Source organism: Bordetella genomosp. 7 (assembly GCF_002261415.1).
Lineage (GTDB): Bacteria > Pseudomonadota > Gammaproteobacteria > Burkholderiales > Burkholderiaceae_B > Bordetella_A.
This window is the reverse complement of sequence record NZ_NEVI01000005.1, coordinates 1-57,264: the sequence shown is the minus strand read 5'-3', so window position 1 is coordinate 57,264 and position 57,264 is coordinate 1. Positions and strand designations below refer to the sequence as shown.

The 57,264-nt window shown below is 67.0% G+C and carries 49 protein-coding genes; 16 read left to right on the top strand and 33 right to left on the bottom strand.

The genetic code is table 11. From position 1 onward, the window contains the following. Positions 1–84: 84 nt before the first annotated feature. From CAL18_RS02975 to CAL18_RS02960, 4 genes are all read right to left on the bottom strand, one after another. Positions 85–306, bottom strand: a complete 222-nt coding sequence (locus CAL18_RS02975; protein WP_026640889.1) for a glycine zipper 2TM domain-containing protein — start codon at positions 304–306, stop codon at positions 85–87. Positions 307–513: 207 nt separating this feature from the next. Continuing rightward, positions 514–1,047 (bottom strand): isochorismatase family protein, encoded by a 534-nt coding sequence (locus CAL18_RS02970; RefSeq protein ID WP_094817314.1) that lies wholly within the window; start codon positions 1,045–1,047, stop codon positions 514–516. Positions 1,048–1,143: 96 nt separating this feature from the next. Continuing rightward, the gene (gene ettA / locus CAL18_RS02965; protein WP_094817313.1) at positions 1,144–2,817 is read right to left on the bottom strand and encodes an energy-dependent translational throttle protein EttA; all 1,674 of its coding nucleotides are present in this window, start codon (positions 2,815–2,817) and stop codon (positions 1,144–1,146) included. Between the two features lie 55 nt (positions 2,818–2,872). Next, on the bottom strand, positions 2,873–3,781 hold the full coding sequence (locus CAL18_RS02960; protein ID WP_026640892.1) for a DMT family transporter: 909 nt from the start codon (positions 3,779–3,781) through the stop codon (positions 2,873–2,875). 278 nt (positions 3,782–4,059) lie between these two features. Here CAL18_RS02960 and CAL18_RS02955 point away from each other — a divergent pair, with 278 nt between their 5' ends. Beyond that, positions 4,060–4,563 carry a hypothetical protein gene (locus tag CAL18_RS02955; protein ID WP_094817359.1) on the top strand — a complete coding sequence of 168 codons (504 nt, stop codon included), beginning with the start codon at positions 4,060–4,062 and terminating at the stop codon, positions 4,561–4,563. A 421-nt stretch (positions 4,564–4,984) separates the two neighbouring features. Here CAL18_RS02955 and CAL18_RS02950 read toward each other — a convergent pair whose 3' ends face one another. The 5 genes from CAL18_RS02950 to CAL18_RS02935 all read right to left on the bottom strand — a co-directional run bounded on the left by CAL18_RS02950 (position 4,985) and on the right by CAL18_RS02935 (position 8,846). Continuing rightward, positions 4,985–5,920: a glycosyltransferase family 2 protein gene (locus CAL18_RS02950; RefSeq protein WP_094796024.1), complete on the bottom strand. Its 936-nt coding sequence runs from the start codon at positions 5,918–5,920 to the stop codon at positions 4,985–4,987. A 284-nt stretch (positions 5,921–6,204) separates the two neighbouring features. Continuing rightward, positions 6,205–6,333, bottom strand: a complete 129-nt coding sequence (locus tag CAL18_RS19920) for a hypothetical protein (protein ID WP_268903484.1) — start codon at positions 6,331–6,333, stop codon at positions 6,205–6,207. Between the two features lie 99 nt (positions 6,334–6,432). After that, the gene (locus CAL18_RS02945) at positions 6,433–7,392 is read right to left on the bottom strand and encodes a sugar kinase (protein WP_094817312.1); all 960 of its coding nucleotides are present in this window, start codon (positions 7,390–7,392) and stop codon (positions 6,433–6,435) included. Next, the gene (locus CAL18_RS02940) at positions 7,385–8,029 is read right to left on the bottom strand and encodes a bifunctional 4-hydroxy-2-oxoglutarate aldolase/2-dehydro-3-deoxy-phosphogluconate aldolase (protein WP_094817311.1); all 645 of its coding nucleotides are present in this window, start codon (positions 8,027–8,029) and stop codon (positions 7,385–7,387) included. Before CAL18_RS02940 ends, CAL18_RS02945 begins: the two co-directional genes overlap by 8 nt. 16 nt (positions 8,030–8,045) lie before the next feature. Next, on the bottom strand, positions 8,046–8,846 hold the full coding sequence (locus CAL18_RS02935) for an IclR family transcriptional regulator (protein ID WP_038852579.1): 801 nt from the start codon (positions 8,844–8,846) through the stop codon (positions 8,046–8,048). A gap of 205 nt (positions 8,847–9,051) precedes the next feature. On the opposite strand from CAL18_RS02935, the gene uvrA reads away from it, so the two are divergent. The 3 genes from uvrA (at position 9,052) to CAL18_RS02920 (ending at position 16,718) form a co-directional block, all read left to right on the top strand. After that, a complete protein-coding gene (uvrA, locus tag CAL18_RS02930; RefSeq protein ID WP_094817310.1) occupies positions 9,052–14,838 on the top strand; it encodes an excinuclease ABC subunit UvrA in 5,787 nt (1,928 codons plus the stop codon). 67 nt (positions 14,839–14,905) lie between these two features. Beyond that, positions 14,906–16,057, top strand: a complete 1,152-nt coding sequence (locus CAL18_RS02925; protein WP_094817309.1) for an aminodeoxychorismate synthase component I — start codon at positions 14,906–14,908, stop codon at positions 16,055–16,057. Between the two features lie 28 nt (positions 16,058–16,085). Next, entirely contained in the window at positions 16,086–16,718 is a 633-nt protein-coding gene (locus tag CAL18_RS02920; RefSeq protein ID WP_026640900.1) for an aminotransferase class IV family protein, read from the top strand. 291 nt (positions 16,719–17,009) lie between these two features. Here the strand turns inward: CAL18_RS02920 and CAL18_RS02915 are convergent, their stop codons facing one another. Continuing rightward, positions 17,010–17,729: an SDR family oxidoreductase gene (locus tag CAL18_RS02915; RefSeq protein ID WP_094796018.1), complete on the bottom strand. Its 720-nt coding sequence runs from the start codon at positions 17,727–17,729 to the stop codon at positions 17,010–17,012. Positions 17,730–17,884: 155 nt separating this feature from the next. Between CAL18_RS02915 and CAL18_RS02910 the strand changes: the two genes are divergently transcribed. Next, positions 17,885–19,510: an AMP-binding protein gene (locus CAL18_RS02910; protein WP_094817308.1), complete on the top strand. Its 1,626-nt coding sequence runs from the start codon at positions 17,885–17,887 to the stop codon at positions 19,508–19,510. A gap of 53 nt (positions 19,511–19,563) precedes the next feature. On the opposite strand, the gene CAL18_RS02905 is transcribed toward CAL18_RS02910, so the two are convergent. Beyond that, the gene (locus tag CAL18_RS02905; RefSeq protein ID WP_038852603.1) at positions 19,564–20,442 is read right to left on the bottom strand and encodes a tRNA threonylcarbamoyladenosine dehydratase; all 879 of its coding nucleotides are present in this window, start codon (positions 20,440–20,442) and stop codon (positions 19,564–19,566) included. Positions 20,443–20,699: 257 nt separating this feature from the next. On the opposite strand from CAL18_RS02905, the gene CAL18_RS02900 reads away from it, so the two are divergent. The 6 genes from CAL18_RS02900 to purU all read left to right on the top strand — a co-directional run bounded on the left by CAL18_RS02900 (position 20,700) and on the right by purU (position 25,817). Then, positions 20,700–21,914, top strand: a complete 1,215-nt coding sequence (locus CAL18_RS02900; RefSeq protein WP_026640903.1) for an MFS transporter — start codon at positions 20,700–20,702, stop codon at positions 21,912–21,914. Beyond that, positions 21,911–22,552 carry a gamma-glutamylcyclotransferase gene (locus CAL18_RS02895; protein ID WP_094817306.1) on the top strand — a complete coding sequence of 214 codons (642 nt, stop codon included), beginning with the start codon at positions 21,911–21,913 and terminating at the stop codon, positions 22,550–22,552. The genes CAL18_RS02900 and CAL18_RS02895 overlap by 4 nt, the downstream gene beginning before the upstream one ends. A gap of 86 nt (positions 22,553–22,638) precedes the next feature. Continuing rightward, on the top strand, positions 22,639–23,271 hold the full coding sequence (gene pdxH, locus CAL18_RS02890; RefSeq protein WP_026640905.1) for a pyridoxamine 5'-phosphate oxidase: 633 nt from the start codon (positions 22,639–22,641) through the stop codon (positions 23,269–23,271). Between the two features lie 21 nt (positions 23,272–23,292). Continuing rightward, positions 23,293–23,805 (top strand): flavin reductase family protein, encoded by a 513-nt coding sequence (locus tag CAL18_RS02885; protein ID WP_094817305.1) that lies wholly within the window; start codon positions 23,293–23,295, stop codon positions 23,803–23,805. Positions 23,806–23,818: 13 nt separating this feature from the next. Further along, positions 23,819–24,928, top strand: coding sequence for an NAD(P)/FAD-dependent oxidoreductase (locus tag CAL18_RS02880; RefSeq protein WP_094817304.1), 1,110 nt, complete (start codon positions 23,819–23,821; stop codon positions 24,926–24,928). 34 nt (positions 24,929–24,962) lie between these two features. Beyond that, on the top strand, positions 24,963–25,817 hold the full coding sequence (gene purU, locus CAL18_RS02875) for a formyltetrahydrofolate deformylase (RefSeq protein ID WP_026640908.1): 855 nt from the start codon (positions 24,963–24,965) through the stop codon (positions 25,815–25,817). Between the two features lie 37 nt (positions 25,818–25,854). Here purU and CAL18_RS02870 read toward each other — a convergent pair whose 3' ends face one another. From CAL18_RS02870 to CAL18_RS02775, 20 genes are all read right to left on the bottom strand, one after another. Beyond that, on the bottom strand, positions 25,855–26,067 hold the full coding sequence (locus CAL18_RS02870; RefSeq protein WP_094817303.1) for a hypothetical protein: 213 nt from the start codon (positions 26,065–26,067) through the stop codon (positions 25,855–25,857). Positions 26,068–26,077: 10 nt separating this feature from the next. Next, positions 26,078–26,407: a hypothetical protein gene (locus CAL18_RS02865; RefSeq protein ID WP_051423873.1), complete on the bottom strand. Its 330-nt coding sequence runs from the start codon at positions 26,405–26,407 to the stop codon at positions 26,078–26,080. After that, entirely contained in the window at positions 26,404–27,303 is a 900-nt protein-coding gene (locus CAL18_RS02860) for a peptidylprolyl isomerase (protein ID WP_094817302.1), read from the bottom strand. The genes CAL18_RS02865 and CAL18_RS02860 overlap by 4 nt, the downstream gene beginning before the upstream one ends. Next, positions 27,303–28,094: a respiratory nitrate reductase subunit gamma gene (gene narI, locus CAL18_RS02855; RefSeq protein WP_026640911.1), complete on the bottom strand. Its 792-nt coding sequence runs from the start codon at positions 28,092–28,094 to the stop codon at positions 27,303–27,305. The genes CAL18_RS02860 and narI overlap by 1 nt, the downstream gene beginning before the upstream one ends. After that, the gene (gene narJ, locus CAL18_RS02850; RefSeq protein WP_197022106.1) at positions 28,091–28,804 is read right to left on the bottom strand and encodes a nitrate reductase molybdenum cofactor assembly chaperone; all 714 of its coding nucleotides are present in this window, start codon (positions 28,802–28,804) and stop codon (positions 28,091–28,093) included. Before narJ ends, narI begins: the two co-directional genes overlap by 4 nt. Continuing rightward, positions 28,801–30,327, bottom strand: coding sequence for a nitrate reductase subunit beta (narH, locus tag CAL18_RS02845; RefSeq protein WP_026640912.1), 1,527 nt, complete (start codon positions 30,325–30,327; stop codon positions 28,801–28,803). The genes narJ and narH overlap by 4 nt, the downstream gene beginning before the upstream one ends. Next, positions 30,324–34,103: a nitrate reductase subunit alpha gene (locus tag CAL18_RS02840; RefSeq protein WP_094817301.1), complete on the bottom strand. Its 3,780-nt coding sequence runs from the start codon at positions 34,101–34,103 to the stop codon at positions 30,324–30,326. The genes narH and CAL18_RS02840 overlap by 4 nt, the downstream gene beginning before the upstream one ends. Before the next feature lie 445 nt (positions 34,104–34,548). Continuing rightward, positions 34,549–35,349, bottom strand: coding sequence for an HpcH/HpaI aldolase/citrate lyase family protein (locus tag CAL18_RS02835; protein WP_094817300.1), 801 nt, complete (start codon positions 35,347–35,349; stop codon positions 34,549–34,551). Beyond that, the gene (locus CAL18_RS02830; protein WP_094817299.1) at positions 35,333–36,553 is read right to left on the bottom strand and encodes an MFS transporter; all 1,221 of its coding nucleotides are present in this window, start codon (positions 36,551–36,553) and stop codon (positions 35,333–35,335) included. Before CAL18_RS02830 ends, CAL18_RS02835 begins: the two co-directional genes overlap by 17 nt. Next, entirely contained in the window at positions 36,550–37,308 is a 759-nt protein-coding gene (locus CAL18_RS02825; RefSeq protein ID WP_026640915.1) for a GntR family transcriptional regulator, read from the bottom strand. Before CAL18_RS02825 ends, CAL18_RS02830 begins: the two co-directional genes overlap by 4 nt. After that, entirely contained in the window at positions 37,305–38,495 is a 1,191-nt protein-coding gene (locus CAL18_RS02820; protein WP_026640916.1) for a CaiB/BaiF CoA transferase family protein, read from the bottom strand. The genes CAL18_RS02825 and CAL18_RS02820 overlap by 4 nt, the downstream gene beginning before the upstream one ends. After that, positions 38,492–39,646: an acyl-CoA dehydrogenase family protein gene (locus CAL18_RS02815; RefSeq protein WP_026640917.1), complete on the bottom strand. Its 1,155-nt coding sequence runs from the start codon at positions 39,644–39,646 to the stop codon at positions 38,492–38,494. Before CAL18_RS02815 ends, CAL18_RS02820 begins: the two co-directional genes overlap by 4 nt. A 25-nt stretch (positions 39,647–39,671) precedes the next feature. Beyond that, complete coding sequence (locus tag CAL18_RS02810; RefSeq protein WP_094817298.1) at positions 39,672–41,069, bottom strand: MmgE/PrpD family protein; 1,398 nt, start codon at positions 41,067–41,069, stop codon at positions 39,672–39,674. A gap of 15 nt (positions 41,070–41,084) precedes the next feature. Further along, a complete protein-coding gene (locus tag CAL18_RS02805; protein ID WP_094817297.1) occupies positions 41,085–42,356 on the bottom strand; it encodes a TRAP transporter large permease in 1,272 nt (423 codons plus the stop codon). Beyond that, positions 42,353–42,973 carry a TRAP transporter small permease gene (locus CAL18_RS02800; protein ID WP_170940278.1) on the bottom strand — a complete coding sequence of 207 codons (621 nt, stop codon included), beginning with the start codon at positions 42,971–42,973 and terminating at the stop codon, positions 42,353–42,355. The genes CAL18_RS02805 and CAL18_RS02800 overlap by 4 nt, the downstream gene beginning before the upstream one ends. After that, positions 42,960–43,964, bottom strand: coding sequence for a TRAP transporter substrate-binding protein DctP (gene dctP, locus CAL18_RS02795; RefSeq protein ID WP_026640920.1), 1,005 nt, complete (start codon positions 43,962–43,964; stop codon positions 42,960–42,962). Before dctP (CAL18_RS02795) ends, CAL18_RS02800 begins: the two co-directional genes overlap by 14 nt. Continuing rightward, a complete protein-coding gene (locus tag CAL18_RS02790; RefSeq protein ID WP_094817296.1) occupies positions 43,961–45,580 on the bottom strand; it encodes an amidase in 1,620 nt (539 codons plus the stop codon). Before CAL18_RS02790 ends, dctP (CAL18_RS02795) begins: the two co-directional genes overlap by 4 nt. Before the next feature lies 1 nt (position 45,581). Beyond that, entirely contained in the window at positions 45,582–46,571 is a 990-nt protein-coding gene (dctP, locus tag CAL18_RS02785; protein ID WP_094817295.1) for a TRAP transporter substrate-binding protein DctP, read from the bottom strand. A 71-nt stretch (positions 46,572–46,642) separates the two neighbouring features. Next, on the bottom strand, positions 46,643–47,146 hold the full coding sequence (locus CAL18_RS02780) for a MaoC family dehydratase (protein WP_094817294.1): 504 nt from the start codon (positions 47,144–47,146) through the stop codon (positions 46,643–46,645). A gap of 124 nt (positions 47,147–47,270) precedes the next feature. After that, a complete protein-coding gene (locus CAL18_RS02775; RefSeq protein WP_094817293.1) occupies positions 47,271–48,173 on the bottom strand; it encodes a LysR family transcriptional regulator in 903 nt (300 codons plus the stop codon). Between the two features lie 119 nt (positions 48,174–48,292). Between CAL18_RS02775 and CAL18_RS02770 the strand changes: the two genes are divergently transcribed. From CAL18_RS02770 to CAL18_RS02760, 3 genes are all read left to right on the top strand, one after another. Then, positions 48,293–49,981 (top strand): acyl-CoA dehydrogenase family protein, encoded by a 1,689-nt coding sequence (locus tag CAL18_RS02770; RefSeq protein ID WP_094817292.1) that lies wholly within the window; start codon positions 48,293–48,295, stop codon positions 49,979–49,981. Positions 49,982–50,086: 105 nt separating this feature from the next. Beyond that, positions 50,087–51,064 carry a Bug family tripartite tricarboxylate transporter substrate binding protein gene (locus CAL18_RS02765; RefSeq protein ID WP_094796004.1) on the top strand — a complete coding sequence of 326 codons (978 nt, stop codon included), beginning with the start codon at positions 50,087–50,089 and terminating at the stop codon, positions 51,062–51,064. A gap of 13 nt (positions 51,065–51,077) precedes the next feature. Then, positions 51,078–52,217, top strand: a complete 1,140-nt coding sequence (locus CAL18_RS02760) for a CaiB/BaiF CoA transferase family protein (RefSeq protein ID WP_094817291.1) — start codon at positions 51,078–51,080, stop codon at positions 52,215–52,217. On the opposite strand, the gene ggt is transcribed toward CAL18_RS02760, so the two are convergent. Beyond that, positions 52,214–53,962, bottom strand: coding sequence for a gamma-glutamyltransferase (gene ggt / locus CAL18_RS02755; protein WP_094817290.1), 1,749 nt, complete (start codon positions 53,960–53,962; stop codon positions 52,214–52,216). The two genes, CAL18_RS02760 and ggt, sit on opposite strands and share 4 nt — an antisense overlap. Before the next feature lie 97 nt (positions 53,963–54,059). On the opposite strand from ggt, the gene CAL18_RS02750 reads away from it, so the two are divergent. Beyond that, positions 54,060–54,956, top strand: coding sequence for a LysR family transcriptional regulator (locus CAL18_RS02750; protein WP_026640929.1), 897 nt, complete (start codon positions 54,060–54,062; stop codon positions 54,954–54,956). A gap of 78 nt (positions 54,957–55,034) precedes the next feature. Here the strand turns inward: CAL18_RS02750 and CAL18_RS02745 are convergent, their stop codons facing one another. Then, positions 55,035–56,018, bottom strand: a complete 984-nt coding sequence (locus CAL18_RS02745) for a tripartite tricarboxylate transporter substrate binding protein BugE (RefSeq protein ID WP_026640930.1) — start codon at positions 56,016–56,018, stop codon at positions 55,035–55,037. Between the two features lie 222 nt (positions 56,019–56,240). Between CAL18_RS02745 and CAL18_RS02740 the strand changes: the two genes are divergently transcribed. Beyond that, on the top strand, positions 56,241–57,134 hold the full coding sequence (locus CAL18_RS02740) for an AEC family transporter (protein WP_026640931.1): 894 nt from the start codon (positions 56,241–56,243) through the stop codon (positions 57,132–57,134). The last annotated feature ends 130 nt before the right edge of the window (positions 57,135–57,264 follow it).

Sequence of the window (57,264 nt, the reverse complement as noted above, 5' to 3'; positions counted from 1 at the left end):
ACCTGGCCCCGGCTGCGTCACCCCGCAAAAAAGGCCCTGGCAAGCGTGCTGCTTGCCAGGGCCTTTGTGTGTAATGGCAGAGGTTTACTTGCCGACCTGGTCGCCGATGATGCCGCCCAGCGCGGCGCCACCCACGGTGCCCAGGATGCCGCCATTACTGATGACTGCGCCGGCCACACCGCCCACGGCGGCGCCCCCGACGGTGCTTTTCTGGCGGCGGCTCATGCTGTCCCACGACGAACACCCTGCCATGGTGAACGAAAGCAGAACAGCCATGCTGATTTTCGAGAAGGTTCCGATGTTGATCATGATGAGGCTCCTATAGTTGTGCCTGGGACAGCGCACCGGAGTCAGGCGAGGCCGGAATATCAGGCACTGCGGCGTCCCCCACAAAATTACGCAGCTTCAGGATGGCAAAAAGCGCGCAAACGAGCTGTTAGGGATGCCCATAAATTGTATCCATGGGTAGGCCCGGCGCCCCGCCGCGCCGGCACATGTTGCCCTGGCGCAGGCTTATTTCACCAAACGTAACACGTCGCGAAAGCGAGGATGGTCGCAAGACTGCATCCATTCGAACAGCGCCATCTCGGAAGTGACTACCGTGGCGCCCGCCGCGCGCATGCGCCGCATGCCGGCATGCTGGTCCGAAACGCGGCGCGACCCTACCGCGTCGGACACCAGCACCGCGTGATAACCGAGCTCGCACAACCCGATAACGGTCTGCAGGACGCACACATGCGCCTCCCATCCGACCACGAGTATGGTGCGGCGGGCCGGCGGCAGCCATGCCTCGAACCCCGGCTCGCGCACGGCTGAAAAATGGCGTTTGTGGAACACGGCCTGCACGAGCTCGCGCAGCGATGCCAGGGTGGCGCCCAGGCCTTCGGCATTCTGTTCAGTGGCCACGACCGGCACGTCGAGCAGGCGGGCGCCCCTGGCGAGCTTGCCAACGGCATGGGCCGTTTCATCGCCGTGCGCGATGGCCGGCAACAGCCGTTCTTGCATGTCAACCACGAGCAATGTCGAATCAGCGGCGTGCAGCAACATGAAAGACCTCGCACTTGAGACGGCTTTGACAACAAGCGGCGACGCCGGCGCCTCGCCGCGATGCAGCCCCGGCGCTCATGCGCCCAGGGCGTGCCCTTACCTCAACGCCTTGTAGCGCAGGCGGCGCGGCTTGGCACCCTCTTCGCCCAGGCGGCGCTTCTTGTCCGCTTCGTATTCCTGGTAGTTGCCGTCGAAGAAAACCACTTGCGAATCCCCCTCGAAGGCAAGGATGTGCGTGGCGATGCGGTCGAGAAACCAGCGGTCGTGGCTGATGACCATGACGCTGCCCGGAAATTCGAGCAGGCCGTCTTCCAGGGCGCGCAAGGTTTCCACGTCCAGGTCGTTGGACGGCTCGTCCAGCAGCAGCACGTTGCCGCCGGCGATCAGCGTCTTGGCAAGGTGCAGGCGGCCGCGTTCACCACCGGAAAGCTGGCCGACGATCTTGTTCTGGTCGGCGCCCTTGAAGTTGAAGCGGCCCAGATAGGCGCGCGACGACATCTCGAACTTGCCCACCGTGAGCACATCGGCGCCGTCGGACACGGCATCGAAGACGGTTTTGTTGTCTTGCAGCGCGTCGCGCGACTGGTCGACAAAGGCCAGCTTCACGGTCTGCCCGATGGAAATCGTGCCCGAATCGGGCTGTTCGCGGCCGGCGATCATGCGAAACAGCGTGGACTTACCGGCGCCGTTGGCGCCGATGATGCCGACGATGGCGCCGGGCGGCACCTTGAAGCTCAGGTTGTCGATGAGCAGGCGGTCGCCATAGGCCTTGCTGACGTTGGTGAACTCGATGACTTCGTTGCCCAGGCGCTCGCCCACAGGAATGAAGATTTCCTGGGTTTCGTTGCGCTTTTGATACTCGTGCGACGACAGTTCTTCGAACCGCGCCAGGCGCGCCTTGGCCTTGGCCTGGCGGCCCTTGGGGTTCTGGCGCACCCATTCCAGTTCTTTCTTGATGGTTTTCTGGCGGGCGGATTCCGAGGCTTCTTCCTGCTTCAGGCGCGCTTCCTTTTGCTCGAGCCACGAGCTGTAGTTGCCCTTCCAGGGGATGCCGTGGCCCCGGTCGAGTTCCAGTATCCATTCGGCCGCGTTATCAAGGAAGTAGCGGTCGTGCGTGACGCCCACCACGGTGCCGGGAAACTTCTGCAGGAACTGCTCAAGCCATTCCACGCTTTCGGCGTCGAGGTGGTTGGTGGGTTCGTCGAGCAGCAGCATATCGGGCTTGGACAACAGCAGGCGGCACAGCGCCACGCGGCGCTTTTCACCGCCGGACAAGTGCTCTACCCGGGCGTCCCAGGGCGGCAGGCGCAGCGCGTCGGCGGCGATTTCCATCTGGTGTTCGATATCGTCGGCGCCGCTGGAAGCCGCCGCGGCGATGATGGCCTCGAGCTCAGCCTGCTCGGCGGCCAGGGCATCGAAATCGGCGTCCGGTTCGGCGTACGCGGCGTATACCTCGTCCAGGCGTTTCTTGGCCTGCACGACAGCGCCCAGGCCTTCTTCAACGGCCTCGCGCACGGTGTGTTCGGGATTGAGCTGGGGCTCTTGCGGCAGATAGCCGATGTTCAGCCCCGGCATCGGAACGGCATCGCCTTCGATGTCTTTGTCGACCCCGGCCATGATCTTGAGCAGCGTGGACTTGCCCGAGCCGTTCAGGCCCAGCACGCCGATCTTGGCGCCGGGAAAAAACGAAAGGGAAATGTCGCGCAGAATCTGCCGCTTGGGCGGCACGATCTTGCCGACTCGGTTCATGGTGTAGACGTATTGGGCCATGTGCTCGTATGCAAAGACAAATCAAGGGGAAGCAATGATTGTAGGCCGGAACGCGTCAGCCGGCCCGCGCCGCGCCGCGCGGGCGCCACTGCGCGAGACTGACGCCGGCCAGCGCCATCAGGCCGCCCGTGACATGGTAGACATGCGGCACTTCGCCCAGCGTGGCCGCGGCGATCGCCACGGTGCCCACGGGCATGACGTTCAGGAAGACGCTGGCGCGATTCGGGCCCAGGTAGCGCACCCCCTGCATCCACAGGTATGGCGCGAACAACGACGGGAATACGGCGGCGTACAGCACCAGGGGCAGGTTGGCCGCGTTCAGCGGCGAACTGGGCGCCAGCAGGTACGACGGCAGCTGCAGCGCGATGCCGAACAGAATCTGGATGTACAGCGACTGCCATACGCCCACCGCCATGGGCCAGCGGCGCAGCAGCACGCCGTACAGCGCGTACGACAGCGCGGCCAGCCCCATCAGGGCGTCGCCGACATTGCCGCCCAGGGCCAGCAGCCGCGCGGGGTCGCCTTCGCCCAGCAGCACGCTGAGCCCCAGCAGCGACAATGCGCCGCCCAGCACGGCCGTCGGCGCCGGCCGCTCGCGCAGCACCATCGAGCCCAGGATAATGGTGATGAGCGGCACCATGGCCGTGATGATGCCCATATTGGTTGCGGTGGTCGTGGTGGCCGCGACATACATCAGCCCCTGGTACATGGCTGTGCCCAGCGCCCCCAGCACGGCCAGTTTGCCCAGGTTGGGGGCAATGGTGCGCCGGGCCTGCCACACACCTGGCAGGATAAACGGCGTAAGCACCAGCGCCGCCAGCACCCAGCGATAGAAGCCGATGACGGCCGGCTCGATCACGCTGGCGGCCAGCTTGGTGACCACCATGTTCACGGCCCATATCAGCACCGCCGACAGGGGAAACAGCATGTGGCGGGCGGAAGGCGTGGGCGCGGGGGAAGGCATGGAATACGGTGCTGACAAAGAAGAAGGGATATTAGCGCCTTGGAAGGGGCGCAGCCGGCCGCGCCCGGCTCGGCGCGCGTCGCGGGTCGAACCCTGACCGGGGCGCATGGCTTGCCGGATCGTGTCCAGAGCGCATGGCCCGTCGAACCTTGTCCAGGGCGCTCAGTGCGCTACACCGTGCCCGCCGACACATGGCGCGCTTATTTCGAAAACGCGCGACAATGCGCATTGGCCCCGTCTTTCGCGCCGCCGCCGCGCTTTACCAGGAACGCTTTGCCATGTCCGCCTCTGCCCAACCGCCGGCCTCGCCCGCCCGTTTCAGCACCCAAGAACTCGACATGCTGGCCAGGACGGCCGACGCCCTGAGCGCCTACCTGGGCAAGCCGGTGCTGGCCGAGGTCATGCAGGGCGACGAAGGCACGGAGTGGGTCACGTTCGGCGTGCCCGTGGCCCAGGGCGCCCCCGACGACCACCAGCCGCATGTACAGTTGGGCGGCCCCCAGACGCGCCTGCTGGGCGGACGCGGCGGCCTGGATCCCGCCGACGACGACACCTATGATTGCCTGTACCTGTGGTCGGTACAGATCACGTCGAACGAGGGCGAGCGATTCGTCAAAGTCGACCAGGCCGGCGACGAAGCCGCCTGGTCCGACGACCTTGCCGACGTCCTGCCCTTCGCCCTGACGGACGAACCCTTGACCGGGATAGACGACGAGGACGATGACGAGGACGATGAAGATGATGAAGACGACGCCGAGCCGGGCGAACCTACGCCCCGCTGATAGGCATGGCGAGCGCTGACCGGCGCGGCCAGCCTGACACCGGTGCTCATCGTGTCGGTGTCTGACACCCTACGGGAGTCAGACACCTACCACGCAGACATCCATAGACGTCAAGGTGTCTGACTCCCGCAGGGTGTCAGACACCAATCGCGCGGACACCCATAGCCGTCAAGGTGTCTGACTCCCGCAGGGTGTCAGACGCCTATCGCGCAGACGCCCATAGGCGTCAAGGTGTCTGACTCCCGCAGGGTGTCAGACACCTACCACGCAGACATCCATAGACGTCAAGGTGTCTGACTCCCGCAGGGTGTCAGACACCTACCGCGCAGACACCAATAGGCGTCGAGGTGTCTGACTCCCGCAGGGTGTCAGACACCTACCGAGACACCGATGGCCGGCCAGGTGGCTGCTACCTATAAGATCAAGCCAGGCCGCGGCGGCGGTCGCGGCGGTGCATCAGGTATCCCAGCGGCCACATCAGCAGCACCAGCGCCCGCGCAAATGGATCGGTCAGCCGGTAGGCCTGTACGGCGGTGGGCAGGCCCGAATACTCCAGGTCGAGGCGGAACCGCGTGTAGCGCGCGGCGGCCATACAGAATTCCTTGGGCCGGAAACGGAACCAGTCCATGTGGTGCTGCAGGATATTCCATGCCAGCAGATAAAGCCCCTGCGCGTTGTTGCGCACCGACACGGCGCCGCGCGTCAGGCCGTCGGCACTGGTATGGTAGATGCGCACCACCTGGTTGATGCAGCGGCTCTGGTAGCCGGCGCGCGCCATGGCCCACCAGATCAGGCTTTCGGGCACGAAACCCGCGACGTCTTCGGGAAATGGAAAGCGGCGCAACACATCGGTGCGCATGCTGCCGAACTTCTCGCCCTTGATGCGGTGCCGGAAATAAAGCTCTACTGCGCTGGCATCGAAGACATCGCGCGGGAAACGGTCGCCCACGATGGCGCCGTCGGGGCGGGCGCACAAGCCGGTCACGCCCACGTACGCTTCGCGCTGCGCCGGCGCTATGGCTTCCCATGCGTCTTTCAGTATTTGCAGCGCTTGCGGCGGAATTTCATCGTCACTGTCGAGCGTGATGATGAATTCGCCGCGCGCCTCGCGCACGCCGCGATTGAAAGCCGTTTTCTTGTGCTGGTTCTTCTGCCAGACGTACCGGATCGGGAACGCGCCCTGGGCCTGCCAGGCCAGCACGGCTTCATGCGTGCGGTCGGTCGAGCCGTCATCGACGACCAGCCATTCGAAGTCCCGGCAGGTCTGCTTCCGTAGGGATTCATAAACACGGTAAAGCGTCGCCGCGCGATTGTACGTGGGCGTCAGAACCGTGAACTTGTAATGCGGTTCGCTCATGCGACGGGCCAATTCGCAATGGACGTTTGCGACGGGTCTAATTGTTTACGGGTAAAAAGCTGGGCTTCAGTTTATGAGATATACGTAAAGTGGTTCGCTTTGTGCGTGCCCATTTTGCAAACAAATTTGTCAGCTCTTGCCAGATCTATACTATTTGGACTTGCAGCAAGTTTGCCTCAGATGCGGACAAGGCCGGTCTTGACATATGCAAGGCACGGAAACGGGCACAAAAATGCCCAAAAAAAAACCGCCGGTAGACCGGCGGTTCTTGCATCCAGCGCTAATTACACGCGCTTGATTTTTTCAAGCATCTTGAACACGCCCTTGGGCGAGTTGACGAACAAGCGCTTGAAAGCCTTGCCCAGGCAACGGCGTTCCAGGGTATTGCGACGCACGCGTTTGCGCTCTGCCATGATGGTTCTCCGGTAAGGTTCTATGGTGCCAGCCCGCCCCGTTGGCCCGGCAACAATCGGGGCGCAAGGCTGGCGGCAAAACTGGGATAACTCGGCATTTTAGCCCGAAACCGCGCCCCCGGCCAAACCGCCGGCCTGGGCGGCTATAAACGCCCCTACCGCGTCGGCGTCGGGCAACGGACCCACGGCGCCATACCCGGTCGTGGACAAGGCCGCCGCCGCATTCGCGTAACGCACGGAATCCAGCCAGCCTTCGCCGGCGCAGCGCCGTGCCAGCAGATTGCCGGCGAAGCAATCGCCAGCGCCCGTGGCATCCACGGCGCGCACCGTCAGGCCCGGCACCATCGTGCGTGCCTGGCCGTCGTCGACCAGCGCCCCCTCTTTGCCGAGCTTGAGCACCACCACGCCCGGCGCGCCCGCGGCGCGGATCCAGTCGAGTGTGCGCTGCGGATCTTCGTGGCCCGTCAGATGGCGCATGTCATCCAGGCTGGGCAGGAACAAGTCCGCCTGGGCCAGCGCCTCGCGCAGGACGGCGCGCGCACGGGCCACCGGCCACAGGCGCAGCCGCAGATTGGAATCCAGGCTGACCTGCCCGCCGGCTGCGCGCGTGCGTTCCATGGCGGCGAACACCGTATCGCATGCGCTTGCGCTGATCGCCATGCTGATGCCGGACACATGCAGATAGCGCGCCCGCTCCAGCGGGCCGCCGTCCAGATCGGACGGCTGCATGCGGCTGGCGGCCGAATCGCGGCGCAAATAGCTGAACACGTGGCCATCGGGCCCGTGCTGAACGAAATAAACGCCCGTGTGCGCCTCGGCATCGACGCGCACCCCCGATGTGTCGACGTGCTCGCTGCGCAGCAATTGCAGCAATTGCGCGCCGAATGCGTCGTCGCCCACGCGTGTCAGATAGGCGCAGCGCGCGCCCTGCCGCGCGGCGGCGATGACGGCATTGGAAGTATCGCCGCCGAACCCCTGCAGGTATTGCGGGTCGCCCGCCCGGGTCTGGTTGAACTCGATCAGGGGCTCGCCCAGCCCCACCACGTCGAAGTCAGCCATGGGCGGCCTCCCGCGTTTGCCGGACCAGCTGCACCAGCGCGGCGGTGTCGCGGGCGGCGAATGCGGCCTTGTCGTAAAGATTGCTGCCGATGCCGACCAGCGCGGCGCCCGCGGCAAAATATTCATGCATGTTCTGCTGAGTGACGCCGCCGGTGGGGCAGAACACCGTGTCCGGAAACACCGATTTCAATGCAGCCAGGTGGCGCGGCCCGCCGGTTTCCGCAGGAAAGATTTTTACGATGTCGGCGCCGGCCTGGCGCGCCGCGAGCACTTCGCTGGGCGTGAAGGCGCCCAGCAGGCACAACGCGCCCGCGGCGTGCGCCATATCGGCGATGCCGGCGACGAGCGCCGGCGCCACCAGGAAGTCGGCCCCCGCCACCAGGGCTTCGCGAGCCTGCCTTTCATTGAGCACGGTGCCCACGCCCAGCGTTATCGTGTCGCCATGTTCGTCGCGCAACGCGCGCACCAGATCGGCGACGGCGGGTATGGTCCAGGTCAGTTCAATGGTGCGGCAGCCGGCCTGCACCGCGATCTCGGCCGCATAACCTGCGGTGGCCGCATCGGCATAGCGCAAAACGGGCACCACGCGATCGGTCGTCAGGCGCTCCAGCGAGTTGGTGGCAGGGGTAGGTTTCATGGGTATCGCACCAGGATCAGGAAAAAGAATGGGCAAAAGGCGGTGGCAGGCCCGCCAGCCGCTCGGCCGCCGCGGCGCGCAGCCGCAGCAGGGGTTCGATATAGGCCGCCGGCTCGGCGGGTGCAAGAAACGGCATGGTGCTGACGCTGACGCCAGCCACCGCGCGGCCGGCCGCATCGCATAGCGCCACCCCGTAGCAGACAATGCCGGGTTCGTTTTCTTCATTATCGATCGCATAGCCCTGCCGGCGCACCTGGGCCAGTTCCGTCTGCAACGCCTGCGCGGTCACCAGGGTGGCCGGCGTCAGCCGGGGCAGCGGCAGGCGCGCCAGCCGCTCGTGCAGCGCGGGCGGTTCGAGCGTGGCCAGGCAAGCCTTGCCGACTGCGCTGCTGTGCAGCGGCAACTGCCCGCCTATGCGAGACGCCATGCGCACCGCGCCGGGGCCATCCAGCTTTTCGACATAAACCATCGCGTCGCCCAACGGCACCGCCAAGTGCACAGTCTGGCCGGTGATGTCGCGCAGGGCCTGGAGATCGGGCGCGAGCGCCTCGCGCAGATCGAAGCGCGACCAGCTGCGGCTGGCCAGGCTGAACAGCCGCGCACCCAGCACATAGGTGCCGTCGGGCCGCGCCGCGACCAGGCCATGTTCCGCCAGACCGGCCACGATGCGATACACGGTGGGGCGCGGATACCCGCAATGCGCCGACAGCTCGGCCACGCCGGGCGGCTGCGCAGCGTCGGCCACCTGCTGCAGCACGCGCATGAACTTGCCGAACGCCGCAGTGCCGGCAACGGCGGGCGCGCCGGGCACGGGCATTGCGAAAGAAGATAAAAGTGGTTTGTCCATAATGCGGACATTCAATTCATAATGCAGACATTATCCCTGCCCAGCCATACACTGTCGAGCCAGGGCGGTGACTTTCTAAGATCTTCGGATACTGGTTAAATATACAGATATGGTTGGCGATATTCTGTCGCCTTCGGGAACCTCCATCCGCCCGCCCCACGCAACGCCCTCTGTCATGAATCCGCACATCCGCATCGTTGGCGCACGCCAGAACAATCTCAAGAACCTGGACCTCACTCTCGCCACCGGCGAACTGGTGGTCATCACGGGCGTGTCAGGGTCGGGCAAGAGCTCGTTGGCCTTCGACACGCTGTACGCCGAAGGCCAGCGTCGCTATGTCGAGACCTTTTCGCCGTATGCGCGCCAGTTCCTGGACCGCATGGACAAGCCGCAGGTCGATCGCATCGAAGGCATTCTGCCGGCCATCGCCATCGACCAGACCAATCCGGTGCGCAGTTCGCGCAGCACGGTCGGCACCATGACCGAACTGAACGATCACCTGAAGCTCTTGTTCGCGCGCGGGGCCAGGCTGTATTGCCGCGGCTGCGGCAAGCTGGTGCGGCGCGACACCCCGGAATCGATTGCGGCGTCGCTCGCGCAACGCGCGCCGGCGGCGGGCGATCCCCGCCTTGTCATTACGTTTCCCATTGCCGTGCCCGCCAACTTCACCGAAGACGAAGTGCGAAGCTTTCTGGAGCAGCAAGGCTATACGCGCGTGCACCGCGAAGAAACCGCCACGGTCCGCCAGCCCGCGGCAGCGGCCGAAAAAGGCAAGGGCAAGGCCCGCGCCAAGGCGGCCAGGCCGTCGCCCGCGGACAGCGAACGCCGCATCCTGCATGTCGTGCAAGACCGTTTCCGCCATTCGGGCAGCGAAACCGAACGCGTGATGGAAGCCCTGGACACCGCATTGCGCATGGGCGGCGGGCACCTGGCGGTGCACGCGCTGGATGACGACGGCGGCGATGCCCATGTGTGGAAATACAGCGACCGGCTGCACTGCGCCGATTGCGATATCGAATATACCGACCCCCTGCCCAGCAGCTTTTCCTTTAATTCGCCGCTGGGCGCATGCGAAACCTGCCGCGGCTTCGGGCGCGTGATCGGCATCGACTACGGCCTGGTCATTCCGGACGAAAACAAGACACTGCGCGAAGGCGCGATCAAGCCCTGGCAGACCCCGTCGTACAAAGAATGCCAGGACGACATGGCCAAGTACGCGCCGCGCGCCGGCGTGCCCATGGGGGTGCCCTGGAAATCGCTGACCGACGAGCAACGGCATTGGGTGCTGCATGGCGATCCCGACTGGAAGGGGGGCAACCAGGCCTGGAAAACTCAATGGTATGGCGTGAACCGCTTCTTCGCCTGGCTGGAAAGCCGCGCGTACAAGATGCATGTGCGCGTGCTGCTGTCCAAGTACCGCAGCTACACGCCCTGCCCCACTTGCCGCGGCGCGCGGCTCAAGCCCGATGCGCTGTTGTGGCGGTTGGGCGACGCGCCCGACACAACGCCTGCCGAGGACAACCGCTACCCCCGCTTCATGCCCGTGGGGGCCAGCTGGAGCCGCGCGCAACTGGATGCGCTTGCGGGCGTGTCGATCCACGACATCATGCTGCTGCCCATCGAACGCGTGCGCGCATTCTTCGACACATTGTCGTTCAGCGGAGCGCTGGACGCGGCCACCGACCTGCTGCTGACTGAAGTGCGCGCGCGCCTGAAATTCCTGTGCGACGTGGGGCTGGGATACCTGACGCTGGACCGCCAGAGCCGCACCCTGTCGGGCGGCGAAGTGCAGCGTATCAACCTGACCACCGCGCTGGGCACGTCGCTCGTGAACACGCTGTTCGTACTGGACGAACCGTCCATCGGCCTGCACCCTCGCGACATGCACCGGGTGGTGGAAGTGATGCACCGCCTGCGCAACGCGGGCAACACGCTGGTGGTGGTCGAACATGACCCGCAGGTCATGGTGGCCGCCGACCGCATCATCGACATCGGCCCAGGGCCGGGCGAGCGCGGCGGCCAGATCGTGTTCGACGGCACGCCGACGCAATTGCGCGCCAGCAATACGCTCACCGGCAACTATCTGGGCGGCCGCCAGCGCGTCGAGGCGCCGCGCCCCATGCCCGTGGAACCCGGCACGCCCCGGCTGCTGCTCGAAGGCGTCAGCGCGCACAACCTGCGCAACGTGTCGGTGGAAATCCCCCTGGGTCGCCTGGTGTGCGTCACGGGGGTGTCGGGGTCCGGCAAATCGACGCTGGTGCAGGACGTGCTGTACCCGGCGCTGCTCAAGCACCAGGGCAAGCCATCCGAAGCGCCGGGGTCCTTCGATCGGCTGCTGGGCGCCGAACAGATCGCCGACGTGGTCATGGTGGACCAGACGCCCATCGGCAAGACGGCGCGGTCCAACCCTGCCAGCTATGTGGGCGCCTTCGACGCGATCCGCAAGCTGTTCGCACAGGCGCCGCTGGCCAAGGAGCGCGGCTACACGGCGGGCACGTTCAGCTTCAACAGCGGCGACGGCCGTTGCCCCACCTGCGGCGGCACCGGATTCGAACATGTCGAGATGCAGTTTCTGTCCGACGTGTACCTGCGCTGCCCGGACTGCGACGGCCGCCGCTTCCGGCCCGAAGTGCTGGAGGTGCGCGTCGAACACCTGGGCAAGAACGCATCGATAGACCAGGTGCTCGACATGACGGTCAGCGAGGCCCTGGATTTTTTCAGGGGCCTGCGCGATGTGCAGACCGGCCTGGCGCCGCTGGCCGACGTGGGCCTGGAATATGTGCGGCTGGGCCAGCCCGTGCCCACGCTGTCGGGCGGCGAAGCCCAGCGCCTGAAATTGGCCGGACACCTGGCCGAAGCCGCCCGCAGCGGCATTTCTGCCGCGCGCGTGGCCAAGAAGGGCAGCCTGTTCCTGTTCGACGAGCCCACCACCGGGCTGCATTTCGATGATGTCGCGCGGCTGATGCGCGCCTTCCGCAAGCTGCTGGCGGCCGGCCATACCTTGCTGGTCATCGAGCACAACCTCGATGTGATCCGGGCGGCCGACTGGCTGATCGACCTGGGCCCCGAAGGCGGCGATGCGGGAGGCCTGCTGATCGGCGTGGGCACGCCGCAAGACCTGATGGACAACCCGCGCTCGCACACCGGCGCCGCCCTGCGCGACTACGAAGTCAGCGTGCTGCCGGGGGACGTGATCGTGGACAGCGATGTCGATGCGCAGATCACGCAGCAGGCCGGCCTGGTGCCGGTGCTGGCCGAGCCAGCGACCGCCTATGCCGACGCCGCCGGCACGCCGCTGCAATCGGTAATGCGCCGCCGCAGGCAGGCACAGGCCATCGAGATCCGCAACGCGCGCGAGCACAACCTGAAAAACGTCAGCGTCGAGATCCCGCACGACAAGTTCACCGTGATCACCGGCGTGTCGGGCTCGGGCAAGTCGACCCTGGCCTTCGACATCCTGTTCAACGAAGGGCAGCGGCGCTACCTGGAATCGCTCAACGCCTACGCGCGCGCCATCGTCCAGCCGGCTGGCAAGCCGGACGTGGACGCGATTTTCGGCATTCCTCCCACGGTTGCCATCGAGCAGCGCACCAGCCGCGGCGGGCGCAAGTCGACGGTGGCCACGATGACCGAGATCCACCATTTCCTGCGGCTGCTGTATATGAAGCTGGGCACGCAGCACTGCCCCGATTGCAATGTGCCGGTGGAACCGCAGAACGCCGACCAGATCGTGGCGCGCCTGCTGCGCGAGCACAAGGGCCAGCATATCGGCCTGCTGGCGCCCCTGGTCACCGCGCGCAAGGGTTATTACACCGACCTTGCCAAATGGGCGGGCGCCAAGGGCTACACCCATCTGCGGGTAGACGGGGCGTTTATACCGGTAAGCCCCTGGCCGCGCCTGGACCGCTACAAGGAACACACCATCGAACTGCCGGTGGCCGATCTGGTAGTGGACCCCGACAACGAAGCCGGGCTGCGCCAGGCCGTCAGGACGGCGCTGGAGCACGGACAGGGCGTCATGAGCACCGTATGGCCGGTCAACCGCCTGCACGAAGCGCTGGACAGCGAATTGCAGCAGCAGCACTTCTCGGTAAAGCGTGCCTGCCCTTCTTGCGGAACCAGCTTTCCCGAACCCGACCCGCGCCTGTTTTCGTACAACTCCAAGCATGGCTGGTGCCCGGGATGCTACGGCACCGGCGTGCAGCTGGAAGAATTCGACGCCGAACAGACCGGCGAAGAAAGCGCGTGGAACACCAACTACGAAGGCGAGGCAGTCGCGTGCTCGGTGTGCCACGGGCAACGCCTGAACCGCGTGGCGCTTGCCGTGCGCTGGCGCGACCGGTCTATTGCCGAGCTGGCCGCCCTGCCGGTGTCGGACGCGCACACTTTCTTTACGGGCCTGGTGGCGCGCGGCCGCGAGGCCGAGATCGCTCGCGACATTCTTGCCGAGATCCGGGGGCGCCTGAACTTCATGAAAGAAGTGGGCCTGGACTACCTGGCGCTGGACCGCGCCGCGCCCACCCTGTCGGGCGGCGAAGCCCAGCGCATCCGCCTGGCCGCGCAGCTGGGCTCGAACCTGCAGGGCGTGTGCTATGTGCTGGACGAGCCCACCATCGGCCTGCACCCGCGCGACAACCGCATCCTGCTGGACGCGCTGGCCCGCCTGGAAGGCAACGGCAATACGCTGGTGGTGGTGGAACACGATGACGACACCATCCGCCGTGCTTCCCACATTATCGATATCGGCCCGGGCGCCGGCGTGCGCGGCGGCCGCGTGGTCGCGCAAGGCACCGTGCAAGACCTGGTGGCGTCGCCGGACTCGGTCACCGGCCGCTACCTGGCCAAGCCGCTGGCGCACCCGCTGCATGGCCGCCGCGCTGTCACGGACGACACGCCGATGATCCGGATCCGCGGCGCGCAGTTGCACAACCTGCGCCAGGTCGACGCGCGCATTCCGGTGGGTCGACTGAGCGTGGTCACGGGCGTCTCGGGTTCGGGCAAGTCCACCCTGGCGCGCGAAGTATTGCTCGACAACCTGCTGCAGGCCGTATCGCAAGGCAAGGCGCCGCGCTGGCATGGCTGCGAACAGATCACCGGCTGGGAAGCCATCGACCGGGTGCTGGAAGTGGACCAGACGCCCATCGGCAAGACGCCGCGTTCGTGCCCGGCCACGTACATCGGATTCTGGGACGACGTGCGCCGCCAATTCGCCGACACCCGCGAAGCCCGCATGCGCGGCTGGAGCGCGGCGCGCTTTTCGTTCAATACCGGCGATGGCCGCTGCCCGGTCTGCGAAGGCCAGGGCATGCGCACCATCGAGATGAACTTCCTGCCCGACGTCAAAGTGCCGTGCGACGCCTGCAATGGGGCCCGCTTCAATGGCGACACGTTGTCGGTGCAGTTGCGCGGCAAGAATGCCGGCGAATTGCTGAGCATGGAAGTCGACGACGCGCTGGCCTATTTCACGGCGCATCCCAAGATCCATCGCCCGCTGCAGCTCATGCACGACGTGGGGTTGGGCTATCTGACGCTGGGTCAGCCATCGCCCACGCTGTCGGGCGGCGAGGCGCAGCGCATCAAGCTGGTGACCGAGCTGTCCAAGGCGCGCCTGACCGAGGGGGTCATCACCACCGGGCGCGCATCGCGGATTCCGCATACGCTGTATGTGCTGGACGAACCGACGGTGGGCCTGTCGATGGCGGACGTAGAAAAACTGATCCACGTCCTGCATCGGCTGGTGGCGGCCGGCAATACGGTTGTGGTGATCGAACACAATCTCGACGTGATCGCCGAAGCCGACTGGCTGCTGGACCTGGGCCCCGAAGGCGGCACCGGAGGCGGCCGGCTGGTCGCCGAAGGCACGCCGGAACAGGTCATGGCATTGCACGACAGTTCGCACACGGGCCGGGTGCTGGCGGAGTTCCTGGCGCAGCAAGACCGGCCGCTGGCGCAGGCAGGCTGAGGTAAGCTCGCGTTGCGCCGGGCAAGCCGGCGCGGCGAGAGCTTCTTCATCACCACGACTGATATCCATGCAATGCCGTTTTGAAGACCGGCTGGCCGGACGCGCGCTGGGCCTGTACGACCCGGTGCAGCGCATCGAGGCCGCCCAAGCCAGCCAGCTGCCGCAGGCCTGGGAAGCCATCGAGGCCGCGCGCCGCGCCGGGCACTGGGTGGCCCTGCTGCTGGATTACGAATTGGGCGAGTGGCTGGCCCCGGAAACCACCCTGGCTCCGCCCGACGGCCCCATTCCCGCCGACCGGCGGGCCGACGCGCCGCGACTGGCCGCGCTGGTGTTCCGCCGCATGTGCATCGAGCGGCCATGGAGCGGCTCGGACGCCATGCACGCGGCCGGGATCGAATCGGTGAGCCATCGCCTGGCGCAAGCTGACTATCTGCGGCACATCGAACATATCCGCACGCTGATCGAGGCCGGCGAGCTGTACCAGATGAACTACACGCAGCCGCTGGACGTGCGTGTGCAGGGAAGCCCGCGCCTGCTGTACGAGCGCATTGCGACCGTGCAGCCCGTGGCGCATGCGGCCTACATCGAAGACGCGCACCGCACGGTGCTGTCATTTTCTCCCGAACTCTTCGTGCGGCGCGACGGCGCGCGCCTGACGACGCGGCCCATGAAGGGCACCGCGCCGCGTCATCCCGACCCGGCAGAAGACCTGCGTCTGGGCAACGAGCTGCTGGCCAGCGCAAAGAATCGCGCAGAAAATCTGATGATCGTGGACCTGTTGCGCAATGACCTGGGCCGCCTGGCCGAGCCCGGGTCCGTGCAGGTGCCGTCGCTGTTCTCGCTGGAACGCTACCCCACCGTATGGACCATGACCTCTACGGTGACCGCCCTGGCGCCGCGCGCCACGCTGGCGGACGTGGCGCAGGCCCTGTTTCCGTGCGGGTCGGTTACCGGGGCGCCCAAGGTCGCCGCCATGCGCCGCATCCGGCAACTGGAAATCGCCCCGCGCGGGCTGTATTGCGGCGCAATCGGGTGGCTGGCGCCGGATGGCGATTTTTCGTTGAACGTGGCGATACGTACGCTGGTGCTGGATAAACGCGGCCACGGGATCTACAGTGTGGGCGGAGGCATCGTGCACGACTCCGACCCAGGACAGGAATGGCAGGAATGCCTGTGGAAGGCTCGCATCCTGCAGCACGCCATGCAACGGCAGCACTGACCCCGGACTGATCTTCGCGACCGCGCCCATGACGCCCGAACTTATTGAAACCGTGCTGGCCGACGCCAATGGCGAGATCGCTTTGCTGGCAGGCCACTTGCAGCGCCTGGGAGCCAGCTGCGAGGCTCTCGGCTATCCGTACGATGCGCAGGCCATCGAGCGCGACCTGCGCATCGCCGCCGTGTCGCTGGCCACGCCGGGCCCGCACAGGCTGCGCCTGCTGCTGGACCGCCACGGCCATCGCCACATCCAGACCGCCCCGTTGCCGGTGCTGCCTGCCGGTCAGCTTGTCATGCTGTCCGATCAGGTGCTGGACGCCGACGAACCGCTGCTGCGCTACAAAACGACGCACCGCCCGTGGTACGCCGATGCCGCCGCCTGGCTGGCCCGGCATCCCGCCGTATTCGACCTGTTGTTCCTGAACCAGCGCGGCGAACTCTGCGAAGGCAGCCGCACCAATGTGTACCTGCTGCTGGACGGCGCCTGGTACACGCCGCCGGTTTCCAGCGGCTGCCTGCCCGGCGTACAGCGCGCCCGTTTGCTGGAAACCGCAGACGTGCGCGAACGCGTGCTCACGCTGGAAGACCTGCACGCCGCGCAGGGCATGCGCCTGTCCAACGCCCTGCGCGGCTGGTTCGACGTCAGCCTGCACAGCGCCTGACGCTTCGCGGTGGGTGTCTGACACCCTTCGGGAGTCAGACACCTGATGCGATAACGAGCGGGCACGTAACGGTAGGGATGCGTCGGCCCCGTCGCCGCCACAGGTGTCTGACACCCTTCGGGAGTCAGACACCCGATGCGATAGCGAGCGGGCGCGTAGCGGTAGGGATGCGTCGCCCCGCGCCGCCACAGGTGTCTGACTCCCGGAGGGTGTCAGACACCAGATGCGGTAATGCGCGGTGGGTGTCTGATACCCGATGCGCCCGCGATGTATCCCTGACCCTGTGTCAGGCTACGCGGCGCCGACCGTCAGGCCGCCGCATACGTAAAGCGTCTGGCCGGTGATGAAACCGGCGCGTGCGTCGAGCAGCATGGCCACGGCATGGGCGACGTCGGCGGGGTGGCCGATGCGGCCGGCCGGTATCGACGCCGCCAGTTCGCGCGTGCGCGGATGATCCGGGGGGTTGGACTGGTTGAATAATTCGGTGGCCACCGGCCCCGGCGCTACGGCATTGACCGTAATGCTCGAGGCCGCCAGTTCCAGCGCCCAGGTGCGAGTCATGCCGACCAGGCCCGCCTTGCTCGCCCCATAGGCCGTGCGGCCGGGCTTGCCCAGCGCGGCCCGGCTGCCCACATTGACCACGCGTCCGTATCCCTTGCTGCGCATGGCCGGCAGCAAGCCCTGCAGCAACAGCAAGGGCGCCATCAGGTTGACCGCCAGCGTATCGCGCATGGCCTGTTCGGACACTTGTTCGATGTCGGCCACCTGGATCATGCCGGCGTTGTTCACCAAGTGCAGCACCTGCCGTTCGGCGGCCAGGTCGGCCACGGCCCGGCTGGTCTGCGCGGAATCGGATAGATCCACCGAGACGAAGGTTTCGCCCGGCAGCAGCTCGGCTGGCGCGCCCCGGCTGAAATTCACCACCTGGTAGCCGTCTTCGAGCATGCGCGCGGCGATTGCCCGGCCGATGCCGCGGCTGGCGCCGGTTATCAGTACAGTTGCGTCGCTCATCGGGTAACGATGCTCCCCTGCCTGATCGACCCGCGCCATGTGCCCGCGCCTGCGCGGGTCATGGGCAGCGAGTGGACGCTTGGCGTTGCCGTTGTCTTGGCCATAGGTTTTTCATACAGTACCTGAATACGTACTTTGGCCATATAACCACAACAATGTCCGCATCCACAATACCTGCCCCCGCGCACGGGTTTGCCGCTCGCCTGGCCGGGCTGGCGCGGCGCAGCCCCGACGCTGTGGCGTTGTACGACCGGGACCGCCCGCTGCGCTTCGCCGCGCTGTCGGCCGCCGTGGATCGGATGGCCGCAGGCCTGGCGCTGGCAGGCGTGCGGCCCGGCAGCCGCGTCGCCTTGTGGCTGCCCAATTGCGCCGAATGGGTGGTGGCATTCCTGGCGTGCGCGCGGCTGGGTGCGCTGGTGCTGGCCGTGAACACACGGTTTCGCGCAACCGAGGTGGGCGACATTCTGGGGCGCGGCCGTGCGCAGTGGCTGGTGTACTGGCCCGGATTCAAAGGCATTGACTTCAATGCCATACTCGATGACGTGCCTGCCGAGGCCCTGCACGCGCTGCAAGGCGTCGTGGCGCTCGACGAAGGCGCCATATTGCCGCACGCCGTGCGCGGACGGCCGGCACTGCGCTGGAACGAGCTTGCGCATACCGCGGCCGCCCCGCCGCCGGCCGTCGATGACGACGCCGGCGTGCTGTGCTTCACCACGTCGGGCACGACCTCTCTTCCCAAGTTCGTGCTGCATGACCAACGCACATTGCTGCGCCATGGCGACGCCGTTGCCCTCGCCCACGGCTACGACGACAGCGCATGCGTGCTGGCCGCAGCGCCCTTTTGCGGCGCATTCGGCTTCGCCATGTTCGTGGCGGCGCTGGCGCGGGGCGTGCCCGTGGTGTGCGACCCGGTATACGACACCGCACGCACCGTGCGCGCCATACGGGAGCATCGCATCACCCACGTGTACGCCAACAACGAGGCGCTGGTACAGCTGTTCCTCGCGGGCGGGCCGGGCGACTTTGCCACGCTGCGGCAGGTAGGCTTCGCCAGTTTCGCGCCGCAGGCCGCCAACCTGCTGCAGCTGGCCGAAGAATACGGCGTGCCGATCACAGGCCTGTACGGGTCCAGTGAACTCAACGCGCTGGCAGCCGCGCAGCCCCTGGACGCGTCGCAGGGCGATATGTCCGTACACCACCTGCCCGGCGGCACGCTGGTCTATTCCGACGCGCGCGTGCGCGCCTGCCACCCGGGCAGCAGCGAGCCGCTGCCCCATGGCGTGTCTGGCGAACTACAGATCCGCTCGCCCGGCCTCATGCGCGGCTATCTGGACGACCCCCAGGCCACGGCGGCGGCACTGACCGACGACGGCTACTTCAAGACGGGCGACCTGGGATACACGCTGAGCCCGCGGCAGTTTGTGTTCCAGGCCCGCCTGGGCGATTCGCTGCGGCTGGCGGGCTTCCTGGTGAACCCGGCGGAAATCGAACAGGTCGTCGAGGGCCAGGCCGGCGTGCAAGCCTGCCAGGTGGTGGGCGTAACGCAACACGGCAAGACGGTGCCGTACGCATTCGTATTGTTGCGCGACGGCGCGCAAGCCGATGTGCCCGCCTGGCAGGCCGCCTGCCGCCGCGCGCTGGCGGGCTTCAAGGTGCCGGCCGGCTTTCATGTGCTGCCCGCGTTTCCGGTAGTGGAAAGCGCCAACTCGGCCAAGATACAGAAAAACAAACTGCGCGAGATGGCATCACAGTTGCTTGCCGAGGCGGACCCCGCCGGCTGACGGTGCCCCTCTGCCCGGCCTCGGCGCGCGCCGCGGTGGGGCGCTCGCCCCGATCAGGCGGGCCGGGCCAGCGCCAGCCGCACGGCCTCGTTGGCCACGGCCAGGCCCATGGCCGCCGTCACCATGACCACCGACCCATACCCGGCGCAAGACAGCCCCTGCGGCGCGGCCGGCTGCGCCACCGGGCCCAGGTCATCGCCCGCCTCGTCCGGGCGCGCCCACGCGGCGGGCAGTATGGCGGGCTGGTCGAACCACAGCGCGCGCACACCCATGCGGGGCACCCGCTTCAGCGGTTTGCCGCGCGCGTCGCTGGCTTTCGGGAACCCATGCTGGCGGCGCAGGATATTGCGCAGCTTGGCCAGCAACGCGTCGTTTACCGCCTGCGATAAATCTCCCGCGCGCAACGCCAGCGGATCGGTCTTGCCGCCCGCGCCCCCGCACAGCAACAGCGGTACGCCGCGGCGGCGGGCATGCAGCACCATGGCGATCTTGGCAGCCGCCTGGTCGGTGCAATCGGCAAGCGCGGTGTAATAGCCCGGCAGCACCTGCTCGATATTGGCCGGCTCGACGAAATCGTCGACACAGGTAAGCACACAAGCGGGGTTGATGGCATGGATGCGCTGCGCCATGGCTTCGACTTTGGATTGCCCGAGGGTGGACGTCAGCGCGTGTACCTGCCGGTTGACGTTCGATTCGGCGATATGGTCCAGGTCGACCAGCGTCAGGGCGCCCACGCCGCACCGTGCCAAAGCCTCGGCGGCCCAGGAACCCACGCCACCCAGCCCTGCCACCGCCACATGCGCGTCGCGCAGGCGCGCCGGGGCGTCCGGGCCATAAAGCCGGGCCAGCCCCCCAAAGCGGCGATCGGCGTCGACCTCGCATGCAGAGTCGGAGGCGGTAAACGAGGTAGCGGGCGGCGCGTGGGCAGTCATGCCCGGTATTTTCCCACGCGCGCGGCGCGAGCGTGGCGCCGGCCTCGTTGCGGAAAGGCGACATGTCAATTATTGACGCAACATGTTTTATGCCTAATCTTTTGCCCAACGTACGCATTCTGGCGCGCAAGTTCGCGCAGTTGCGTATAAGTTGCCCCCAATTGGCAATCCGGACCCGGCCAGGACAGCTGCGCGCCGCAAAGACGGGCGGCTCGACACTGCTGCAAGTTAGGCACAGAATGGCTGTAGTTAACGCCGTGTCCGCTACTTCGTCTTCCCCCTCGCCCCCCTCTTCCGCGACGGAATTCCCCGCCGCGGGCATGTTGTGCGTGGTCGCGATGCTGAACCACATCGCGCTGACCGGCGGGCGGATCACGGTGTCCCTTACTGCGCTGCAATTGGGCCTGTCGACCTTCATGGTGGGCGCGCTGGTCGCGGTGTTTGCCTTCATTCCGATGCTGATGTCGGTGCGCGCCGGCCAGTGGATCGACCAGGTGGGCGTGCGCCGGCCCGTGGTGCTCGGCAATGCCCTGGTGGTGACAGGCACCGCACTGCCGTTTGCATTTCATACGCAATGGGCGTTGATGCTGGCGGCATGCGGCATTGGCGTGGGCTTCATGCTGCACCAGGTAGCCACCCAGGATCTGCTGGGTCATGCCGAACCGCAGCGTCGGCTGCGCAATTTCTCATGGTTGTCGCTGGCGCTGGCCTGCTCCGGCTTCAGCGGCCCCTTGCTGGCCGGCCTGGCCATCGACCACCTGGGCTCGCGCCCGGCGTTCGGCTTGCTTGCCCTGGCTCCTCTGATTGCCCTGGCCGGCGTGCGGCGGCTCTTGCCCGCCCTGCGCACCATGGACCAGACCATGGCGCCCCCTGCGCGCCCGGTGCAGCGCCGGCCGGTCACTGAGTTGCTCAAGGTGCCGCCCCTGCGGCGCATCATGGTGGTCAACACCATATTTTCCGGCGCCTGGGATACCCATTTGTTTGTGGTGCCGCTGTACGGCGTGGCCGTCGGTCTGTCGGCTACCACTATCGGCGCCATTCTGGCATCGTTCGCGGTGGGAACTTTCGTTATCCGCCTGCTTCTGCCCTTTATCCAGCACCGCGTGCGGGCCTGGTCGCTGGTGCGCGGGGGCATGGCGGTGACGGCGGTAAATTTCTGCATTTACCCGCTTTTCGCCGATGTAGCCATCCTGGTAACGCTATCTTTTATACTGGGGCTGGCGCTGGGCAGCAGCCAGCCGAGTATGTTGTCGCTGCTGCACCAATACACGCCGCCCGGCCGCGCCGCCGAAGCGGTGGGCCTGCGCATGGCGTTCATCAACGCCTCGCAGGTTTCGCTGCCGCTGGCCTTTGGCGCGCTCGGCGCGGTCATTGGCATCGCGCCGTTGTTCTGGGCCTATGCCCTGGCGCTCAGCGCCGGCGGCTGGGCCAATCGCCATCCTCCCCAAGACGCCGAGGCCGCCCCGCCGTGAACCCGCAGTATCCCGCCCCATCCGCCTTGCCCTTCCGGCTCTGGACGCCCGAAGAACGGCGCGCATCGCTTGACGACGCGCTCAGGCATTGGCGCGAAGGCGAAGACGTATGGGTGTACGGCTACGGCTCGCTGGTCTGGCGGCCGGATTTCGCCTTCGAAGAGCGTCGCCTGGCCACCCTGCGCGGCCACCACCGCGCGCTGTGCCTGTGGTCGCGCGTCAACCGCGGCACGCCGGAATGCCCCGGCCTGGTGTTCGGCCTGGACCGGGGCGGCTCGTGCCGCGGCGTGGCGTACCGTCTGGCGGGCCGATCGGTGCCCGATTACTTCCCGTCGCTATGGGACCGCGAAATGTCCACGGGCGCATATCTGCCGCGCTGGATCAATTGCGATACCGCTCAGGGGCCGGTACGCGCCCTGGTATTCGTGATGAATCGCGACAACCCGGCCTATATCCGCGCCCTGCCCGAGCCCGAACTGCTGGCCATCGTGCGGCGCGCCTCGGGTCGCTACGGACGCTGTACCGAATACGTTGTGCAGACCGCGCAGGCGCTGCGCGCGGCCGGCATCCGCGACGCCCGCCTCGAGCGCATTGCCAGCCTGCTCGAAGCCGACCCGGACACACTGCCCGAAAGCTGAATGCACAGCCGCCGCGCCGGCGCGCGGGCCCGCGGGCGATGGCGGTAAACTGTCAGATTCCCTTCGCTTACACAATCTGCGCTCTCATGTCTGTTTCCGATTTGCGCCAAGACTACGCAAGAAGCGTTCTGCTCGAAGAGGCGGCCGCGCCCTCGCCGTTCGAGCAATTCAACCTGTGGTTCGCCGAAGCGCTGGACGCCAAGGTGCCCGAGCCCAACGCCATGACGCTGGCCACGGTGGACGCCGCCGGCCAGCCGTCGGCGCGTATCGTGCTGGTCAAGGGCTACGATGAGCGCGGCTTTGCCTTCTTTACCAACTACGAATCGCGCAAGGGCGCCGACCTGCTGGCCAATCCGCGCGCCGCGCTGCTGTTCTTCTGGCAGCCGCTGGAACGCCAGGTGCGCATCGAAGGCCGCGTCGAGCGCGTGGCGCCCGAAGAATCCGACGCCTATTATCAAAGCCGGCCGCTCGGCTCGCGCCTGGGCGCGTGGGCGTCGCAACAAAGCCAGCCCATCACCCGCACCGAACTCGAAGCCCGCGAGCAGGCCGCGCGCGATCGCTACGGCGACCAGCCGCCGCGGCCGCCGTACTGGGGCGGTTACCGCCTGGCGCCCACCGTATTCGAGTTCTGGCAGGGGCGCCCGTCGCGCCTGCATGATCGCCTGCGCTACCGGCGCGGCGACGATGGCGGCTGGATCATCGACCGCCTGTCACCCTGACGCGCGATCGCCGCCGCCTGCATGTCCGACTTCCCGCCTGAATTCGACTCGCGTTATTTCCGTACCGCGCTCGGACGTTTCGCCACCGGTGTCACGGTGGTGACCACGGCCGCGCCGGACGGCGCTCCTATCGGCCTGACCGTCAGCTCGTTCAATTCGGTGTCGCTCGAGCCTCCGCTGGTGTTGTGGAGCCTGTCGCTCAAGTCGGCCTCGCTCGAGATCTTCGAACATTGCGAGCGTTACGTGGTCAATGTGCTGTCGGCGGGCCAGGCAGGGCTGGCGCGGCGCTTTGCGCTGGGGCACACCCGCGAACGCTTTGACGGCCTGCCGCGCGCCTACGCGCCCGGCGGCACGCCCATGCTGGACGCCCCGTGCGCCGCGTGGTTCGAATGCCGCAATCGCAGCCGCTATGTCGAAGGCGACCACGTCATCATGGTGGGCCAGGTAGAGCGTTGCGGCCACAGCGCCGCGGCCCCGCTGGTGTTCCACGCCGGCGGCTTCGACCTGACGCCCGCCCACAAGCCAACCGAATGAACACCCCTGAAACATGAGCACTGACATCGACTGCATCGTCGTCGGGGCCGGCGTCGTCGGCCTGGCCGTGGCGCGCGCCCTGGCCCTGTCCGGCCGCGAAGTCCTGGTGGCCGAAGCCACCGAAGCCATAGGCACCGGCACCAGTTCGCGCAATTCCGAAGTCATACACGCCGGCATCTACTACCCGGCCGGCAGCCTCAAGGCAGAGCTTTGCGTGCGCGGCAAGCACTTGCTGTACGACTACTGCGCGGCCCGCGGCATTGCGCACCGGCGGCTGGGCAAGCTGATCGTGGCCGCCAGCCCGGACGAAGCGCTGATGCTCGACGACATCGCGGCGCGCGCCCGTGCCAATGGCGTCGATGACCTGCGTCGCCTGACAGGCGAACAGGCCCGCGAGCTGGAGCCGGCCCTGCAATGCACCGCCGCGCTGCTGTCGCCTTCGACGGGCATCGTCGACAGCCATGCGCTGATGCTGGCCTACCAGGGCGACGCCGAAAACGCCGGCGCGCAATGCGTATTTCACACGCCCATGCTCTCGGCCCGGGTGCGCCCCCAGGGCGGCTTTGACGTGCGCTTCGGCGGCGACGAAGCCATGAACCTGTCGTGCAATGTGTTGATCAACGCATCCGGCATCCATGCGCCGACACTGGCGCGCAGCATCGAAGGCCTGCCTGGCGACAGCATTCCCGGCGAATACCTGTGCAAGGGCAGCTACTTCACGCTGGCCGGCCGGGCGCCGTTCTCGCACCTGATCTATCCCGTGCCGCAACACGCCGGCCTGGGCGTGCACCTGACGCTGGACATGGGCGGACAGGCCAAGTTCGGGCCCGACACCGAATGGGTCCGGACCGAAGACTACACGCTGGACCCGACGCGGGCCGAGGTGTTTTATGATGCCGTGCGTACATACTGGCCCGGCCTGCCCGACGGCGCGCTGGCGCCCGGCTACACGGGCATCCGCCCCAAGATCTCCGGTCCGGGCGAACCTGCCGCCGACTTCGTCATTGCGGGCCCCGCCGCGCATGGCGTGCCGGGCCTGGTGAACCTGTTCGGAATCGAATCGCCCGGGCTGACGGCCAGCCTGGCCATTGCCGAAACCACCCTGGCGCGCCTGGCGTCCTGACGCGCCTGGCCGGCGGCCCACTATTTTGCCCATCATGCAGCAAAACGACTACATCCTGACCCTATCCTGCCCCGACCGTACCGGTATCGTGTACCGCGTGAGCGGCCTGCTCTTCGAGCTGGGCTGCAACATTCTCGATTCGCAGCAGTTCGGCGACGACGAAACCGGCCGGTTCTTCCTGCGCGTGCACTTCAACCTGCCCGGCTCGGCCGCCGAAAGCGACTTGCGCGCGCAATTCGCCGAGCTTGCCGGCGCCCACGGCATGGACTGGCAGATTCACGACGCGCGGCGCAAGGCGCGCCTGCTGATCATGGTCAGCAAGCAAGGCCATTGCCTGAACGACCTGCTGTTCCGCGTGCAGAGCGGCCAGCTGCGCGCCGAGATCGCCGCCATCGTCTCCAACCACAACGACTACGCGGGGCTGGCGGCGTCGTACGGGATCCCTTTCCATTACCTGCCGGTTACGCCCGACACCAAGGCCGAACAGGAAAAACAAGTGCTGGAACTGGTGGAAAGCCAGCAGATCGACCTGGTGGTGCTGGCGCGCTACATGCAGATCCTGTCGCCGGAAATGTGCCTGGCCCTGGCCGGCCGCGCCATCAACATCCACCACAGCTTCCTGCCCAGCTTCAAGGGCGCGCGTCCCTATCATCAGGCGCATGCGCGGGGCGTGAAGATCATCGGCGCCACGGCGCACTACGTGACGTCCGACCTGGACGAAGGCCCCATCATCGAGCAGGACATCGAGCGTGTGGATCACACGATGACGGCGCAAGACCTGACGCAAGTCGGCAGCGACGTAGAGTCGCTGGTGCTGGCGCGCGCCGTGCGCAGCCATGTCGAGCACCGCATTCTGCTGAACCGCAACAAGACGGTGGTGTTCCGCTAGGCCCGCGGCATGACAGGGCGCGCCAACGCCGCGGCGCTCATACCAGCAGATATATCGTCACCGCCACGCAGGCGGCCGTAACCAGCAGCCAGATCCAGGGCCAGCCCTCGCCCTCGCCTTCGCGCGACGAAGCGGTGTCGATGGGCGCCGGAGTGACGCGCTCGGTCTCGAACGTGGTGTCGGTGCGGCGCTTCAGGGCGGGGTTCAGCGGCGCGGGGTCGGATGCGCCGGTTTGCGGGTCTTGGTTCATCGTGGATTCCTCAGGGCGTCGTGTCCCGGCTTGGCGACCGGTGTGTGCAGGCCGGCAGGCTCAGGCGCCAGTGAACCATGGCCAACAGGCAGGTAGTTCCCGGATCGGCATCGTTGCGGATCGCCGATGTCAGCGTAGCCCAGTCTTCTTCATTGGCATGACGCGAAAAATCGGCCACCGCAACGCGCACAAAGGCGGCCGGCGTCAGGCCGTCGGCGGACGCGGCGGACGCGACCCGCGCCGCCAGCGCGGCATCGGACTGGCGCAGCCACGCCTCGAAGCGCGGCGCGCCGTCGCGCGCGCTGGCCAGGATATCGCCCAGCATCGGCATCGCGGTCATGCCTCCTGTATGCGTATGCCGGCCACGTCGGCGCGCTCGGCCAGGCCGGCTACGTAGCGCCCCGCCGCCACCGACCAGCTGCGCGCCTCGAGCATGTCGGCGATCCTGGGCGCAACGGCGTCAAACGGCAGTATCTGCCCCGGGATGCGCCGCTGCAACCGCAGGACGTGCCAGCCAAAACGCGACCGCACCGGCTCGCGGCCGGTCGTGCCCTCGGGCAGCCGCTCCAACGCTTGCTGCACGGCCGGCACCAGTTCGCCGCGCCGCACCTGTCCCAGCGAACCGTCTTGTTGTGCCGACGGGCAAGCCGAGCACGCGCGGGCCGCGGCGGCAAACGCGGCCGGGTCGTCGGCCACGCGGGCGGCGATGGAATCGGCCCGCTGCCGCGCCGCCAGCCAGGCAGATTCGTCATCGGCCTCGGGCTCGATAAGGATGTGCGCGGCCTCGAACAGATCAGGCGTGCGGAACCGCTCCCGATTCAGCTCGTAATACCGGCGGCATTCGGGTTGCCCCGGCTGCTCGGCATGGACTTGCTGCTCGAGCAGCTGGCGCACCAGCGCGTCATCGTCGGGCTCGATGCGGCCGGCTTCATCGGTTTCGGGGTCGGGTTCCAGGCCCAGCCGGCGCGCCTCTTGCAGCAGCAGCTCGCGCACGGCCAGCGCGCGCGCCGCGTCCGTCCAGGCAGTTTCGGCATCGGGCGCCGGATGGTGCTGGATTTCGCGCGCGATGGCTTCGGGGCTGATTTCCACGCCGTTGATGCTGACCTCGCCGAACGTGGGCGGCGCGGGCAGCAGCGGTTCGGGGCCGCCGCAGCCGCCGCTTGCGCAAGCCTGCGGCATGGCCGCATCCGCGTGCGGCCGGGAGCCATAAAAACGGATGACTTCGACCGATTCCATTACGCGCCCTCCTGCCCGCTTTCGGCTTTCTGGCGCAACACGGTAGTGCCGCCATAGCTGGGCGCCACGCCGGCCGGCCCGCGCGTGGGCGACACAGGCTGCCGCGCCGCGCGCGCGCGCACGATCTGGAAGCCCGGCCGCAGCAGATACCAGATGGGCGCGCTCCAGATATGCACGAGGCGCGTGAACGGCGTGATCAGGAACAAGGTCAGCCCCAGGATGATATGCAGTTTGTAGACCAGCGCCACGTCACGGATATTTGCCGGCGCCGACGGATCCAGGGTCAGCACGCCCTGTGCCCAGCTCATGAATCGGAGCATTTCGCTGCCATCCATATGCTGCATGGTCCAGAACGTCGTGGCGATGCCCAGCACCAGCTGCAGCCAGATCAGCACCAGCACCAGAATGTCGCCCCACGATGAGCTGCGCCGGATGCGCGGGTCGAACAGGCGGCGGTGCAGCAGCAGCGAGCATCCGATAAAGGCCATCACGCCCGCGATGCCGCCCACGACCAGCGCCGCGGCCTGCTTGAAACCGTGCCCGATGCCCAGGTGGTCGATCACCGTCACCGGCGTCAACAGGCCGACGAAGTGCCCCACCAGCAACACCAGCACGCCCATGTGGAACAGGTTCGACCCCAGCACCATCTGCCGGCGCCGCAGGAACTGGCTGGACTGCGCACGCCAGCTGTACTGGCTGGCGTCGAAACGCAGGATGCTGCCCACCACCAGCACGGTCACGGCCAGGTAGGGATACCAGCCGAATGCGAGTTGATTGATGAAGTCGCTCATGGCCTCGGCTCCTTGCTTGATGTGCGGCGCACCACCTTGATCGGCACGGCCACGCCGGCGGCGGCGCCGATGCCTCCGGTAGCGGCGACGTTGAATGTGACCGGCGCCTCTTCCCACTCATCATCCACGCGGGCCGGATCGTCGTCGGGCTCGCGCGCCTGCAGCTCGCGCAGCGCCTCGGCGTCGTACTTGCCGTCGGCCAGCGCCACCAGCGCATGGAAGATGCCGGCGTAGGGCGATTGCCGCTTGTCGAGCCGGTCTGCAATGGCGGCATAAACGTGCGCCGGCTGCGCCAGCGTTTCGCGCGACTCGGCCGGCTCCAGGCATGACACGTATTCCAGGAACACAGGCAGAAAGTCGGGCAGTTCGTTGCCTTGCAGGTAGAACCCGGAAGCGACGTATTGCTCGCCCAGGTCTATCATGGCCTGCCCGCGCTCGCGGTTGTCGCCGTGCACATGCTCGAACAGATGCAGCGACAGCGAGCGCGAACGGTCGAACAGGTCGCTGTAGCCGGCCTGCAGATCAAGCAGGTCGGCGGTCTGCAGCCTGTCCAGCAAGGCTTGCAGGCCCGCCTGGGCGCGCCGCGGCAGCGCGCCTTCGCCGGCAAGCGCGGCGCGGATGTCGCCGACATGCGCCTGCAGTTCCGCCGACGGGTAGGCGAGCAAGGCCGCGCATGCCCGCAGGGTGAGTTGCATGGAAGGATGCTTCATGTCGGCACGTCCATCATGGGGTTGCGCGGCGCGCGCTTGGCCCCGCCGAACAAGTTGACCTTGGTCTTGCCGCTGGTGGCCTCCTGGAAGCCGAAGCCGGTTGAACCGCGCAACGCATAGGCGTCTTCTTCGAACTCGCGGTGCGCCGTGGGGATGACGTAGCGGTCTTCGTAAGCGGCCAGCGCCATGATGCGGTACATCTCTTCGATGCGTGCGCGGTCCAGGCCGACCCGCTGCGGAATCGAATCGTCGATGCGGCCATCGACGCTCTTGGCGCGCATGTAGGCGCGCATGGCCAGCATGCGCTCCAGCGCCTGGGCGATGGGCGCCTCGTCGCCGGCGGTCAGCAGGTTGGCCAGGTAGCGCAGCGGTATGCGCAACGAGCGCACATCGGGCATGCCGTCGCGGGCCGAGATCTTGCCGGCCTCGGCGGCGGACTGTATCGGCGAAAGCGGCGGCACATACCACACCATGGGCAGCGTCCGGTATTCGGGGTGCAGCGGAAACGCCACCTTCCATTCCACGGCCATCTTGTACACGGGCGAGCGCGTCGCGGCCTCCAGCCATTGTTCGGGCACGCCGTCGCGCCGCGCCTGCTCTTGTACCTGCACATCGTTGGGATCCAGGAACACGCCCAGCTGCGCCGGATACAGATCGTGCGGATTCTCGACGGACGCGGCCTGTTCGATGCGGTCGGCGTCATACAGCACGACCCCCAGGTAGCGGATGCGGCCCACGCAGGTTTCGGAACAGACGGTGGGCTGGCCGGTTTCGATACGCGGATAACAGAAGATGCACTTCTCGGATTTTCCGCTGGACCAGTTGTAGTAGATTTTCTTGTACGGGCACCCGGACACGCACATGCGCCAGCCGCGGCATTTTTCCTGGTCGATGAGCACGATGCCGTCTTCGGCCCGCTTGTAGATGGCCCCCGATGGACACGACGCCAGGCAGGCCGGGTTGAGGCAATGCTCGCACAGCCTGGGCAGGTACATCATGAAGGTCTTTTCGAACTGCCCGTAGATTTCTTTTTCGATGCCCTCGAAGTTGTAGTCGTGGCTGCGCTTTTCGAACTCGCCACCCAGCATGTCTTCCCAGTTGCCGCTCCATTCGATCTTGTTGAGCAGCTCGCCCGTGACCAGCGAGCGCGGCCGCGCGGTGGGCTGCGCCTGCAGTTCGGGCGCGGCCTGCAGCCATTCGTATTCGAAGGTGTAGGGCTCGTAGAAGTCGTCGATTTCCGGCAGGTGCGGATTCGCGAAGATTTTCGACAGGATGCGCCACTTGGCCCCCTGCCTGGGCACGATCTTGCCGTTCTTGCGGCGCACCCAGCCGCCCTTCCAGCGGTCCTGGTTTTCCCAGTCTTTGGGGTAGCCGATGCCCGGCTTGGTTTCAACGTTGTTGAACCAGACATATTCCATGCCTTCGCGGTTGGTCCAGACGTTTTTACAGGTGATCGAACAGGTATGGCAGCCGATGCACTTGTCCAGGTTCAGCACCATTGCAATCTGCGCGCGCACTTTCATTTTGCCGCCTCCTTGATTCCCACGCCCCTATCGGCAGTACCGGCTTCGACATCCGCCGCGTCGTCGGCGCGCTTGTCGAACCAGTTCACCTTGCTCATCTTGCGCACCACCACGAACTCGTCGCGGTTGGCCCCCACCGTGCCGTAGTAATTGAAGCCGTAGGCCAGGTGCGCATAGCCTCCTATCATGTGCGTGGGCTTCATGTTGATGCGGGTCACCGAGTTGTGCACGCCGCCGCGCTGCCCGGTGATTTCCGAGCCCACGGTGTTCACCAGCTTTTCCTGGGCGTGGTACATGATGGCCGAACCCGGCATGATGCGTTGCGACACGATCGCGCGGGCGGTCAAGGCCCCGTTGACGTTGAACACCTCTATCCAGTCGTTGTCGCTGATGCCCGCGGCGCGCGCGTCGTCTTCACTGATCCACACTGTGGGCCCGCCGCGGTTCAGGCTGAGCATGATCAGGTTCTCGGTATACGTGGAGTGGATGCCCCACTTCTGGTGCGGCGTCAGGATGTTGAGCAGGATTTCCGGGTTGCCGTTGGGCAGCTTGCCGACCACCTGCTGCACCGTCCGGGTGTCGATGGGCGGGCGCCAGGTCGCGAACGCCTCGCCGAACGCCCGGATCCAGTGATGGTCCTGATATAACGACTGGCGGCCGGTCAGCGTGCGCCACGGAATGAGCTCGTGCACGTTGGTGTAGCCGGCGTTGTAGCAGACCTTTTCGCTCTCGATTCCTGACCAGGTAGGCGACGAGATGATCTTGCGCGGCTGGGAAACAATGTCGCGAAAGCGGATTTTTTCTTCTTCCTTGCCTTCGGCCAGGTGCCCGTGGTCGCGTCCCGTAACCTTGCCCAGCGCGGCCCAGGCCTTCAGCGCCACTTCTCCATTGGTTTCGGGCGCCAGCATCAGGATGGTCTCGCAGGCGTCGATGTCGGTGTCGATCCTGGGCCGGCCCGCCGTCGGGCCCTCGGCCACCCGGCCGTTCAGGTCCGCCAGGAGCTCGACTTCATGCCGCGTGTCCCAGCCTATGCCCTTGCCGCCGTTGCCCAGCTTTTCCAGCAGGGACCCCATCGAGGTAAAGCGCGCGTAGGTCTCGGGATAATTGCGTTCCACCAGAGTCACCGAGGGCATGGTTTTGCCCGCCACGGGTTCGCATTCGCCCTTCAGCCAGTCTTTGGGTTCATAAGGCTGGGCCAGTTCGCCCGGGGTGTCGTGCTGGATGGGGGTAAGCACCACATCGTGCTCGACGCCCAGCACTTCCGGCGCCACGCTGGAAAACTGCCTGGCGATGGCGCGGAAGATGTTCCAGTCGCTCTGCGCCTCCCAGGCCGGGTCTACCGCGGCGGACAGCGGGTGGATGAAAGGGTGCATGTCCGATGTATTGAGATCGTGCTTTTCGTACCAGGTTGCCGTAGGCAGCACCACATCGGAATAAATGCTGGTGGTCGACATGCGGAAGTCGATGTTCACCATCAGGTCCAGCTTGCCCACGGGCGCCTCGTCCCGCCACGCCACGTCCTGCGGCTTGCTGATGCGTTCGCGGTCGTTGTCCGATCCCACCACGCCATGCAGCGAACCCACCAGGTGCTTGAGAAAATACTCGTGCCCCTTGCCGCTCGCGCCCAGCACGTTGGATCGCCAGAAGAACATATTGCGCGGCCAGTTGACGGGATGGTCCGGATCCAGGCTGGCGGGCTTGATATCGCCGTTGCGCATGCCTTCGGCCACCACGGCGGCCGGGTCCGCGCCGCTTTCCTTGATGCGGCGCCCCAGGTCCAGCGGGTTGGCCTGCAATTGCGGCGCGGATGGCAGCCATCCCATGCGCTCGGCCTTGGCGTTGTAGTCGATCATGGTGCCCGGCCAATCGGCTGCATCCGCCAGCGGCGACAGAATTTCCGACACCTTCAGTGTCTCGTAGCGCCACTGGTCGGTGTGCGCGTAGAAAAAACTGGTGCCGTTCATGTGGCGCGGGGGCCGCGACCAGTCCAGCGCAAACGCCAGCGGCAGCCAGCCGGTCTGCGGACGCAGTTTTTCCTGGCCGACGTAATGCGACCACCCCCCGCCCGACTGGCCGACGCAGCCGCACATGACCAGCAGCGAAATAATGCCGCGGTAGCTCATGTCCATGTGGTACCAGTGGTTCAGGCCGGCCCCCAGGATCACCATCGAGCGGCCGCGCGTCTTCTCGGCCGTAGAGGCGAATTCGCGCGCCACCTGGATAATGGCCTGCCGCGGCACGCCGGTCACCTTCTCGGCCCAGGCGGGCGTGAACGGCACGTCTTCGTCGTAGCCGGTTGCGACATTCCCGCCGCCGAAACCGCGGTCCAGCCCGTAATTGGCGCAGAACAGATCGAACACCGTAGCCACCATGACGCTGCCGCCATCGACGGTGGCCACTTTCTTTACCGGCACGTTGCGCATCAGCACCTCGCCATGCCCCGTGGCCACGAAATCATGCGGGGCCGTGCCGCCAAAATACGGAAACGCCACCGGCTCGATCGCATCTTCATGGCCGGCGAGCGATTTGCGCAGCCGCACCTCGCGGCCCGCGCCGTCCTTGTTTTCGAGGTTCCACTTGCCCTGCTCGCCCCAGCGGAAACCCGCCGAGCCCAGGGGCGCCACCAGTTCGCCAGACAATTCGTCGCAGGCAACCGTCTTCCAGTCGGGATTATTGGTTTCGCCCAGCGCGCCGGGCAGGTCGGCGGCGCGCAGCAGGCGGTCGGGAACCAGGCGGCCATCGCGCTCGGCAAGGGTCACCAGCAACGGAAAGTCGGTATAGCGGCGCGTGTAGTCGTCGAAGTAATCGACCTGGCGATCGATGTGGAACTCGCGCAGCACCACGTGGCCCAGCGCAAGCGCCAGGGCGGCGTCCGTGCCCTGCTTGGGATGCAGCCACAGGTCCGAGAACTTGGCCGCCTCGTTGAAATCGGGGGCAATCACCACGCTCTTGGCGCCGCGATAGCGCACTTCCGAATAAAAGTGCGCATCGGGCGCGCGCGTCATGGGGATGTTCGAGCCCCACACCAGCAGGAACGCGGCGTTGTACCAATCGGCGCTCTCGGGAACGTCGGTCTGCTCGCCCCAGGTCTGCGGCGACGAAGGCGGCAGGTCGCAATACCAGTCGTAGAAGCTCAGCAGGTTGCCGCCTATCAGCGACAGGTAGCGGCTGCCCGCGGCGTAAGAGATCATCGACATCGCCGGAATCGGCGAAAACCCGGCGATGCGGTCGGGGCCGTATTCTTTGATGGTGTAGGCGTTGGCCGCCGCGATGAGTTCGGTGACCTCGTCCCACCCCACTCGCACGAAGCCGCCGCGCCCGCGCCGGGACACCCAGTCATGGCGCTTGTCGCTGTCCTGCACGATGGACTTCCAGGCCGCGACCGGCGACAGGGTCTTGCGGGCTTCGCGCCAATGCCTGATGAGCCGGGCGCGCACCAGCGGATACTTGACCCGCGTGCCCGAATACAGATACCAGCTGTAGCTGGCGCCGCGCGGGCAGCCGCGCGGCTCATGGTTGGGAAGGTCAGGACGGGTGCGGGGATAATCGGTCTGCTGCGTTTCCCACGTCACGATCCCGCCCTTGACGTAGATTTTCCAGGAACAGGAACCGGTGCAGTTCACGCCATGGGTAGAGCGCACGATCTTGTCGGCCGACCACCGCTTGCGATAGGCGTCTTCCCAATCGCGCGACTCGTCCGTGGTAATGCCATGCCCGTCGGCGAACTTGTCCCGCGATCTGCGAAAGTACGTCAGGCGGTCTAGGAAGTGGCTCATTATCTATCCTCAGGTCAGGCGGCAAGTGGGACGGCGCCGGCCATGCGCGGCGCGGACGTCGAACGGTTGACGTGAACAAAAGGCTGGAGCGCTGGGCACTGCGCAGGCACGGCGAGGGCCTGCGCCTGCCGGCAGGCCGGGTGTGCGACGACAGTTGCAACGACACGCCGCCGGCCTGCGCGGCCGGGGCGACAAAGGGGATATCGACGGGAAATTCGTGGGGGATACGCCGCGTGGGGGCCATGCGGCAGGCACACGGCGGCGCGTCGCCGGCCCTGATCATCGGGCCTGCGGCCAGGTACCTATCGGTTGCCGACTTGCTCAATCAGCCCTCCCGCGGTCACGTGCCGATGCGACGCGCCAGGCGCTTCAGAAGCGCGCGTCGCGATTCACGATCTGTGCAGGCAGTGTAGTGGACGACTATCGGACTGACAACAACCGCGGCCTAGCCCGCCTGCCGCAACCAGGCCAGCGCAATATCGTGCAGAGGCTTGTCGACCAGCTTGCCATCGACGGTGATGGCGCCATGCGCGCCCGAGGCCACCGCCTGCACCACGCGGCGCGCCCAGGCCAGTTCATCGTCCGTTGGCATGAACCCCTGGTTCACGGGCTCGACCTGGCGCGGATGGATGCACAGCTGCCCGCCGAACCCCAGGCGGCGCGACGCCGCCGCCGCGGCACGGACGGCCGGCTCGTCGTGCCACTGCAGCGTCGTGCCGTCGATAGGAGCGGCCAGCCCCGCCAGGCGCGAGGCCAACACCAGGCCGATGCGCGCCGGCAGCCAGCCCTGCTCGTCCTGGATGCCTGTGTCGCGTGCATAGTCCACGCTGCCGAACACCAGCCGCGCCACGCCGGGCTGGCGCGCAAGCTCGCGCGCGCATTCCGCGCCCTGGGCGGTTTCGATCAGGGGAAACAGCGCCGCGTCGTGGCCGACGATGGTACGCGCGCGGCGCAGCACATCAGGGGACTCGGCCTTGGGCACCATGACAGCCCGGCAGCCCGCCCGCGCCAGCGCGCGCAGATCGTCTTCAAACCAGGGCGTTGCGGCGCTGTTGACGCGGACGATGGCGGAGTGGCGCGTCTGGTGGATCCAGCCGGCCACGGCGTCGCGCGCGGCCGGCTTGGCATCGGGCAGCACGGCGTCTTCCAGGTCCAGGATGATGGCGTCGGCGCCCATTGAGGCAGCCTTGGCATAGCGATCGGCGCGATCGCCGGGAACGAACAGCAGGCTACGCAGACGATGCATGATCGGCGGGCTCCGGTGCGGCAAAATGGCGGCGCTGCGTGGCCAGCAACAGGCCGAACACCAGCGCCGGAATCACGATCAGCACAAAGGCCGGGCGATAGCCGCCCAGCAGCGCGGCGATGGCGCCGAACAGCGGCGGCCCCAGCACCACGCCCAGGAAGGTGCACGTAAGCGCGCCGCCAGTGGCCAGGCTGGCCTTGCCGGGCGGCGCCTGCCGCGCGACTTCGGCCAGGTATACGCCGTTCCAGCCCACCGCCGCCGCGCCCAGCACCACCAGCGCCAGCGCAACCACGGGCACGGGCGCGCCCGCGGGCAGCAAGACCAGCGCCAATATGCCGAACGCCATCATCAGGGCCAGCGCCGCAAGCATCATGACGGGGCCCAGGTAACGATCGGCGCACCAGCCCCATAGCAGGCGCCCGGCCACGCCGGCCACCTGGCCCACAGACAGCATCATCCCGGCTGCCACCAGGGTGTAGGCCAGGCTGTCGTGCAGGTAGGTGACCACATACGCGCTGTACGACCACTGCACGGCAGAAAAGCACAGGGACACGCCGGCCAGCAACGCCAGCGGACGCCGCGAGAAAATCAGCGCCAGCGGCGCGGCCAGGTCACCCAGCCCGGCGCTGCGGCCCGGACGCCTGTCTGCGTCCAGCCCGGCCCGCACCAGCTGCGCCAGCGCGGCGCACGCCAGGCACGCCAGCGCCGTGGCCAGCAGCGTGCCGCGCCACCCCATGGCGATTTCCATCTTGGGCGCAAGCAGCCCTGCCAGCACGCCGCCCAGCGGCACACCGGTCTGCTTGATGGAAAACACAAACGACATGCGGTGCGATGGCGTCGTGCGGATGAGCAAATGCGAGCTGGCCGGCGTAATGGGCCCATAGCCCAGGCCCAGCAAGACGGCGCCCACGGCCAGCAGCCACACCTGGCCCGACAGGCTGCACAGCAGGCCGGCGGCGCACAGGCCCAGCCCCCATTGGCTGGCGCGCATCGCGCCCAGCCGCGCCACCCAGCTGCCGGCGCTCAGGCTGCCCGCCATGGCGCCCACGTAGACCAGCGCCACATACACGCCCACCAGCTCGGCGCCCACGCCGGCTGCCTCGCTGAGCACCGGCGCCAGCACCGGCACCACCAGCGCGGCCGCCGCCACCAGCGACTGGATGGCCAGGGTAATGACCAGGACACCCGCCCCACCCAGCTTCACATCGACACCTGCCAGTCGCGCCGGAAGGACTCGCGATACGTGAAGCGATCGGCGGGGTGCACGCTGATCGCCAGCTCGACCAGCTCGTCGCGCGCATCCAGGTAGCGGCGTTCCAGCCGCAGGCCCGCCGAGCCCGGCTTGGCATCCAGGCGCCGCGCGGCGGCCTTGTCCAGCACCACGGCACGGATGTCCTGGTGCACGGTCTTGATCTGCAGGTCGAATTGCTCTTCGAGCACGGCATACAGCGCGCGCGTCATGCGCCCGCTCAGCCCGGATACGGAGCGGAATGCCGGCGCGACGTACGCGTCGGTCATGCAGATGGGCGCGTCGTGCGCTTCGGTATAGCGCAAGCCCCAGACGTGCAGCCAGGTTTCTCCGGGCGAGGCATCAAGGGTATCGGCCAGTTCGCCCTGCACTTCCAGCAGCGCCTGGCCTTCGATTTCCAGCGAGGTCTCGTAGGCATACTGCCGCAGGTCGGTGATGCCCGACATGGTCTGCGTATATTGGGTAACGGGCGCCGCGGCCAGCACACGGCTTCCCACTCCCGGCTGGCGGGTCACCATGCCCATCTGCACCAGTTGCTTGACCGCTTCGCGCACGGTAAAGCGCGACACTCCGAACTGGTCGCACAATTCGAACTCGGTGGGCAGCAGGCCGCCCACCGGGTACCGGCCCGTCCGTATCTCGTGGACCAGCGTGGTGGCCAGCTGAAGATAGCGAGGCCGGCCGCCGGGCGCTTCGATCTTTACAGTCATAGAACTGCGCTTTTCCTCAGTCGGGCGATCTGGCCGGCATCGTAGCCCGCCTGCGCCAGCAATTCATCGGTATCGGCGCCCATGGCCGGCGCGGCGCGCGCCAGTGGCGCTTCGCCGGGACAGCGAATGGGCGGGGCCACGCTTGTCACGGCCTGGCCCTGGGCATCGTACGCATCAAGCAGGCAACCGCGCGCATGCACGAAGGGGTTGTCCAACGCCTGGGCCACATCATAAACCGGCGCGGCGGGCACCTTCCCGGCGAATCGCTCCATCCAGTCGGCGGTGGATCGGGTCGTGAACACCGCCTCGAGCTCCTCGTTGAAACGCTCGCGGTTGCGCAGGCGGTCGGCAAACGTGCGGTAGTCGGGGTTTTCGGCCCATTCGGGATGGTCCATGGCCGTTGCCAGCAACGGCCAGAATTTTTCCTTGTTGCACATCACGAAGATCCAGCTGTCGGCCGTGCGGTACAGCTGGCTGGGCACCAGCGACGGGTGCCCCGACCGTGGCGCGCGGCCGGTCTGGTGGCCGCCATTCAGGTACCAGGTGGCCACGTAGCAGAGGTTGTGCAGGGCCACGTCGAACAGGCTGACGTCCACGTCGCGCCCCACGCCGCTCTGGCGCGCGCCCAGCACGGCCGACACCAGCCCCAGCGCGGCGGTGGTGCCCGTCATCAAGTCGATGATGGACAGGCCGAAACGGGCGGGCGGCCCGTCGGGCTCGCCTGTCAGCGACAGATAGCCGGCCTCGGCCTGCATCAGATAGTCGTAGCCCGGCCAGCCCGCGCGCTCGCCGTCGCGTCCGTAGGCCGACAGGTGCACGCACACGATGTCGCGCCGCACCTCGCGCAGGGTGTCGTAGGTCAGCCCCAGCTTGCCCGGCAAGTCGCCGCGCAGGTTGTTGAACACCGCATCGGCGCGCCTGCACAGGTCGTGCAGCACCTGCCGGCCTTCGGGGTGCTTCAGGTCCAGCGTGACGCTCTTCTTGTTGCGATTGAAAGCCTGGTAGAAGTGGCTGTCGCCCGGGCCGAAGTAATGCGGGCCCACGGCACGGCCCACATCGCCGCCATCGCGCGGGTTTTCGATCTTGATGACTTCGGCGCCCAGGTCGGCGAGGTGCTGCGTGCCGAAGGGCCCGGCGCCGTACTGCTCTACCGAGACGATGCGCAATCCGTTCAACGGCAGGGTCATATGGGGTTCCTTTGCACCAGTTGCCGGGCGATGATGATGCGCTGCATTTCGTTGGTGCCTTCCCCTATTACCAGGAGCGGCGCGTCGCGATAGAAGCGCTCGACAAGATATTCCTTGGAATATCCATAGCCGCCGTGGATGCGCATGGCTTCCAGGCTGTTCTCGACAGCGGTTTCGGTGGCGAACAGCTTGGCCATGCCGGCTTCCATGTCGCAACGTTCGCCGCGGTCGTAGGCTTCGGCCGCGCGCAACGTCAGCAGGCGCGAGGCATCGGTGCGCGTGGCCATGTCGCCCAGCTTGGTCTGGATGGCCTGGTGTTCGCAGATGGGCTTGCCGAATGTCTTGCGCTGCTGGGCGTACTTCACCGCTTCGCGCAGCGCGGCCTGCGCCACGCCCACGCCCCGCGCGGCCACGTTGATGCGGCCAAGCTCCAGGCCGTTGAGCACCATCTGCAGTCCGCGGCCTTCGGCGCCGCCGATCAGGCGGTCGGCCGGAATGCGGTAGTTTTCGAACACCAGTTCGGTGGAATCAATGCCCTTGTAGCCCAGCTTTTCCAGCTGGCGGCTGACCGTGAACCCCGGGCCTTTTTCGGCGATGAACAGGCTCATGCCCTTGTGGCGCGGCTCGGCCTGCGGGTCGGTCTTGACCAGCAGCGCGAAGCAGTTGCCGTGATAGCCATTGGTGATCCACATCTTGCTGCCGTTGACCACGTAGTCATCGCCCTCGCGGCGCGCCACCGTGCGGATCGCCTGCAGGTCGGTGCCGCAATCGGGTTCGGTCAGGCCGATGCCGCCGCGCAGCTCGCCGGTGGCAAAGCGCGGCAGGAAGGCCTGCTTCTGCGCTTCGGTGCCATTGCGCTGTACGCACATGGCCATGATCAGGTGCGAATTCAGGATGCCCGACAGCGACATCCATTCCTCGGAGATGCGCTCGATGATCCGGGCGTAGGTCACCGTGGACAGGCCCAGGCCGCCGTACTCGGGCGCGATCAGGCAGCCGAACAGGCCCATTTCCTTCATTTTTTCGACGATTTCCACGGGGTACACATCGTCGTGCTCGAATTGCCAGACGTGCGGGCGGACTTCCTGTTCGAGGAAGCGGCCCACCATATCCAGGATCAGGCGTTCCTGGCTTTCGTCATGTGAGTTCATGCCGGTCTCCATGTGAATATCTCGCTCATGCCTGCGCCAGGCCCTGGGCCAGCGCGCGCGCCGACCCCTGCTCCAGCCCCAGCACGCACGCCTCGATCGCGGCGGCGCGCTCGGCGGACACCTGGCGGCGCGCGTTGTCGTGGAACTTGGCGCGTATGTCGTCAGCGCCAAGCGGCCGGTCTTCGGCGCCGCGGTTGACCGCCTCGCGCTCGCGCAGCGTGCGACCGTCCTGCAGCTCGACGATGACTTCGCCGCCGTAATGCAGCGGGAAGTCGCTGTCGGGGTCGTGGCGATAATCCGTCAGGGCGCACAGCCCCAGCACCGCCGGGTCGCGCAGCGCGGCCTCTTCCAGGTCGTCCAGCGTCAATCGGCCTTTGCACAAGGCGGTGGCCACCAGATAGGGAATACTGAACTGCGCCTCGTAGCTGTTGGCCGGCTTGCGCTTGGAGGCCTCCGGCTCGCACACCGTCTTGACGACTTCGGCGGGCACCAGCACGGTGATGCGGCGCACTTGCTCCGGCCGCACGCCCTGCGCATGCAGGCGCGCGGCCGCGTCGACCGCGGCATGCGTAAAGTGGCAGGCCGGCAGCGGCTTGACCGACACGCGTTCGACTTCCCACTGTGTGCCCAGCCCTGCCATGGCCAGGCCCAGGTCGTAATCGAGCGCGCCCAGGTGGCTGGCGTACAGTCCGAAGCGGCCTTCGTAGGCCAGCCGCGTGCCGGTGTAGCGATGCTTGCCGAAGGTGGCGGACGTGATGCCCGCGCACGCCGCCCAGCCGGGATGCATGCGCTTGTTCCAGGCGCCATCATTCAGGAATTCCAGACTGCCCGAGGCCGTGGAAAGCGCGATGCCCTGGGCATCCACCAGCTGCTGCGCATCCAGCCCCAGCAGCCAGCCGGCCGCCAGCGTGCAGCCGAAGGCGCCGATCAGTCCGGTGGGATGAAACCCCACCTGGTGAAACCCCCCCTTGGCCACGGCGCCCAGGCGCGTGGCGACTTCCATGCCCAGCACATAGGCGGCCAGCATGTCGGCGCCGGAACGGTCATCGCGCGCGGCCACGGCCAGCACGGCGGGCAGGACCGACGCCGTGGCATGGATCACCCCGCGCGCGTGCGTATCGTCGTAGTCCAGGCCGTGGATCAACACGCCGTTTGCCAGCGCCGCATTGCGCGGATCCATGCGCCGGGACGACCCTATCACGACGCTGTCGCCGCCGCCGTCCAGTTCGCCGATGGCAGCCAGCGCGCGTCGCGAAAACTCATAACCGTGCGAGGCCAGCGCAATGCCGATGGAATCCAGCATCAACAGGCGGGCACGTTCGCGCGCCGACGCGGGAATGGCAGCGGCCTCAAAGCCGGCGGCGTAGCGCGCCAGTGTTTCGGACAGCGCCAGCGTGGCCGGCGCCTCAGCGTGGTCTTTCATTGCAGGTCCTCCCTATCAATCCAGCAGCACCAGCGACAACGCGGGCACAAAGGTAATCAACGCCAGCGACACCAGGCGGGTGACATAGAACGGCACCACGCCGCGCGCCACCTGCTCGACCGGAATGCGCGCGATGCCGCTCATGACGAACAAGTTCAGGCCGATGGGCGGCGTAAGCGTCGCGATCTCGACATTGGCGACCATGATCACGGCAAAGTGAACCGGGTCAACGCCCAGGTGCGTGGCCATGGGAAACAGCAAGGGCGCCGTCAGCACGATCATCGCCACGCCATCGAGGAACATGCCCAGCAACAGCAGCACCGCGTTGGCCAGCAGCAGGAACTGCCAGGCCGACATGTCCATGCGTTCCATGAAGCCGATCAGCGACGCCGATACGCCCATGCGCGCCAGGATGAAGCCGATCAGGCTGCCTCCCATGACCACCATGAAGATCATGGTGGATTGCAGGATGGATTCCTGCGACACCTGCCAGACCGTGCGCCAGTTCATGGTCCGGTACACCACGACGCACAGCAGCGCCGCATAGCCGGCGGCCACGGCCGACACTTCGGTGGGGGTGAAAATGCCCAGGTAGATGCTGCCCAGCACCAGCACGGGCATCGACAGCGCGCCCGAGGCGCGCGGCAGACGCTTCACGAAGCCGGCGAAATCCGGCTTGACCGTGGTGGCGCCGTAGCCGCCCCGCCGCGTCAGCCAGGCCGTGGTCAGCAACAGCAGCGCGGCTTCCATCAGGCCGGGCACGATGCCGGCCACGAACAGCCGGTCCACGGGCAGGCCCACGATGGAGCCGATCAGGATGAAACCCAGCGAAGGCGGAATCATCAGCCCCAGCGTGCCGCCCACCGCCACCAGGGCCGCCGAGAAGCGCGGCGGGTAATTCTCGCGCTTCAGGCCATCGACCGTGGCCGCGCCGATGGCGGCTGCCGACCCCACGCTGGACCCGGATACCGCCGCGAAGAACACGCAGGCCAGCATCACCGTCAGCGCCAGGCCGCCGCGCACGCAGCGCACCACGCTGCCGATCAGCTCGATCATCAGCGCCACGATGTTGCCGCGCATCATCAGGTTGCCCATCAGCACGAACATCGGTATGGCCATCAGCGGGTAGCTGTTGATGGACTTGAATGCGGTCTGCGCCACGACGGTCAGGGGCACGCCGTCCACCGACATCACCATGGCGCTGGACATCAGGCCCATGGCCGTGCCCACGTGCGCGCCCAGGGCCAGCAGCACCAGCAGGCCCAAAACCGAAAGTCCCAGTGTCATAGCAGCGGCTCCTTGCCAGAGATGGCGGCCACGACGCCAGCATCGGGCTCGTCTTCTGCAGCCTCGGGCACGAACGGATCGCCCCAGCGCCAGGCATACCAGGCGGCGCACGCGTAATACACGAACAGCGCAAGGCCGCCCACCGGCATGGCCAGAAACAACAGCCACATCGGCAGTTCGAGCGATGACTCGGACACCATGCCCATGGTGTAGAACCGTTGCACCTGGGGAATGGACGAATACGCCAGGATGAAGGCGAACGCCATGCCCGCCAGGCTGGTCAGCAGCCAGACCGCGCGCTGCACGGGCGGCGGCAGCCGCTGCACCAGCAGTTCGGTGCGAATATGGCAGTGGCGAAAACCCGCGATGCCCAGTGTCAGGAAAAACGCCCACACCATCAGGAAACGCACGGATTCTTCGGCCCAGAAATAGCTGACATCCAGCACATACCGGCTGAAGCCTTCCAGGATCATGATGCCCGTGGCGCCCAGCGCCAGGGCGGTGGCCAACGCCAGCACCAGGCGCGATATCCAGCCCAGCCGGCCGAACACGGGCGCCACGCGCGCCGCGGCGGGCGCCGCGGGTATAGAAGCCGAATTCAGGTCACTTGCCATCATTGACGCACTCCTTTCGGATCTTCTCCAGCTGCACGATGGCATCGGCATGCTTGCTGCGGAAGCCCTCGCCCGCCGCCACGAAGCGCGCCTTCAGCTTGTCGACTTCGGCCGGCTCCATGACGCGGTAATGGCCGCCCTGCGCCACCATCTTGTCGATCAGCTGGCGGTCTTTGGCGACGGTTTCCTGCCACTGCCGCGCGATAATCTCGGCCAGCACGTCCTGGATGATCTTGCGCTGGTCGCCCGGCAAGCCATCGAGCCACATCTTGTCCACTGTCACGGCCGAGGTCGCCAGGCCCATGCCGGGAGCCAGCGTGGCATAGCGCGCCGTGTTGCCCAGCACGTCTACCCATCCTGCGGGCGAGGTCATGGCGCCATCGATGGCTCCCTGCGACAGCGCGGCAGACATTTCGGACGCCGCCATCGAGATGGGGCTGGCCTGCACCGAACGCATGGCATCCAGCATGATCTGCCCGCCTATCACCCTGACCTTCTGCCCTTTCAGGTCGTCAACCTGGCGGATGTCGCGGTCTTTCATCAGGAAGATCAGGTCGGCCGTGCGCAGAAAGCCCAGCACCTGCATGCCGCGCGGCTCCAGATAGCCCGAGATCATGCGCGTGAAGCCCTCGGCGAAACACGCATTGGTCATTTCTTCGGTGGTCAGCGCGAACGGCAGGCTGGCCACGCCCACGCGCGCGTCGAACTGCTCCAGGCGCGACGAAACCGGCCACACCATGTGGACGGCGCCGGTGCCCAGCGCGGCCAGGCCGTCGCGGTCGTTGTACAGCTGCGAAGCCGGAAAGTACTTGCCCTTGACTGCGCCGTCGGTGCGCTTGTCAACCTCGGCAATGAACTGCTCGATATACGGGCTGGGGTTGGTGGCCAGCGGAATTTCGCTGGTGATGATCATTTCTGCGGCCCCGGCCGCGCCACCCCAGCAGATCGCCAGGGCGGCGCACCAGGGCGCCGCCTTGCTCCAGATCGTCTTCATGTCGCCTCCGTCGCGGCGGTTGATCCGCCTGTTTGCATGCCGGGCGCCGGACGGCGCGCATGCCATGTCGTCGTGCGCTGGAACAGCCTGCCCAGCGCCAGCACCCTGTCCTCGCCCAAGGGCGGGCCCACCAGCTGCATGCCCAGCGGCAGGCCGCCGGCGCCGGCGCCCGCCGGCAGGGTCAGCACCGGCAGGCCCAGGTAGTTGATGCCGCGTGTCCACGAGGACAAGAGCGCGAATTCGCGTTCCAGGCGAGCCTGGTCGGACCCGTGCGTGTCGTCGACCCTTGGCGCGACATCGGGCGTGCACGGCAGCAGCAGGGCATCGGCCCCGCCCTGTACGGCATCCAGGTAATGCCGCAGGAAGGGCTCGCGCAGGCGCAGGGCATTGCAGTAGTCCGCTCCCGACACCAGCAGGCCGCGCGCGATGCGGCGGCGCACCTGGTGCCCGTAATCGTCGCCGTGCTCGTGCAGCCAGCGCCGGTGCATGGCGGCGGCTTCCACCGCCAGCACGATCGAAGCCAGTTGCCCGGCCCGCTGCAGCAGCGGGTACGGAGAAGCCACGGGATGGCACTCGACCCCCGCGTCGCGCAGCGCGCGCACCGCCTCGTCCAGGGCCCGCCGCATGTCGGCGGACATGAGGTCATCGTCGCGCCAGCGCGGCACGGCCACGCGCAAGGCGCGGGGCGCATCGCCCAGGGTGGCCGGCGCGTCCACGCACGAAAGGTCGGCCGCATCGGCGCCGGCCAGCGCGCGGTACGCATGGCCGCACAGCTCGGCAGACCACGCCAGCGGTCCGATGCAGTCCAGGCTGGGCGACAGCGGCATGGCGCCCGCCACGCTGATGCGATGCTGGGTGGGTTTCAGGCCGGTAAGGCCGCACAAGGACGCAGGCAGGCGCACCGATCCGCCCGTGTCCGAGCCTATCGCCAAAGGCACATGCCCCGCCGCAACCGACATCGCGGCCCCGCTGGAGCTGCCACCCGATACGCGGTCTATGTCCCAGGGATTGCGGCCGGGCCCCAGGGTCGCATTCCAGCCGGTGGGCGACATGGCGAACTCGGCCATGTGCTGCGCGCCCAGCACGACGGCGCCGGCGGCGCGCAGCCGCGCCACCACCGCGGAATCGGCGCCGGCCGGCGCGCTGCCATCGCGCAGGCGGGTGCCCCAGCCTGCCACGCGCCCTTTGCGGTCGAACATGTCCTTGATGCCCACCGGCATGCCATGCAGCGGCCCGCATGGCCCGCCCTGCCGGTATTCTTCATCGCGCTGGCGGGCTTGGGCCAGCGCGGCGTCGGCATCGATATCCACCCACGCCAGCCGACCGGGTGCGCTGCGCTCGATCTGCGCCAGGCAGTCGCGCACCCATGCTTCGCTGCCGCGCCGGGCCGGCGCATCGGCCGGCGCGGGCGCGTCCGGCCATGGTTCGGGAGCCAGGCTGCACAACACCTGCCCGAACGGCGCCGCCACTTCTGTCATGGCCAGCTGCGCCGCTTCTTCTTGCAGCGTCGCGGCCAGCCCGGCCACGGCCATGGCAAGATCGGGCAGATCATCCCCGTCCAGCGGCAGGCCGCGGGCCCCGGACCAGTCGCGCGCCGACTGGATCAGAGCGTCCATGTCAGACTCCGCAGCGTTGCGCGATGGCGTCGACCTGCTTGACCACGTCGCCGTACTTGTCGGTATAGACCTTCTTCGCGATGTCGGCGCGAGCTTTCCATTCCGCCGCGGCGGCATCGTCCGCGACGCGATACACCGAGCCCTGCGCTTCCATCTGCTTTACAGCCTTGGCATCGGCGGCGCGCGCTTCATCCCACTGGCGCTTGATAATGTCGTTCAGGCTGTCGACCACGGCCTGGCGCTGGTCGGCAGGCAACGCGTCCATCCAGTTGCGGTCCACCACGACGGCATAGGTGGCCAATGACATGCCCGGCACATGAAACGCGTACTTGCCGGTCTTGCCTATCATCTCGGCCCAGCCGGCCGGCGACGTCAGCACGCCGTCGATCGCGCCCTGGGCCAGCGCAGTGCTCATTTCCGACGCGGCCATCGACACGGGGCTTGCATCGAAGCTGCGCACCATGTCCAGGAAGATGCGGCCGCCAGTCACGCGCAGCTTGGCGCCCTGCATGTCGGCCAGCGACTTCACGTCGCGGTCGCGAAAAATAAAGAACAGGTCGGCGGTGCGCAGCAGCCCCAGCACCTGGAGCTGGCGCGATTTCAGGCGGTCGGATATCAGTTCCGTCAGGCCGCTGGCAAAGCATTGGTTCTCCATCAGCTTGTCCGACAGGCCGAACGGCAGGTTCACGTAGCCCAGCCCGGCATCCAGCGTCTCGAGCCGCACCGACACCGGCCACACCATGTGCACGGCGCCCGTGCCGATGGCGGCCAGGCCATCCTGGTCGTTGTATAGCTGCGAGGCCGGGAACACCTTGACCTGCACCGCGCCGTTCGTGCGCTTGGCAACGTCCTGCGCAAACTCGTTCATGTACTTGGTTTTCCAGTGCGACGCCGCGACTTCCGACGTCAACACCATCTCGACTGCGTAAGAACTCAATGGCGACAGCAGCGCAAACAGCAGCGCCGCACGGCGCAACAATGAATACGACATGGCAATACCTCCTCTGGTGAGTACTGCAATGCAACGCGGGCGGCGCCCGCGCACAAACGGGCATGTAATGCTTATTGGTCGCCCACGCCGTGCCCGCGCTTGGGCACCAGGCTGTAACGGATGAAGTTCATGACCTCCACGCCGTCCTGGTTGAAGGCGCGGGTGCGGGTCGTGACGATGCCCTGCGTGGGCCGGCTGCGCGATTCCCGCAGCTCGAGCACTTCGGACTCGGCGTACAGCGTGTCGCCCGCGAAAACGGGCGCGGTCAGGTTGATTTCTTTCCACCCCAGGTTGGCGATCGCCTTGCCGCTGACATCGGCCACCGTCATGCCCAGCACCACGGCCAGCGTCAGCCCGCTGTTGACCAGCAGCTTGCCGAATTCGCTTTTGCCGGCGTAGGCGGCATCGCAATGCATGGGATGAAAGTTCATCGTCATCAACGAGAACTGGATGTTGTCGGCGTCCGTAAGCGTGCGGCCGGGCCGGTGCTCGTACACCGCGCCCACCTCGAACTCTTCCAGATAGCGGCCGAAACTGAAGCGATACCGCTTGGGCCCGACGGCCATGACCTCCATATTGCCTCCTTTGTCTAGTTTGTTAGTTTGTCTGGACAAATACTCGAACAAAGAGGCGCCCCCTGTCAACGACTTTTCATCCTGCGCCGCAGCATCGCTTTCGCGAAGCACCCGCGCGGGCAGTTCAGTCCCCTGCCGTCACTAGCCCATAGTGGCGGCGCATGAGCTCCACCGCGCGCTGCAGCAGGGGCGATGCCGCCTGCGCGGACCAGATGGCCTGGCTGACCGAACGCGCTTCATGGTCGAACGCGATGAATCGCGTGCCGGCCAGCCGGCTGCGCGCCAGGCAGGCCGGCACAATGGAAACGCCCAGGCCCTGCGACACCAGCGCGGCCACGCTCAGCCAATGGCGCACTTCGTGGCGCACGGCCGGGTGGAAGCCGGCCGTAACGCACAGCGACAGCACCGTCTCGTAGTAGCTGGGCGAGGCCGCGCGCGCGAAAAAGATGAAGTCCTCGCCTGCCAACGCCGCCAGGCGGACACGCTGGCGCTTCGCCAACGGATGCGCCGCGGGCACGCACAGTACAAAGGGTTCCGCCACCAGGTCCAGCGTGCAGACCTCGGGCGGCGCGGGATTGGCGTGGATAAAGCCCAGGTCTTGTTCGCCACGCCGTACGGCCTCGATCTGGTCGTGCGAATTCAGTTCAGTCAGCACATGCTCTACATCCGGCAGCGCCGCCCGCATCGCGGCCAGAAGGTCGGGCATGCCGCGATACAACATCGACCCCACAAAACCGATGCGCAGGCGTCCGCGCAACCCGGCGTTCACGCGCTGCACCAGCGTACCGATGGCTTCGGACTGGCGCAGCAGCGCCTGGGCTTCGCGATAAAGCACATGCCCCGCGTCCGTCAGGGCCACGTGCCGGCTGGTGCGCTCGAACAGTCTTACGCCCAGCGTGCTTTCCAATTGGCGGATGGCGTAGCTCAGCGGCGGCTGCGACAAATGCAGGCGCGCCGCGGCGCGGCTGAAATGGCGTTCTTCAGCCACCGCGATGAAATACCGCAGCAGTCGGGGTTCAAGATCCATTTGAGTGCCGCATGCCAGGCCATTGATATTTAATATGTATTGTTGACCATAAAATCAGTATTTGTATAGATAGATAACCTGCGTGACCATGGCGCTTCGAATGTTTGCCCGAGCCCGCCATGCCAGAATCCTCCGCCATCCTGCAGGATGTGCCCGACTCCCGGGGCCTGAACCTGTTCTGCGCCGATCCTTATGCGGCTCCGCTGTGCGCCCTGTACCTGCCGCCGGCGCTGTACAAGCACCTGTTGCCCCACCTGGAGCGGCTGGGCGCGCTGGCCGGCGGCCCGATCGACGAACTGGCCGCCGTGGCCGACCAGAATCCGCCTACTCTGTCGGTGCGCACGCGCGCCGGCCAGGATGAGTCCCGCATTGACAAACACCCTGCGTATGTCGAGCTGGAGCGCCTTGCATATGAAGAGTTCGGATTGGCGGCGCTTTCGCATCGCGGCGGCGTGCTGGGCTGGCCGGAAGCGATGCCGCCGGCCGCCAAGTACGCGCTGAGCCATGTGTTCGTGCAGGCCGAGTTCGGCCTGTGCTGCCCGGTCAGCATGACCGACTCGCTGGCGCGCACCCTGCGCCGTTATGGCGACCGTGCACTGGTCGAACGCGTGTTGCCCGACGTGATTGCCCAAGACCTGGACACACTGCGCCAGGGCGCGATGTTCATGACCGAACAAGGCGCGGGCTCAGACGTCAGCGCGACAGCCACCCGCGCCGAGCAGGATGACGACGGCACGTGGCGCCTGTACGGCGATAAGTGGTTCTGCTCGAATCCCGACGCGGGCTACGCCATGGTCCTGGCCCGCAGCGAAGACGTGCCCGGCCTCGGGGGCGTGTCGCTGTTCTTGCTGCCGCGCGACTTGCCCGACGGCACGCACAACGCCTATCGCATTCTGCGCCTGAAGAACAAGCTGGGCACGCGCTCGATGGCCAGCGGCGAAATCCGGCTGGAGGGCGCACAAGCCTGGCTGGTGGGCGAGCGTGGCAAAGGGTTCCAGCAGATGGCCGACATGATCAACAATTCGCGGCTATCCAACGGCATGCGCGCCGCCGGCTTGATGCGGCGCGCGGCGACAGAGGCCGTGTACTTCGCGCAGCATCGTCGCGCCTTCGGCCAGCGCCTGGTCGACATGCCGCTGATGCGCCGGCAACTGGCCAAGATGATCGTCTGGGCCGAGCAGGCACGCAGCGTCATGTACCAGACCGCTGCGGCGCTGGCCCGCGCCGAACAAGATGCCGATGCCGCCGTGCTGGCCCGCATCATGACGCCGCTGATCAAGTTTCGCGCCTGCCGCGACGCGCGCAAGGTCACGGGCGACGCCATGGAGGTGCGTGGCGGATGCGGATACATCGAAGAATTCGTCGAAGCGCGCCTGGTGCGCGACGCGCACCTGGGTTCGATCTGGGAAGGCACCAGCAATATCGTCGCGCTAGACGTGCTGCGCGCGATCAAGAAGACCGAAGCGCTGCAGGCGCTGCGCCGGCACACGGAAAGCCTGCTGCGCGAGGGGGCGCCGTGCGACCCCGCGCTGGCCGATGCGCAGTCGCGTGCATTCGATGGCGCATTCGCGCTGGCCGGCCATGCCGCGTTGCAGGACCGCCCCGATCTGGCGCGCCAGGCTGCATCGGGCCTGTACCACGCGCTGTCGGTCGCCGCCTTGCGGCGCGAGGCGGGCGCGCCCGGCCTGGCCAGCCGCGCCACGCTGGCCGATCTGGTGTTGCGGCACCGGCTGATGCCGCGCGACCCCTGCGAGGTGCCGGCCGACGAAGACGACGATTGCCGCGCCGTGCTGACCTACGCACTGTAGGCCGGCGCGACGCCCGAGGGCCGGCCGCGCGCCGGCCATCTACAACAACGTGCTCCGACCCGCACCACGGGCGAGAGCGCACCCCGCCAACCTGGAGAGACCATCATGCACCGCCGCCTGTTCTGCCTGGCCCTGGCCAGCGCCGCCGCACTGTGCCACCTGCCGTCGACGGCCGCACCAACCTATCCCGACCGGCCCGTGGCGCTGGTCGTGCCGTTTCCCCCCGGCGGCCCCACCGACGCGCTGGCCCGCCGGCTGGCCGATGCCTTGAAAGACCAGCTGGGGCAAACCGTCGTCGTCGAAAACCGGGGCGGCGCCGGCGGCAATATCGGCGCCGAATACGTAGCCCATGCCAAGCCTGATGGCTACACCATTCTGTTCGGCACATCCGGGCCGCTGGCTATCAATGTCAGCCTGTACAAGAACCAGCAATACGATCCGCAGAAAAGTTATGCGCCGGTCGTGCGCATCGGGCACCTGCCCAATATCCTGGTTGTGCACCCGTCGGTCCCCGCACGCGACATGGACGAGCTGATCGCCTATGCAAAAGAGAATCCGGACAAGCTCAGCTACGCGTCATCAGGCAACGGCGCATCGTCGCACCTGGCGGGCATCCTGTTCAACAAGATGGCGGGCACGCAGATTCTGCATGTGCCCTACAAGGGCACCGGGCCGGCCCTGAACGACCTGCTGGGAGGGCAGGTATCCATGTCATTCACCGACATTCTCACCGCCCTGCCGCACGTGCAGGCCGGCTCGCTGCGCGCCATAGGCCTGGCCAGCGCACAGCGCTCGGATGCCCTGCCGCAGCTGCCCACCCTGGCCGAACAGGGCCTCGACGGCTACGACGTCAGCGTGTTCTTCGGCATTGTCGCGCCGCGCGGCACGCCCGACGAAATCGTGGCGCAACTCAACCGCGCGTTCGTCGCAGCCCTGGCCAATCCATCGATTAAAGAGGCGCTGCACAAGCAAGGCATCGTGCCCGCGCAGGATCAGACACCGCAGGGCCTGGCCGACTTCATTGGCGAGCAGGTGCCGAAGTGGCGCGCCGTCATCCGGGACGCCGGCGTGTCGCTGGACTGAAGGAGAGCGGTATATGCCTGTTTCCACATTGACGGCCGGCGCGCTGGCGGGCTGCCGGGTCATCGACCTGTCGCGCGTGCTGGGCGGCCCCTATTGCACCCAATTGCTGGCGGACCATGGCGCCGATGTCATCAAGATCGAGCCGCCGGCCGGCGACGAAACGCGTGGATGGGGCCCGCCGTTCCTGGGCGATACGGCGTCGTACTTTGTAGGCGTCAATCGCGGCAAGCGCGGCATGGTGCTCGACCTGTCGGCGCCGGCGGGCCAGGAACTGCTGCGCCGGCTGCTCGCCGACGCCGATGTGCTGGTGGAAAACTTCAAGCCTGGCACCCTGGAAAAATGGGGCTTGGGCTACGACACGCTGAGCCAGGAATTTCCACGGCTGGTTCATTGCCGCGTCAGCGGCTTCGGCGCCGACGGCCCGCTGGGCGGGTTGCCCGGCTACGACGCCTGCGCGCAGGCCATGTGCGGCCTGATGAGCGTCAACGGCGACGCGGACGGCCCCGCCACGCGTGTGGGCCTGCCGGTGGTGGACATGGTCACGGGCCTGAACGCGGCCGTCGCTGTACTGCTAGCCCTGAACGAGCGCGCCCGCAGCGGCCTGGGGCAGTTCCTGGACATCACCTTGTACGACTGCGCGATTTCGCTGCTGCACCCGCATGCGTCCAATTATTTTTACAGCGGCAAGGTGCCTGCCCGTACCGGCAATGCACATCCCAACATCGCGCCTTACGAGACACTGCCCACGCGCACCGGGCCCATTTTCCTGGCGGTGGGCAACAACCGCCAGTTCGCCGCGCTGGCGCAGGCCCTGCAGGCCCCGCAACTGGCGGGCGATGCCCGTTTCGCCAGCAACGCAGACCGCCTGCTGCATCGCCAGGCGCTGCGTTCGGAGCTGTCGGCGCTGCTGGCCGGCCACGACGCCCCCCGCCTGGCCGAACAGCTGCTGCGCCAGGGCGTACCCGCTGCGGCCGTGCAGACCGTGGAAGACGTGTTGAACCACCCCCACACCCGGCATCGCGACATGGTGTGGGAAGACGGCGACTACCGGGGCGTGGGTTCGCCTGTCAAGCTGTCGCGCACGCCTGCGTCGCTGCGCCGCCCGCCGCCTGCCCTGGGCGAGCACGACGCAGAGATCCGCGGCGCGAGCTAATCGCCCATCACCAGCCCTTCGCGGCGCGGATCGGCGCCGCCCACCAGGCTGCCCTGGTCGATGACGATGCCCTGTATACCGCTGGGAAAGTCCACGGCCCTGGTCTCGTGACCCATGCCCTGCAGCGCCGGCAGCATGTCTTGCAGCGCGGTGCCCCGCTCGACTTCGGTGGCCTGGTTGCGGCTGCCCATGTTGGGCAGCGCAATCGCCTGCTGGATGTCCAGCTTCCAGTCCAGCACGCCAACCAGCGTCTTGGCCACATAGTTGATGATGGCGCTGCCCCCGGGCGAGCCCACCGCCATGTACGGCTTGCCGTCGCGCAACACGATCATGGGAGCCATCGAACTGCGCGGCCGCTTGTTGGCCTGCACACGATTGGCGACGGGCCGGCCTTCCGGGTCTTGCGCCGACAGCGAAAAGTCGGTCAGCTCGTTGTTCAACAGGAAGCCGCGCACAAATATCTTGCTGCCGAAGGCGGATTCAATGGAACTGGTCATGGACAGCACATTGCCCTGCCCGTCGACCGCCGCGATGTGCGATGTGGACGGCACTTCCAGCGCATTGCCGTGTCCGCGCAGCGCCAGCAAGCCCGCCGGATCGCCCGGCAGCGCCGTGCCCAGCGCGCGGTCCGGGTGGATGAGCGCGGCGCGCCGGGCCAGGTATGCCGGGTCCAGCATGGCTTCTACCGGCACCCGGACAAATTCCGGGTCAGCCACATAAAAGCCCCGGTCGGCAAACGCCAGGCGGCCCGCCTCGGCAAAGTAATGCACCGCCTGCACGCTGCGCGGCCCCAGCTTGGCCATCGGAAAATGCTCCAGGATGCCCAGCATCTGCAACACGGCGAGCGGCCCGCTGCTGGGCGGGGGCGGCCCGCACAGGCGGTAACCGCGATACAGGCCGCATACGGGCTCGCGCGTACGCGCACGGTAGGCGGCCAGGTCGGCCACGCTCAGGTCGCCGGGGGTTGCGTGGGCGCGCACCGCCGCGACGATGTCCTGCGCAATGTCACCGTGATAGAACGCGCTTGCGCCCTTGTCGGCGACGCGCCGCAGCACGGCGGCGTAATCGGGGTTCTTCAGCACGTGGCCTACCGGCCACGGCCGGCCGTCCGGCCCCAGGAAATAACGCGCCGCCGCCGGCTGCGCCAGCAATTCGTCGCGCGATTCGGCCAGCATGGCATGCAGGCGCGGCGACACTTCGAAACCTTGAATGGCCAGCTCGATGGCAGGCTGGAACAGCGTGCGCCACGCAAGCTTGCCCTGTTGCGCGTGGGCCAGTTCCAACCCGCGCAGCAGGCCCGGCGTGCCGACCGACATGCCGCTGTTGACGGCCTGCTTGAACGGCAGCGGCTTGCCGTCACGCATGAAGCGGTCGGCGCGCGCGGCCGCCGGCGCGGATTCGCGGGCATCGTAGACCCGCATCCGGCCGTCGGGTGCGGCATAGTGCACCATGAACGCGCCGCCGCCCAGGCCCGACGACTGCGGCTCGGTCAGGCCCAGCACCAATTGCGCCGCGATGGCGGCATCCACGGCGCTGCCCCCTGCGCGCAACATGCGGTAGCCCGCCTCGGTGGCCAGCGGGTTGGCGGTTGCCACCATGTACCGCTGCGCCGTCACCGCCTGCCTGGCCACGTAGCCCGAGGCCGCTTCAGGGTTGAGGCTTTCGTGCGCGGCGGGCTGCGCCCAACCCGGCGCGCTCCACACGGCGCATGCGGCGCCTATCCCTATCCAGAATCGAATGCGCATGGCTGGCCTCCAGGGTTGCGCGGCGCCGGCTGGCGGCCGCCACGGCCATTATCGCAATAGAATGCGTCACGCTGCCTGTGTCGCCTATGATTACCCCATGCGCCTTCGCCACATAGAAATCTTCGAAGCCATACGCCGCACCGGTTCGCTGACAGAAGCCGCGGCGGCGCTGCACATTTCACAGCCGGCCGCCAGCAAGCTGCTGGCGCATGCCGAGGCCCAGCTGGGCTTCAAACTGTTCGACCGCGTCAAGGGCCGGCTGGTGGCCACGCGCGAGGCCGAGATCCTGACCCCGGAAGTCTCGCGACTGAACCAGGACCTGAGCAGCCTGCGCCGCCTGGCGGCGAACCTGCGCGAACGCCCGAACGGCCACCTGCGGGTGGGCTGCGCGCCGGCGCTGGGTCTGGGGCTGCTGCCGCAGGTCGTGCGCGCCAGCCGCGACACGCGGCCCGGCATCACCTTCGACATCCACACGCATCACAGCGCGGAACTTGTGCAGGGGCTGCTGGCGCGCGAGCTCGATGTGGCCGTGACATTCGATATGCACGACTACCCCGGCCTGACACGCGCGCCGCTGGGCCATACCGAACTCGTGCACCTGGGCCGCAAGCCCGGCGGGGGCAGTACCCGGCTGGCCGACCTGATGCACGATACGCTCATCCTGCTGGATGCTCGCGATGCGTCGGGGTCGCTGCTGCAGATGGCGCTGGATGCGCAAGGCCTGGATCCGGAAGTCGCCATCCAGGTGCAGACACATTATGTGGCCTGCGCCCTGGCCGAGGCCGGTTGCGGCGAAGCCATTGTGGATGCCATTACCGTCCGCGCCATGCTGCGGCCGGGCATGGTGGTGCGCCGTCTGGACCCGCCGCTCAAGGTGCCGCTCAGCATCCTGACGCGCACCCAGGACCCGCTTTCGGCGCTGCATCGAGAACTCATCGAACGCCTGCGCCAGGCCTGCGCCGAGCTCGAGCAGCAGTTTCCGCTGGCCCCATGAAAAACGGGCGCCCCAGGGGCGCCCGTAACGCTCGACCACGTTGCGGGCGCCGCGACGCCCGCGTGGCCTGCATGCGGCTTAGTTGAGCGTGATGTTGCTCTGCTTGACGATGTCTTTCGCCCAGTCGTATTGCTCTTTGATTTCCTTGGCGAACTCTTCAGGCGTGTTGCCCGACGGCGCCGAACCCTGCTGGTCGAGCGCTTGGACGACCTTCGGGTCTTTCAGGGCCACCACGGCGGCGTCGCGCAGCTTGTTGACGATGTCCATGGGCGTGCCCGCGGGCGCCAGCAGTCCGTACCAGACCGGCTGGTTCAGCTTCGCGAAATCCACTTCCTTGAAGGTGGGCACGTCTTTGATGGCGTCGATGCGCTCGGGCCAGGCAATGGCCATTGCGCGCAGGTTGCCCGCCTGGATCTGGGGCATGGACGACGGCAGGTTGTCGAACAGGATCTCGATCTGGCCGCCGACCGCGTCCGCCACGGCCGGACCCGACCCCTTGTAGGGCACGTGCACGATGTCGGTGCCGGTGGCGATCTTGAACGATTCACCCATCAGGTGCAGCACGCCGCACGTGCCCGAGCTGCCGTACGAGTACTTGCCGGGGTTCTTCTTCAGCTCTTCGAGAAAGCCCTTGAAGTCCTTGGCGGGGAACTTGGGATTCACCGACACCACGTTGGCGGTGTTGGCGAAATTGGTAACCGGCTGGAAGTCCTTGATGGGGTCGTAGGGCAGATCGTCCGGACGGCAGGCCGAGTTGACCGCCATGGTGGACACGGTGGCGATCGACAGCGTGTAGCCGTCGGGCGCCGCGCGGGCCGCTTCCGCCGCGCCGATGGCGCCGCCTGCGCCGCCCTTGTTTTCAACCACCATCGGTTGGCCCAGTTCCTGGCTCATGCGCTGGGTGACCAGGCGCGCGATGATGTCGGTGGACCCGCCCGGCGCGAACGGCACGATGACGCGGATAGGCTTGTTCGGATAGGCGTCGGCGGCCACGGCGCCGGACGTGGCGGCCAGGCCGCAGGCCATCGCGACAGCGGTGGCGAGGGTACGTGCTTTGATCATCATTGTTGTATTTCCTCCAAGTGCGGGCCCCTGTTGAGGCCGATGGTGCAGGCATCGGCGTACGGCCGGTAGGCCGCGTGCCGTGAATCGGGTGAGGCGAAGTATATAAAAACCGGTTTATCGGTCGTGCGCGCGCTCTGCCGAATTCGTGGAGAATATCAGCAAATCGGCGCCTGGCGCGGGTGGGATTTGCGGTAGTTTCCCCAATTTTTTTGGATTTTCATGTCGGTTGCGCTGCTCGTCCTGCCGGATTTCCTGCTCATCGCCCTGGGTTGGCTGCTGCGCCACAAACTGGGCTTTACCCGCGAGTTTTTCGCCGGCACCGAGCGCATGGTGTATTTCGTGCTGTTCCCCGCCATGCTGTTCCAGGCGATTCTGCGCACGCCCATCAGCGCGGGGGCGGCGCTGACCCTGTTGCAGGCCACGTCGCTGGTGCTTGGGGCGGGCATCGCGCTGACCTGGCTGGGCGGACGCGCCCTGCGCGCGCAACCGTTGGCGCTGGCGTCCGCCGCGCAATGCGGGTTCCGCTTCAATACCTATATCGGCCTGGCGTTGGCGGCCAGCCTGGGTGGCGCGCAGGGGCAGACGACCATGGCGCTGATCGTCGGCTTTGCGGTGCCTATTGCAAATATCGCGGCTGTGTATGGGCTGGCGCGCCATGGCGGCAATGGGGTGCTGCGCGAGCTGCTGCGCAATCCGCTGCTGATGGCTACGGTGCTGGGGCTGGCGGGCAATCTGGCGGGGCTGCAGTTGCCGGGGCCGGTGGATACGGTGCTGGCGCGCCTGGGGGCGGCGTCGCTGGCTCTGGGCATCCTGTGCGTGGGCGCCAGCCTGTTCTGGCAAGGCGGCCAGGGGCAGGGCCGGCTGATTGCGTGGGTGCTGACGGTGAAGCTGGTGCTGTTGCCGCTGGCGGCGCTGGGAGCGGCCAGGTTCTGCGGCCTGCCGCCGGGCGAGGCGCGCATGCTGCTGCTATTCGCTGCGTTGCCCACTGCGTCGGCGGCTTATGTGCTGGCGATGCGGATGGGGGGAGACGGGCGGATGGTGTCGGTGTTGATTTCGCTGGGGACGCTGCTGTCGGTGGTGACGGTGCCGGTCTGGATGGCGGTGGGGGGGTGAGGGTGGAGGTGAGGAGTTGAGGTGGGGAGTTGAGGTTGTGGGGCGTCTGGGTGGGGAGCTGAGGTTGTGGGGCGTCTGGGTGGGGAGCTGAGGTTGTGGGGCGTCTGGGTGGGGAGCTGAGGTTGTGGGG

Excerpts from the sequence above, each read along its gene's own strand:
- CAL18_RS02970 (WP_094817314.1), bottom strand. The coding sequence starts at position 1,047 with ATGTTGCTGCACGCCGCTGATTCGACATTGCTCGTGGTTGACATGCAA.
- ettA (WP_094817313.1), bottom strand. The coding sequence starts at position 2,817 with ATGGCCCAATACGTCTACACCATGAACCGAGTCGGCAAGATCGTGCCG.
- CAL18_RS02960 (WP_026640892.1), bottom strand. The coding sequence starts at position 3,781 with ATGCCTTCCCCCGCGCCCACGCCTTCCGCCCGCCACATGCTGTTTCCC.
- CAL18_RS02955 (WP_094817359.1), top strand. The coding sequence starts at position 4,060 with ATGTCCGCCTCTGCCCAACCGCCGGCCTCGCCCGCCCGTTTCAGCACC.
- CAL18_RS02950 (WP_094796024.1), bottom strand. The coding sequence starts at position 5,920 with ATGAGCGAACCGCATTACAAGTTCACGGTTCTGACGCCCACGTACAAT.
- CAL18_RS19920 (WP_268903484.1), bottom strand. The coding sequence starts at position 6,333 with ATGGCAGAGCGCAAACGCGTGCGTCGCAATACCCTGGAACGCCGTTGC.
- CAL18_RS02945 (WP_094817312.1), bottom strand. The coding sequence starts at position 7,392 with ATGGCTGACTTCGACGTGGTGGGGCTGGGCGAGCCCCTGATCGAGTTC.
- CAL18_RS02940 (WP_094817311.1), bottom strand. The coding sequence starts at position 8,029 with ATGAAACCTACCCCTGCCACCAACTCGCTGGAGCGCCTGACGACCGAT.
- CAL18_RS02935 (WP_038852579.1), bottom strand. The coding sequence starts at position 8,846 with ATGCCCGTGCCCGGCGCGCCCGCCGTTGCCGGCACTGCGGCGTTCGGC.
- uvrA (WP_094817310.1), top strand. The coding sequence starts at position 9,052 with ATGAATCCGCACATCCGCATCGTTGGCGCACGCCAGAACAATCTCAAG.
- CAL18_RS02925 (WP_094817309.1), top strand. The coding sequence starts at position 14,906 with ATGCAATGCCGTTTTGAAGACCGGCTGGCCGGACGCGCGCTGGGCCTG.
- CAL18_RS02920 (WP_026640900.1), top strand. The coding sequence starts at position 16,086 with ATGACGCCCGAACTTATTGAAACCGTGCTGGCCGACGCCAATGGCGAG.
- CAL18_RS02915 (WP_094796018.1), bottom strand. The coding sequence starts at position 17,729 with ATGAGCGACGCAACTGTACTGATAACCGGCGCCAGCCGCGGCATCGGC.
- CAL18_RS02910 (WP_094817308.1), top strand. The coding sequence starts at position 17,885 with ATGTCCGCATCCACAATACCTGCCCCCGCGCACGGGTTTGCCGCTCGC.
- CAL18_RS02905 (WP_038852603.1), bottom strand. The coding sequence starts at position 20,442 with ATGACTGCCCACGCGCCGCCCGCTACCTCGTTTACCGCCTCCGACTCT.
- pdxH (WP_026640905.1), top strand. The coding sequence starts at position 22,639 with ATGTCTGTTTCCGATTTGCGCCAAGACTACGCAAGAAGCGTTCTGCTC.
- CAL18_RS02885 (WP_094817305.1), top strand. The coding sequence starts at position 23,293 with ATGTCCGACTTCCCGCCTGAATTCGACTCGCGTTATTTCCGTACCGCG.
- CAL18_RS02880 (WP_094817304.1), top strand. The coding sequence starts at position 23,819 with ATGAGCACTGACATCGACTGCATCGTCGTCGGGGCCGGCGTCGTCGGC.
- purU (WP_026640908.1), top strand. The coding sequence starts at position 24,963 with ATGCAGCAAAACGACTACATCCTGACCCTATCCTGCCCCGACCGTACC.
- CAL18_RS02870 (WP_094817303.1), bottom strand. The coding sequence starts at position 26,067 with ATGAACCAAGACCCGCAAACCGGCGCATCCGACCCCGCGCCGCTGAAC.
- CAL18_RS02865 (WP_051423873.1), bottom strand. The coding sequence starts at position 26,407 with ATGACCGCGATGCCGATGCTGGGCGATATCCTGGCCAGCGCGCGCGAC.
- CAL18_RS02860 (WP_094817302.1), bottom strand. The coding sequence starts at position 27,303 with ATGGAATCGGTCGAAGTCATCCGTTTTTATGGCTCCCGGCCGCACGCG.
- narI (WP_026640911.1), bottom strand. The coding sequence starts at position 28,094 with ATGAGCGACTTCATCAATCAACTCGCATTCGGCTGGTATCCCTACCTG.
- narJ (WP_197022106.1), bottom strand. The coding sequence starts at position 28,804 with ATGAAGCATCCTTCCATGCAACTCACCCTGCGGGCATGCGCGGCCTTG.
- narH (WP_026640912.1), bottom strand. The coding sequence starts at position 30,327 with ATGAAAGTGCGCGCGCAGATTGCAATGGTGCTGAACCTGGACAAGTGC.
- CAL18_RS02840 (WP_094817301.1), bottom strand. The coding sequence starts at position 34,103 with ATGAGCCACTTCCTAGACCGCCTGACGTACTTTCGCAGATCGCGGGAC.
- CAL18_RS02835 (WP_094817300.1), bottom strand. The coding sequence starts at position 35,349 with ATGCATCGTCTGCGTAGCCTGCTGTTCGTTCCCGGCGATCGCGCCGAT.
- CAL18_RS02825 (WP_026640915.1), bottom strand. The coding sequence starts at position 37,308 with ATGACTGTAAAGATCGAAGCGCCCGGCGGCCGGCCTCGCTATCTTCAG.
- CAL18_RS02820 (WP_026640916.1), bottom strand. The coding sequence starts at position 38,495 with ATGACCCTGCCGTTGAACGGATTGCGCATCGTCTCGGTAGAGCAGTAC.
- CAL18_RS02815 (WP_026640917.1), bottom strand. The coding sequence starts at position 39,646 with ATGAACTCACATGACGAAAGCCAGGAACGCCTGATCCTGGATATGGTG.
- CAL18_RS02810 (WP_094817298.1), bottom strand. The coding sequence starts at position 41,069 with ATGAAAGACCACGCTGAGGCGCCGGCCACGCTGGCGCTGTCCGAAACA.
- CAL18_RS02805 (WP_094817297.1), bottom strand. The coding sequence starts at position 42,356 with ATGACACTGGGACTTTCGGTTTTGGGCCTGCTGGTGCTGCTGGCCCTG.
- CAL18_RS02800 (WP_170940278.1), bottom strand. The coding sequence starts at position 42,973 with ATGATGGCAAGTGACCTGAATTCGGCTTCTATACCCGCGGCGCCCGCC.
- dctP (WP_026640920.1), bottom strand. The coding sequence starts at position 43,964 with ATGAAGACGATCTGGAGCAAGGCGGCGCCCTGGTGCGCCGCCCTGGCG.
- CAL18_RS02790 (WP_094817296.1), bottom strand. The coding sequence starts at position 45,580 with ATGGACGCTCTGATCCAGTCGGCGCGCGACTGGTCCGGGGCCCGCGGC.
- dctP (WP_094817295.1), bottom strand. The coding sequence starts at position 46,571 with ATGTCGTATTCATTGTTGCGCCGTGCGGCGCTGCTGTTTGCGCTGCTG.
- CAL18_RS02780 (WP_094817294.1), bottom strand. The coding sequence starts at position 47,146 with ATGGAGGTCATGGCCGTCGGGCCCAAGCGGTATCGCTTCAGTTTCGGC.
- CAL18_RS02775 (WP_094817293.1), bottom strand. The coding sequence starts at position 48,173 with ATGGATCTTGAACCCCGACTGCTGCGGTATTTCATCGCGGTGGCTGAA.
- CAL18_RS02770 (WP_094817292.1), top strand. The coding sequence starts at position 48,293 with ATGCCAGAATCCTCCGCCATCCTGCAGGATGTGCCCGACTCCCGGGGC.
- CAL18_RS02765 (WP_094796004.1), top strand. The coding sequence starts at position 50,087 with ATGCACCGCCGCCTGTTCTGCCTGGCCCTGGCCAGCGCCGCCGCACTG.
- CAL18_RS02760 (WP_094817291.1), top strand. The coding sequence starts at position 51,078 with ATGCCTGTTTCCACATTGACGGCCGGCGCGCTGGCGGGCTGCCGGGTC.
- ggt (WP_094817290.1), bottom strand. The coding sequence starts at position 53,962 with ATGCGCATTCGATTCTGGATAGGGATAGGCGCCGCATGCGCCGTGTGG.
- CAL18_RS02750 (WP_026640929.1), top strand. The coding sequence starts at position 54,060 with ATGCGCCTTCGCCACATAGAAATCTTCGAAGCCATACGCCGCACCGGT.
- CAL18_RS02745 (WP_026640930.1), bottom strand. The coding sequence starts at position 56,018 with ATGATCAAAGCACGTACCCTCGCCACCGCTGTCGCGATGGCCTGCGGC.
- CAL18_RS02740 (WP_026640931.1), top strand. The coding sequence starts at position 56,241 with ATGTCGGTTGCGCTGCTCGTCCTGCCGGATTTCCTGCTCATCGCCCTG.